Source organism: Alteromonas sp. RKMC-009, from assembly GCF_003584565.2.
Lineage (GTDB): Bacteria > Pseudomonadota > Gammaproteobacteria > Enterobacterales > Alteromonadaceae > Alteromonas.
Genome location: NZ_CP031010.1, coordinates 4,093,534 through 4,151,204 on the forward strand (window position 1 = coordinate 4,093,534; position 57,671 = coordinate 4,151,204).

The window sequence follows — 57,671 nt, forward strand, 5'->3', positions numbered from 1 at the left end:
GATAAAGCGCTCATGATCACCGTAAACAGTACGGGCCTGGCTCGGCCAGCTGTCTTTAATCACCAGGTTACCTTCAGCGGCACCTTCCAGATCATTCCCGTCTGCATCAAACAGCGCAGGCTGGATGCCAAAGAACGGACGGGAAGCCGAGCCCGGTTTAAGTGGCGTCGCACCCGGCAGCGGAGTAATCATCATGCCGCCGGTTTCCGTTTGCCACCAGGTATCCATGATGGGACAACGGCTCTGACCAATCACGCGGTAATACCATTCCCATGCTTCCGGGTTAATTGGTTCACCCACAGACCCTAACAGACGCAGAGAAGACAAATCGCAACCTTCCACCGGCGCTTCACCATGTGCCATCAGGGCGCGGATTGCAGTAGGTGCTGTGTACAGGCTGTTCACCTTGTACTTTTCTACTACCTGAGCAATACGGCGTACGTCAGGGTAAGTAGGCACACCTTCAAAGAATACCTGAGACGCACCGTTGATCATCGGTCCGTAAACCATGTAGCTGTGACCTGTGATCCAGCCCACATCCGCTGTACACCAGTAAATGTCATCTTCACGATAATCAAAGGCGTACTTGAAGGTCATGGATGAATACAGCAGGAAACCACCGGTTGTATGCACCACACCTTTTGGCGTGCCGGTTGAGCCTGAAGTATACAGAATAAACAGCGGGTCTTCCGCGTTCATGACTTCCGGTTCGCACTGAGCTGAACAGTCTTCAGTAAGCTCGTCCCACACCACATCAACGTCGCTGTTGTAGTTAACATCGCCGCCGGTCAGCTTGTGTACAATGACATTAGTGATAGACGGGCACGCACCGTTAGCCAGCGCTTTATCTACATTCACTTTAAGAGGGACAGAACGGCCTGCACGGCGGCCTTCATCACAAGTGATAACAACTTTAGCTTTACTGTCGTTAATACGGTCAGCGATTGCATTAGGCGAGAATCCGCCGAAGATAACAGAATGCACCGCACCGATACGGGCGCAGGCCAGCATGGCATAAGCAGCCTGCGGTACCATAGGCATGTATACCGCAACGCGGTCGCCTTTACCGACACCCAGCTTTTTCAGGCCGTTTGCCAGTTTACATACTTCGTAATGCAGTTCCTGATAAGTAATTTCCTGGCTGTCTTCAGGGGAATCACCTTCCCAGAACAGCGCCGTTTTCTTTGCATTCTTCGCCAGGTGGCGGTCGATACAGTTGTAGCTGGCGTTGATTTCGCCGTCTTCGAACCACTTGATTGAAACGTTATCTGCGCCAAATACCGTATTCTTGGTTTTAGTTGGTTTCTTGTACCATTCTAACGTTGAAGCGTACTCTGCCCAGAAGCCTTCCGGGTCTTCTACAGAGCGCTTATACATCTGATCATACTGCTCTTGCGTCAAATGCGTGTTTTCCAGAATGTTGTCCGGTACAGGATACGTCTTGCTGGCAGTCATGGATAATGCCTCCGATGTCATGTTAATCCAGTAATAATTGTCTGTTAAACAGGGTAGCCATTCTAAGGTAAAGCAAAATGAGACTTTGGTCTTAGCGATTTTGCTCTTTTAAGACAAAAAGATACAACCTTAGTCTCATAGACCAACAGCCAGTTTTTTAATTCAGAGGAATACATCCTCTTTTGAAAAAATAACGAAAAAATCACAATTATCTTACCTTTAACCTGACTGCGTAAAAGAAGATTATCCGGATAAATTGCTTAACAGACCCGATGAACAAAAGCTGAAAGTATTCAGATAAACCGTGCCACCCTCACCGGCTATTTGCGCAACTGATAGTGAATATCACGCGGACAGCAGGCGGGGTGGCAGGATGCCGCTAAAATTGCCTCAGAACTTAAAGATCACACCGGCACGTGCAACCACGGTTGTGAAGCTTTCAAAGTCAGAACCATACTCAGTATCGAAGTGAGTTAACTGAGCAAAAGTGGTCAAGCCTTCGGTAGCCTGATAGCCATAGTTAATATAGGCAGTCGTGTTTTCGTTCAGGCTGGTTGCAGACAGGCGATCACGGTCACCGGAGTCTACCGACGCACTACCGTAACCTACTTTCACGTTATGCCCTGCTGCCGGCGTCCAGCTTGCGTACATCATATAGCCACTCTCTGAGAAGCTTTCGCTCACCACACCGCCACTTAATGTCACTGCCGGCGCTACACCCAACGCATTCTGGTTGTTCAGTGCTTCACCGGTGTAGTATTCACCATTCAGGCTGACCGCTCCGAAGTTCAGTGTTGTATACACTTTAAAGAGGTTGGCATCCTGGTTACTGCCTTCAACATAGCCCGGCTCATCCTCGAACTGCAGTTCAGCTACGTGTGCCGCAAAACCGATAACGTGACCGGATATTTTGTAGTTAGCATCAACAGCAAAGCCCGGCATACCACCCAGCTCATTATTATTCACACCACTGCTGCTCAGGTTACGACCCTTACCGGTGATTGCGCCGGTCAGCGTTAAGTTATCAACTTTGTAAGTTGCACCCGCTTCCATGGCGAGGAAGCCGGAATTACCTGCACGGTAACCATTACCCACCCAGTTGTAGCTGCCGCTGGATTTAATCCCTGATGCAGTAGACCATTTCTGGCCGGCAAACAGCGTCAGGTTATCGCTGTAATCGTAATAAAGCGTTGCCAGACGAAGTCTTGGCTCCTGCGCCTGTAATGCGGTTTGGTTAGTAAAGCCGTCTTCACCGTCAATGAAATCCAGCTCAAGCACACCGCGAATTTTATCGTGCTTCATATTCAGGGAGAAACGGGACTGGGAAGCCTGGAAAGAAGTAGACTGGGATTCCAGATAATTCGTTTCTTGCGCAGTTGCAGGGGCACCGCCGAAAATATCCGTTCTCAGTGCATGTGTTGGAGCAACATGACTGTAAGTACTTCCGAAACTGCCGACACCCTGACTGGATGTCACGACTTCCGTTTTGATCATGCCTTTGAAGCTGAAATCATAAGCGTAGACAGGGCTACCCGCCAGGATAAGTGCGCACGAGGCTGCAATGCGTGTATACATGTGTTTTCTCCCGATTCATTTTTAAAATCAGATTTGGTTTTTAAATGGTGTTCTTTTTTCTTATTGAGGATAAAGCGAAGGGACGAACAGGTACGTCACCCTCAACCTTCTAACGAAAAATTAACATTAACAAAACAATTTCATTGTGAGACAAATTACAGCGGATTACCCTATAAATCGTGAATGTTGCGACCAAAGTCTTACGATTCAGGGAGGATACGAACCTTTTCCGGCTCATTATTTGTTTTTGCTGTGACATAATAAAATCAGTCACTTAATTATTGTTGATGAACCCGGATTCTGCGAGTTTTTTGCGGTGTAATCTGCATTTTCCGGCGGGGATGACAGGGCCGCTTCAGATTGATGTGAAGCGGCGGAATGTAAATCACTGTGAAATAAAAATCACAGACAGCGGCATAACAAAGAACAATCCGGCAATATAAGCAGCACCGTAAATTTTACGTTCTGCTGCCAGACCGGCCAGTGATGATGACAGACTGAGAGGAATGTTGCGCAAAAAGGGCAGGCCAAATATCAGCAGCACTGAAAATATATTAAATAACAGATGCACCAGCGCAATCTGCATGGCAACACCACCCATCGGGCCGGTCACCGCCAGCGCAGCGATAAGCGCAGTAATACAGGTACCGATATTTGCACCCAGTGTGAACGGATAAATATCACGGGCTTTCAGAATGCCACTACCCACCAGCGGAACCATCAGTGACGTGGTGGTAGACGATGACTGAACCAGCACTGTCATTACAGCCCCGGAGGTAATGCCTGAAACCGGCCCTTTGCCGATACTGGTGTGCAGAATATCTTTCGCCCTGCCTACCATAAGCACTTTCATGACTTTTCCCATGAGTGTGATTGATGCCACGATCAGCACAACACCCAGCAGGATTTTAACGACCCCGGGATACACAGACGGCAGGAACATCAGGCCCTCTGTGACCCAGTGTACAACCGGTTCAGTAACCGCCTTCACCGGATTCACACCGGACATTGCCACACTGTTGTCCATCTGCAGCAGAGAAACAAGATACTGACTGCTTTTTTCTAATATCCCTGTCGCCATTTCCAGCGGCAGGAAAATCATCACCGACATGACATTAAAGAAATCATGAATTGTCGCGGCATGGAATGCCCGTCTGAACTCATCTTTGCGGGCTACGTGTCCCAGGCTCACTATGGTGTTGGTAATACTGGTACCGATATTCGCTCCCATTATCATCGGCACAGCAATAGGCACGGGCAACCCGCCTGCAACCATGGCAACTATGATGGAGGTTACCGTGCTGGATGACTGAATGAGGGCGGTACTGACCATGCCGATGATCAGGCCCATCACCGGGTTTGAGGCGAATTCGAATAAACCCCGCGCATGGTCAGCGGTGGCAAATTTAAAGCCACTGCCAATCATCGATACTGCCAGCAGCATCAGATAAACCAGGGCAAGGAGTACAAACCAGTTTTTTATTGAATGACGTGGCGTTCCTGCCGCAACCGTCGGTTCCATGTTGGTATGGGATAGCGTCATAATAAAGCATACACTCACTTATGTTCAGATAAGCAAGTGTATGGCGGATTTATGACAGCGAAATGAACGCGGCAGTCATGCTTCAGAAAGGAACAGGGTACGCTCTGTAAACGTCTTCGATTTGGCGCAGTACGGCAGAATCCAGCGTTAAATTAAACGCATCAATGTTCTCTGCCAGTTGCGCTTCAGTGGTGGCACCAATGATAGTTGCAGTGACTCCCGGTACCTGCTGACACCAGGCCAGCGCCAGTTGCGAGGGCGTAATCCCTGCACGGGAAGCAATTTCCACATAACGTCGTGTTGCATCGTGGGCCGGCTGCTTATCACGGAACAGACCCTGACGCTGAACATACGTCCAGCGGGATCCTTTCGGTCTCGCATCGTCCAGATATTTACCGGCCAGCATACCCGTTGCTAATGGTGACCATGGCAAATAAGCAATATCTTCCAGGTGACACATTTCAATCAGGTAGGGTAAATCCTTTCCGTGCAGCAGGCTGAACTCGTTCTGAATGGATACCGGTTTCGGTATACCCATTTCATCACATAAACGCAGGAAAGTATGAATGCCCCAGGGCGTGTCGTCAGACAGTCCCCAGTGACGGATTTTACCGGCATCGATGGCGGTTTTCAGACCGCTGAGGATATTGCGCATTCCTTCCGTTTCTTTTTCTTTATCGAAGGTGGTGGGATCCACTTTGCCTGGCCAGTGTTTACCGAAATGCGGAGAGGTACGGTTCGGCCAGTGCAACTGGTACACATCAATGTAGCTGGTCTGCAAACGCTTCAGCGAACCTTCAATAGCAATACCAATATTCTCAGCGTTGATAATATCGCCGTTACGGATCCAGCTGATACCGCTGCCTGCGATTTTAGTCATGATGATGAGCTCTTCACGCTGGCTCTGATTGCGACTCAGCCAGTCGCCCAGTTGACGCTCCGTATCACCGGATGTCGGCTCGTTCGGCGGTATCGGGTACATCTCAGCGGTATCAATGAAGTTTACGCCCCTGGACAGTGCCAGAGCCATTTGCCCGTCAGTATCCTGCTGGGTATTTTGAATGCCCCAGGTCATCGTACCCAGGCACACTTCAGAGACTGACAGCCCGCTGCTGCCCAACGTTGTATATTTCATATTGCAGTTAACCTGTTTCTCATTCATTTTTGGTGTGGCTGCCTGCCGCTTAGCCTCATTTCGCTACAGAATTCTGTTCCTGAAGCCGGGCTTCGGCTTTCGCCAGCTTTTTCTCGATATCCCTGCGGGATTCCACCATCTCGTTTGCCAGCTCAGCCAGCGACTTAAATTCCGCAAACCCGAGCTGCCGGGTATCAATTTTCTGATATTGCCTTTTACAACGGTAAAAGAACATGACGAAATTAGCAAAAGCACGGTGAAATGTGGCGAAGCTTTTGACCAGCAGTAAAATCAATGCGATGGATGTCACTGCCGCAATCGACAAACTGTACACCCTGACTTTGTTTTGCTGGTCGGTGATCAACGGCTGCAATGCGGTTTCCACACTTCGCAGCTTATCTTCCACATCATGGGCCTGGCGCCTGAAGGCTCCCTGCAGGCCATCATTATGAGTGACGCCCATTGTCGTAACCGCGTCAGCCAGTTGATTAAATACCCGGGTGTACTCTGCCGTCAGAGTTTGTGCCTGCCCGTCATTACTGATCACCGCCGCATGCTGCAACTTTTCGAGGGCCTGACGTACAGCCTGACGGTGAAAGCTCTCACGGGTCAGTAAATAATTACGGGTAGCCAGTTGCAGGGCGACTTTCAGCTGATAAGCCTCACTACCATAGGCAAAGAATGGCACCCGCGACATGTCATCCTCAATGCCGGTGAGTTTACCCTGAAAACCGGACTGGCGGGTTAATCCCAACTGACTTTGCAGAGTAACCACTTCACGGAACAGGCGCTGGTAATCATGCATGCTTTGCGCAAGTTCGCCGGTTTGCTCTACCGGCAACGCATAGTCGGCCAGCAACGGCGACAACCCGGCAAGATCATTATTAAACCGCTCAGAGCGCGCCGTGAACCGGTGGTAATAATCCATCTGATGTCGCAGCAGGAAGTCTTTTTCGTGACGTCTTAATTGCAACAACTCCTGCTCCAGATGCAGCAATAAATTGTGTTGCTCATGCAAATGGAAGAGGCGCTTAGTGAATAAATGCTGGTTTACCACCAGCAAACTCATTCCTGATACGCAGATCAGGGTCATCAACATCAGGCGGGACTTAATGGAATCAAATTTCATGGCGAACACCATTTTTGTGGAAACATCTCAGGGTAACGCAGCTATGTGAAGGGATTGTTGCATAGGCATTATCATCCGCAGCTAAAAAGCGGCGGCGATGATAACACTTCCGGTAAAAGATGCACTTGCTGATACTTGCTCAGGAAAAATAATTAACAGGTCATCAGATTCAACGGGTCACTAAAAACAAAAAAGGCCGCTTGCGCGACCTTTTTCCGGACTAGTATGTAGTCATCAATTACTTGATGATTTTAGCTACAACACCAGCACCTACTGTACGACCACCTTCACGGATTGCGAAGCGCAGACCTTCTTCCATCGCGATCGGAGCGATCAGGTCAACGACGAATTTCAGGTTGTCACCAGGCATTACCATTTCTACGCCTTCTGGCAGCTCAACAGCACCAGTTACGTCAGTTGTACGGAAGTAGAACTGTGGACGGTAACCTTTGAAGAATGGAGTGTGACGACCGCCTTCATCTTTAGACAGTACGTATACTTCCGCTTCAAACTGAGTGTGAGGAGTGATTGAACCAGGCTTAGCCAGTACCTGACCACGCTCAACGTCATCACGCTTAGTACCACGCAGCAGAACACCAACGTTCTCACCTGCACGACCTTCGTCAAGCAGCTTACGGAACATTTCAACACCGGTACAAGTAGTTTTGGTTGTATCTCTGATACCAACGATTTCTACTTCTTCACCAACTTTAACGATACCTTGCTCAACACGACCAGTTACAACAGTACCACGGCCTGAGATTGAGAATACGTCTTCGATTGGCAGGATGAACGGCTTGTCGATAGCACGCTCTGGCTCTGGAATGTAAGAATCCAGTGCTTCACCCAGTTCGATGATTTTCTTTTCCCACTCTGCGTCGCCTTCAAGGGCTTTCAGAGCAGAACCTTTGATTACTGGCAGATCGTCACCAGGGAATTCGTATTCAGTCAGAAGTTCACGCACTTCCATCTCAACCAGTTCCAGCAGCTCTTCATCATCAACCATGTCACATTTGTTCATGAATACGATGATGTAAGGGATACCAACCTGACGACCCAGCAGGATGTGCTCACGAGTCTGTGGCATAGGACCATCAGTCGCAGCAACTACCAGGATACCGCCGTCCATCTGAGCAGCACCAGTGATCATGTTTTTAACGTAATCGGCGTGTCCAGGACAGTCTACGTGCGCGTAGTGGCGGGTAGGCGTGTCATATTCTACGTGTGAAGTAGAGATGGTGATACCACGAGCTTTTTCTTCAGGCGCGTTATCGATTTGATCGAAAGCCTGAGCAGAACCGCCGTAAGTCTTAGACAGTACAGTAGTGATTGCTGCGGTCAGAGTGGTTTTACCGTGGTCAACGTGGCCGATTGTACCCACGTTTACGTGGGGTTTCGTACGTTCAAACTTTTCTTTTGCCATTTTTCTCGTTTCCTAAGTTAAAAGTCCGACCCAATACAGACCGGACCGAACCTTCATTAAGATTTAGTTTCTTGATTCGATAATCGCTTTTGCAACATTGCTAGGCGCTTCAGAGTAATTGAAGAACTCCATAGAGTATGACGCACGACCCTGCGTTTGTGAACGCAAGTCAGTCGCATACCCAAACATTTCTGAAAGCGGTACTTTCGCGCGAACAATCTTGATCCCGCCTACACCGTCTTCCATACCTTCGATCATGCCGCGACGACGATTCAGATCGCCTACAACATCACCCATCCAATCTTCTGGAGTTGTTACTTCAACTTTCATAGTGGGTTCGAGCAATACTGGATTTGCCTCAGCACAACCTTTCTTGAAACCCATAGAGCCGGCGATCTTAAACGCCATTTCAGAAGAGTCAACATCATGATATGAACCGTCGAACAGTGTAACCTTTACATCGAGTACAGGATACCCTGCCAGCACACCATTTTGCAGCTGCTCCTGAATTCCTTTGTCTACCGCAGGAATGAATTCTTTAGGTACAACACCGCCAACGATTTCGTTCACGAATTCGTAGCCTGCACCTTCTTCCTGTGGCTCGATACGTAGCCAGACGTGACCAAATTGTCCACGTCCGCCTGACTGACGGACAAACTTTCCTTCCGCTTCGACCTTGCTGCGAATAGTCTCACGATAAGCAACCTGTGGTTTACCTACGTTACATTCAACCTTAAATTCGCGCTTCATACGGTCGACAATAATATCGAGGTGCAGTTCACCCATACCGGAAATGATTGTTTGTCCGGTTTCGTCATCAGTATGTACTTTAAACGACGGGTCTTCTGCAGCCAGTTTACCCAGAGCAAGACCCATTTTTTCCTGGTCTGCCTGAGATTTTGGCTCTACGGCGATGGAGATTACCGGATCAGGGAATTCCATACGCTCAAGTGTAATAACATGATTCGGATCACACAAGGTGTCACCAGTGGTCACGTCTTTCAGTCCGATAGCAGCGGCAATGTCGCCGGCACGAACTTCTTTTAATTCTTCGCGGTCTTTAGCGTGCATCTGCACGATACGACCAAAACGCTCACGTTTTTGCTTCACGGGGTTATAGACGGTATCGCCTGTGTTAACTACGCCGGAATAGCAACGGAAGAACGTGAGTGTACCCACGAACGGGTCTGTGGCAATTTTAAATGCCAGAGCAGAAAACGGTTCGCTGTCGTCAGCATGGCGCTCTGCTTCAGTTTCTTCGCCGTCGTCTAACACACCTTTAATAGAAGGAATGTCGACCGGTGCAGGCAAATACTCAACTACGGCATCCAGCACAGCCTGAACACCTTTGTTCTTAAATGCGCTACCACAAGTTGCCAGAACAATTTCGTTGTTCAGTACACGGGTACGCAGACCCTGACGGATTTCCTCTTCGGTCAGCTCTTCGCCTTCCAGGTACTTTTCCATCAGCTCTTCGGAAGCCTCTGCAGCCGCTTCGATCATCTCGGTGCGGTATTTTTCTGCTTTAGCAACCAGTTCAGCCGGAATGTCTTCATAGGTAAAAGTCATACCCATGTCTTCTGCATTCCAGTTGATGGCTTTCATCTTGATTAAATCGATGACGCCACGGAATTCTTCCTCTGCACCAATATTCAGTTGAATAGGTACACAGGTTGCGCCCAAACGTTTGCGGATCTGACCCACAACACGTTCAAAATCGGCACCGGCACGGTCCATCTTATTGACGAAAACCATGCGCGGTACACGATATTTATCAGCCTGACGCCAGACTGTTTCTGATTGAGGCTCCACCCCGGAAGACCCACAAAATACAACCACCGCACCATCAAGTACACGCAGAGAACGTTCAACTTCAATGGTGAAGTCAACGTGTCCCGGCGTATCAATGATGTTGATACGGTGTTGATCGTACTGCTGCTGCATTCCAGACCAGAAGCACGTGGTAGCAGCAGAAGTGATCGTGATGCCACGCTCCTGCTCCTGCTCCATCCAGTCCATGGTGGCTGCGCCATCATGCACTTCGCCGATTTTGTGTGATAACCCTGTATAGAACAGGACACGCTCAGTAGTGGTGGTTTTACCCGCATCTACGTGAGCGACAATACCAATATTACGATAACGTTCAATTGGGGTCTTACGAGGCATACGTCTCTCTCAGTTTAAACGTTGATTACCAACGGTAATGTGCGAACGCTTTGTTCGCTTCGGCCATACGGTGAACGTCTTCACGTTTCTTAACCGCAGAACCTTTGTTGTCTGCTGCATCTAACATTTCAGCTGCAAGGCGTTGTGCCATGGACTTTTCGCCACGTTTACGTGCCGCTTCTACCATCCAACGCATACCCAGCGCGTTACGACGAACAGGACGAACTTCTACAGGAACCTGGTAAGTAGAACCACCCACACGGCGTGATTTAACTTCCACTGTAGGACGGATGTTGTCCAGAGCGTCTTCGAACACGTCTAAGTGTGCTTTGCCGGTTTTTTCAGCAACAATATCAAGCGCACCGTAAACAATCTTTTCAGCAACTGATTTCTTGCCGTCGAGCATTACGACATTCATGAATTTAGCAAGCAGTTGTGAACCAAATTTTGGTTCTGGTAGGATTTTACGTTGACCTACGACTCTTCTTCTTGGCATTTTACAATTCTCCGTATGAATTCAGGGAAATCCCAAAACTCTGATTACTTCAGTTTGGCCTTACTAACGGAGAACCGTTAAGATTTAGGCCGCTTCGCACCGTACTTAGAACGGGCTTGACGACGATCGTTAACGCCTGCGCAGTCCAGAGTACCGCGAACAGTGTGATAACGAACACCTGGTAAGTCTTTAACACGACCACCACGGATAAGAACAACGCTGTGCTCTTGCAGGTTGTGGCCTTCACCACCGATGTATGAAGACACTTCGAAACCGTTAGTTAAACGTACACGACATACTTTACGCAGTGCAGAGTTTGGTTTCTTAGGCGTAGTGGTATATACACGAGTACATACACCACGACGTTGTGGGCAAGCTTGCAGTGCAGCTACGTTGCTTTTTGCAACTGGCTGACGACGTGGCTTACGCACTAACTGGTTAACTGTTGCCATTAACTAGCTCCTGTTAGTAAAAAATGAAAACCCGATCCATGGTCGGGTCTGTTAAACGGCTTATTGAATCTGAAGCTTGTTGTAAACGTGCTCTACATTTACCCGCCCCGAAAACAAAAAAACCGCGGCCCTGTTTCAGTATGTCTTCGCTAAATTAAGCGGACTTACCAGAAATTGGGTCGCGGAATTCTAATGATCTCATAAGCCAGTGTCAAGGTGTACAAAGGATAACCAGGCGATTATTCACGTTTGCATACCCTGAATGCACTGAACGGCGAAATATCCACCGTTCAGTGACAAGTCTTACTCGTCTGATGCGTCTCCACCACTTACTTCAGCATTTAATGCTTCAGTCAGTGCCTGTTCGGCTTCAGCAGCAGATACAGACATCTCTTCAATAGCTTCAGCACGTTTCTGCATACGACGCTCGTGGTATGCGAAACCGGTACCGGCAGGGATCAGACGACCAACAATTACGTTTTCTTTCAGACCACGTAAATCGTCTTCTTTGCCCTGTACCGCAGCTTCTGTCAGTACGCGTGTAGTTTCCTGGAACGATGCTGCAGAGATGAATGACTCTGTAGACAGTGACGCCTTAGTAATACCCAGCAACTGTGTTTCATACAGTGCAGGCAGTTTACCGGCTTTTTCCATTTCACGGTTCGCGATCTTAACGTGAGCCACTTCAACCTGTTCGCCTTCCAGGAACTGAGTATCGCCGGCAGCAGTAATAATACACTTACGCAGCATCTGACGGATTACCACCTCGATGTGCTTATCGTTAATTTTTACACCCTGCAGACGGTAAACTTCCTGAACTTCGTTCACGATATAGTTAGAAACCGCACTGATACCACGCAGACGCAGGATATCGTGTGGAGACTCAGGACCATCGGCCAGAACTTCACCGCGTTCTACAGATTCACCTTCGAACACGTTCAGCTGACGCCACTTAGGAATCATCTCTTCGTAAGCATCGGCACCGTCTTTCGGTGTGATAACCAGACGTTTCTTACCTTTGGTTTCTTTACCGAAACCAATGGTACCGGAGATTTCAGCCAGGATTGCAGGTTCTTTCGGCTTACGCGCTTCGAACAGGTCAGCAACCCGTGGCAGACCACCGGTGATGTCACGTGTTTTCGAGCTTTCCTGCGGGATTCGTGCTAACACGTCACCGGCATGAGCCAGTTTGCCATCTGCCGCTTCGATAGTGGTGAAGCTTGGCAGACGAATTTCCTGCAGACCAGTCTCTTCGCTTTCCAGGATCAACTTAGGCTCTTTGGCGTTAACCTTAGCCAGGTCTTTAACTACGATACGGGTCAGACCGGTCAGCTCGTCCTGCTGCATCTCAGTGTTGGAGTCGTCGATATCTGCAAACGAGATCTTAGACGGACGCTCAACAATGATTGGGTGACTATGCGGATCCCAGTTCGCAACGATTTCGCCGGCTTCAACAGCAGCACCATCATCAACAGACAGAATCGCACCGTAAGGTACCTTATAACGCTCTTTTTCACGACCATGGCTGTCGATAACAGTCAGCTCGGTTGAACGAGAAACGATAACCACTTTGTCGTCGGTATTACGAACGAACTTAGCGTTATGCATTTTCAGGCTACCTGCAGTTTTAACCTGCACGCTGTTTTCTGCTGATGCTCTTGATGCCGCACCACCGATGTGGAATGTACGCATGGTAAGCTGTGTACCCGGCTCACCGATTGACTGAGCAGCGATAACACCAACAGATTCACCTTTAGCCACCATGTGACCACGGGCAAGGTCTCGACCGTAACACTTAGCACAAACACCGAAGTCGTTGTCACAAGTGATAACCGAGCGAACCATCATCTGGTCAACAGAATTCTGTTCCAGCATGTCTACCAGCGCTTCGTCCAGCAGCGTGTTACGTTCAACCAGAACTTCGTCAGTACCCGGCTTGATTACGTCTTCTGCTACCACACGACCCAGTACACGCTCACGCAGCGGCTCTACAACGTCACCACCTTCAATCAGTGGTGTCATCTTCACGCCTTCAAACGTGCCACAGTCGTCATTGGTGATAACCAAATCCTGTGCAACATCTACCAGACGACGAGTCAGGTAACCGGAGTTCGCAGTTTTCAGTGCCGTATCGGCAAGACCCTTACGCGCACCGTGAGTTGAGATGAAGTACTGTAGTACGTTCAGACCTTCACGGAAGTTAGCCGTGATAGGTGTTTCGATGATTGAGCCATCCGGCTTAGCCATCAGACCACGCATACCAGCCAGCTGACGAATCTGTGCGGCACTACCACGAGCACCGGAGTCGGCCATCATGTAAACAGAGTTGAATGATGCTTGCTCTTCTTCTTCACCGTCACGGTTAATCACTGTGTCAGTTTTCAGGTTATCCATCATCGCACGGGCAACTTTTTCGTTGGCGTTCGACCAGATATCGATAACTTTGTTGTAACGCTCACCGGCTGTTACAAGACCGTTCTGGAACTGTTCCTGAATTTCGATAACCTCGGCTTCAGCGCCTTCGATGATATCTTTCTTCGCATCAGGAATAACCATATCGTCGATACCTACAGACGCACCCGCGATCATCGCGTAGTGGAAACCGGTATACATGATTTGGTCAGCTGCAATAACAGTGTCTTTCAGACCCAGCGTACGGTAACACTCGTTAAGCAGTTTAGAGATCTGCTTTTTACCCATTGCCTGGTTGATGATTTCAAACGGCAGACCCTTAGGCAGGATCAGAGAGAAAATCGCACGGCCAACAGTGGTGTCAGTCAGTGTTACTTTTTCAGTTTTTGTGCCGTCTTCAGCAATATCATACTCAGTAATACGTACTTTTACGCGTGCGTGCAGTTCTGCCGCATCGGTACGGTACGCTTTTTCAGCTTCGTGCGGGCTGGTAAATACCATGCCTTCGCCGCGGCCGTTTACTTTGTCACGGGTCAGGTAGTACAGACCCAATACAACGTCCTGTGAAGGTACGATGATTGGCTCACCGTTCGCAGGAGACAGGATGTTGTTGGTAGACATCATCAGGGCGCGTGCTTCTAACTGTGCTTCGATAGTCAGAGGTACGTGAACCGCCATCTGGTCACCGTCGAAGTCAGCGTTATATGCCGCACACACCAGTGGGTGTAGTTGAATCGCTTTACCTTCGATCAGGGTAGGTTCGAAAGCCTGGATACCCAATCTGTGCAGTGTTGGTGCACGGTTAAGTAACACAGGGTGTTCGCGGATGACTTCATCCAGAACGTCCCATACTTCCGGTGCTTCACGCTCTACCAGCTTCTTAGCAGCTTTGATGGTAGTCGCCAGACCACGGCCTTCCAGTTTGCCGTAGATGAATGGCTTGAACAGCTCAAGTGCCATTTTCTTAGGCAGACCACACTGGTGCAGACGCAGTGTAGGACCAACGGTGATTACAGAACGGCCTGAGTAGTCAACACGCTTACCAAGAAGGTTCTGACGGAAACGACCCTGCTTACCTTTAATCATGTCGGCAAGAGATTTCAGAGGACGTTTGTTAGAACCGGTAATTGCACGACCGCGACGACCGTTATCAAGCAGCGCATCTACCGCTTCCTGAAGCATACGCTTTTCGTTACGTACGATGATATCCGGCGCAGCCAGATCCAACAGACGCTTCAGACGGTTGTTACGGTTGATAACACGACGATACAGATCGTTCAGGTCAGAAGTCGCAAAACGACCGCCGTCCAGTGGTACCAGAGGACGCAGGTCCGGTGGCAGAACTGGCAGTACAGTCATGATCATCCACTCTGGCTTGTTGCCAGACTGCTGGAATGACTCAAGCAGCTTCAGACGCTTGGTGATTTTCTTACGCTTGGTTTCAGAGTTGATTGAAGGCAGCTCTTCACGCATTGCAGCAACATCTGCATCTACGTCGAGGACTTTCAACAGATCGAAAACGGCTTCTGCGCCCATTTTCGCTTCGAACTCGTCACCGTGCTCTTCCAGTGCATCCAGATATTCTTCTTCGTTCAGAAGCTGGCTGCGCTCTAACGTTGTCATACCAGGTTCGGTAACAACATAAGATTCGAAATACAGTACACGTTCGATATCACGCAGAGTCATATCCAGCATCAAACCGATACGTGACGGCAGTGATTTCAGGAACCAGATGTGGGCAACCGGGCTGGCCAGTTCGATGTGACCCATACGCTCACGACGTACTTTGGTCAGTGTCACTTCAACGCCACACTTCTCACAGATAACACCACGGTGCTTCAGACGCTTATACTTACCACAAAGACATTCGTAGTCTTTTACAGGTCCGAAAATACGCGCACAGAACAGACCGTCACGCTCAGGCTTGAACGTACGGTAGTTGATGGTTTCAGGCTTCTTAACTTCACCAAATGACCATGAACGGATCATGTCAGGTGATGACAGACCAATTCGAATATTATCGAATTCTTCTGTCTTGTTTTGTTGCTTTAGAAACTTTAATAAGTCTTTCACATTACTCTCCCGGCGGAGTCAGTCTCTATAGCCCGGCGAACCGGGCCATCAAATCATACAATGGCGTTAGCCGTATTACTTTTCTTCCAGCTCGATGTTGATACCGAGTGAACGAATTTCTTTAAGCAATACGTTGAAGGATTCTGGCATGCCAGGCTCCATTCTGTGATCGCCATCAACAATGTTCTTGTACATTTTGGTACGGCCGTTAACGTCATCCGACTTAACAGTCAGCATTTCCTGCAGGGTATAAGCAGCACCGTATGCTTCCAGTGCCCACACTTCCATCTCACCGAAGCGCTGACCACCGAACTGTGCTTTACCACCCAGAGGCTGCTGTGTAACCAGGCTGTAAGAACCGGTAGAACGGGCGTGCATCTTGTCGTCTACTAAGTGGTTCAGTTTCAGCATGTACATGTAACCTACCGTTACCGGACGTTCGAATTCGCGACCGGTACGGCCGTCGAACAATTGAATCTGTCCGCTTTCTGGCAGGTCAGCCAGTTTCAACATTGCTTTAATTTCTGCTTCTTTCGCACCAGAGAATACTGGTGTCGCAACAGGAACACCTTTACGCAGGTTTTCTGCCAGGCGACGTACTTCGTCATCGGTGAAGCTGTCGATGTCTACTTCCTGGTGATTCTCACCTAAGGTGTAAACTTCTTTCAGGAACTCACGCAGCTTAGCCAGTTCTTCCTGTTCTTTGATCATGCGATCAATCTTCACACCCAGACCGTGAGCCGCCATACCTAAGTGGGTCTCAAGGATCTGACCGATGTTCATACGCGATGGTACACCCAGCGGGTTAAGTACGATGTCTACCGGCGTACCGTTAACATCGTAAGGCATATCTTCTACAGGGATTACTGTAGAGATAACACCTTTGTTACCGTGACGACCAGCCATCTTATCACCAGGCTGGATGTGACGTTTAACCGCGAGGTAAACCTTAACAATCTTCAGCACGCCCGGAGCAAGGTCGTCACCCTGGGTGATCTTGCGACGCTTGTTCTCGAACTTCTTATCGAAATCTGATTTGATTTCAATGTGCTGTTCAGCGATTTGATCCAGTTCGTTCTGTGCATCTTCGTTAGTCAGAGGGATCTCTAACCATTTTTCACGAGGCATGCTGTCTAACTTCGCTTCATCAACCCCAGCGTTGATCAGCAAGTTACGTGCACGGGCAAAGATACCGTCAGCCAGGATATTGAATTCGTCAGACAGGTCTTTCTTAACCTGACGTAACTGCATGTCTTCAATTTCCAGTGCACGCTTATCTTTTTCAACACCGTCACGGGTAAAGACTTGTACGTCGATAACAGTACCGTGAACAGAGTTAGGTACACGCAGAGACGTGTCTTTAACGTCAGATGCTTTTTCACCGAAGATAGCACGTAGCAGTTTCTCTTCTGGCGTCAGTTGCGTTTCGCCTTTAGGCGTTACTTTACCAACCAGAATATCGCCGCCTTTCACTTCCGCACCGATGTAAACAACGCCGGATTCATCCAGCTTGCCCAGTGCAGCTTCACCCACGTTAGGAATATCAGAAGAAATCTCTTCCGGACCCAGCTTGGTGTCACGAGCAATACAGCTCAGTTCCTGAATGTGGATAGTGGTGAAACGGTCTTCCTGTGCAACACGCTCTGAAATCAGAATCGAGTCTTCGAAGTTGTAACCATTCCACGGCATGAACGCGATACGCATGTTCTGACCAAGCGCCAGCTCACCCAGGTCTGTAGACGGGCCGTCAGCCAGTACGTCACCGGCAACAATTGGGTCACCAACGTTACAGGTAGGTCTCTGGTTGATACAGGTGTTCTGGTTAGAACGGGTGTATTTCGTCAGGTTGTAGATATCAATACCCGCTTCACCCGGAAGCATCTCGTCTTCATCTACTTTGATTACGATGCGGCTCGCGTCGACATAATCAACCATACCACCACGTTTAGCAACAACGGTTACACCAGAGTCAACCGCAACGGTTTTCTCCATACCAGTACCAACCAGCGGCTTATCAGCACGCAGTGTAGGTACTGCCTGACGTTGCATGTTCGCACCCATCAATGCACGGTTAGCGTCATCGTGTTCCAGGAACGGGATAATGCTGGCAGCAACAGAAACGATCTGTTGAGGCGACACGTCCATGTACTTGATTTCTTCTTTTGGCATCAGCGTGGTTTCACCACGGTGACGTGAAGGGATCAGGTCATCAATCAGTGCGCCGTTTTCATCAACAGCAACGTTTGCCTGTGCGATCTTGAACTGACCTTCTTCGATAGCTGACAAGTAATCAATCTCGTCAGACACAACGCCGTCAACGATGCGACGGAAAGGTGTTTCAAGGAAACCGAAGTCATTGGTACGGGCAAAGCTCGCTAATGAGTTAATCAGACCGATGTTCGGACCTTCAGGGGTTTCGATTGGACACAGACGACCGTAGTGAGTCGGGTGTACGTCCCGAACCTCGAAGCCTGCACGTTCACGTGTCAGACCGCCCGGGCCTAATGCAGAAATACGACGCTTGTGCGTTACTTCTGACAGCGGGTTGTTCTGGTCCATGAACTGAGACAGCTGAGAAGAACCGAAGAACTCTTTAACTGCTGCAGAGATAGGCTTCGCGTTGATCAGATCCTGTGGCATTACGTTGTCGAGGTCGCCCAGAGACAGACGCTCTTTAACCGCACGTTCAACACGTACCAGACCTACACGGAACTGGTTCTCGGCCATTTCGCCAACAGAACGGATACGACGGTTACCCAGGTGGTCGATATCATCCACTTCGTCCTTACCGTCACGGATAAGGATAAGTTGCTTCATTACAGAAACGATATCGTCTTTGTCCAGCGTACCGGAACCAACCAGTTCTTCACGACCTAAACGACGGTTGAATTTCATACGGCCAACAGATGACAAGTCATAGCGATCTTCAGAGAAGAACAGATTGTCAAACAGCGTTTCAGCAGCATCTTTAGTTGGTGGTTCACCAGGACGCATCATCCGGTAGATTTCTACCAGTGCTTCGAGGCGATTTGTTGAGCTGTCGATACGCAGTGTATCTGAGATGTATGAACCGTGATCCAGTTCGTTGATATACAGAGTTTCAAACTCTTTAACACCGGCCTGGCTTAACTCAGCCATCAATTCCAGTGTTACTTCATCGTTCGCATTAACCAGTACTTCGCCAGTTTCTTCGTTCACGTAAGTACGCGCGAATACACGACCGATGAGGTATTCTGCAGGTACTTCTAACTCAGTGATACCCGCTTTTTCAAGCGCACGGGTGTGACGTGCAGATACACGACGACCGGTTTCAACGATGACTTCGCCTTCGTTGTCTTTAATATCAAACTGTGCAGTTTCACCACGCAGACGATCAGGCACAACTTCCATCAGAAGCTTATTGTCCTGAATGCGGATTTGTACTTTATCGAAGAACAGATCCAGAATTTCTTCTGTCGTCATTTCCAGCGCGCGTAAGATAATCGTTGCAGGCAACTTACGGCGACGGTCAATACGAACGAACAGGTTATCTTTAGGATCGAATTCAAAGTCTAACCACGAACCACGGTAAGGGATAACACGTGCGTTATACAGTACCTTACCGGAAGAGTGAGTCTTCCCTTTGTCGTGATCATAGAACACACCGGGTGAACGGTGTAACTGAGAAACGATAACACGCTCAGTACCGTTGATGACGAACGTACCGTTCTCTGTCATCAATGGAATTTCGCCCATGTACACTTCTTGTTCTTTGATGTCTTTAACCGTACCCGGCGCAGCATCTTTATCGAACAACACTAAACGAAGTTTTACTCTTAATGGGGCTGAATACGTGACGCCTCGAATTTGACATTCTTTAACATCGAAAACCGGTTCGCCCAGACGATAGCTCACATACTGCAGCTCTGAACTGCCAGAGTAGCTCTTAATTGGGAAGACAGAACGGAAAGCAGCTTCCAGTCCGTACTGACCATCTGCATCGATTTCAATAAATTTTTTGAATGAATCTAGCTGAATTGAAAGGAGGTATGGAATTTCCAATACCTGTGGGTGTTTGCCAAAATCCTTACGGATACGTTTCTTTTCGCTATAAGAGTAAACCATGGGTTCCTCAGCCTGCTGATTTTTGACCCAACCTGCTGTCTGAACTAGTCAAACAACAAACTTCCACGACCCTTTTTCGGGGTAATTAAATAGCATACACCAAAATTTAACCAAATAGTTAGTTAAGACTTTGGTTTTCTGCTCATTTAATTAATTTCCGATATGCTTTTGGTGGATACAGTAAAGGGTTAAAAACTGTACACCCTACAGCGCAAAAAGGCTGGTGGTCAATATTAACCACCAGCCTTGCCGTTTCAGGCAGGTAATCTAAGCAAATTAGATTACTTGATTTCTACTTCTGCACCAGCTTCTTCAAGCTCTTTCTTCAGTGCTTCAGCTTCATCTTTAGCTACGCCTTCTTTGATAGCTTTAGGAGCTGATTCTACCAGTTCTTTAGCTTCTTTCAGACCTAAGCCAGTCGCGCCGCGAACTGCTTTGATTACTGCAACTTTGTTGCCACCGAATGAAGTCATTACAACGTCAAATTCAGTCTTTTCTTCTGCAGCAGCAGCTTCGCCGCCAGCAGCTGGACCAGCAACTGCAACAGCAGCCGCAGATACGTTGAATTTTTCTTCAGCTGCTTCGATCAGTTCAACCAGTTCCATTACTGGCATTTCAGCGATCGCGTTTAAGATATCTTCTTTAGTCAGAGCCATTTCTCTAAACTCCCGGGATTAAATAGTTAAAAAAATCAATATGCCAAAGACGCCAATTACTTGGTGTCTTTGACCGCCGCCAATACACGCACAAATTTGGCAGGAACTTCGTTGATAGTTTGAACGAACTTGCCAACTGGTGCTTTGAAGGTCGCAAGAAGTCTTGCAAGCGCTTCGTCGCGGGTAGGCAGGGCTGCTACTGCATCCAGTTTTTCTGGACCAAGTAAACCACTACCAATCGAAAGTGCAGTAACTTTCAGCTTATCGTTAGTCTTACCGAAGTCTTTGAAAAGACGTGCCGCACCGCCTGGTGCATCGATAGAGAAACCATAGATAAGCGGGCCAGTTAAGGCGCTTTCCATATCTGCAAAATTACTGTCTGCCAATGCACGCTTAGCCAGAGTATTACGTACAACCTTCAGGTATACGCCTTGCTCACGGGCTTTAACACGCAGGTCAGTCAGTTCTGCAACTTCCATCCCACGGTATTCAGCAACGGCTACGGATAGAGCGCGAGACGCAACTTCAGAAACTTCTGCTACGATCTCTTTTTTTGCTGCTAAACCTAGTGCCACTGAGTTCACCTCATAAAATCTGATGTCCGTTCCGGTTACCCATCCCGTTCATCAGTGTTCACAGATTGATACATCTACTCAAAGTAGCTGTACCGCTCTACGGTGTTCGTTATCCCAGAGAGTCTGAGTCGAAACCACCGTCTGCGCAGGCTGTTGTATTAAGTTAAGCGTTGGTGCAAAAGTTCTCTTACCTCTTTTGCCGCTTAGCGCCTGCGGTCTTGGACGGGAGCTATCGTTATTCGCTTTTGGCGATATACAACAGCTCCAACCCATAACCTTTAAGAGACAGACGGGCTATGCCATCTGTAAAAAGTCTTACAGACCTACAGTACCTTTATCAACAGATACGCCAGCGCCCATAGTGGTGCTCAGGCTTACCTTCTTGATGTACAGGCCTTTAGCTGAAGAAGGCTTAGCTTTCTTCAGTGCTTCCAGAAGGGCTTCCAGGTTCTCTTGAATCTGGTTAGCTTCGAAAGCAATTTTGCCGATGCTGGCGTGGATGATACCGTTCTTATCGTTACGGTAGCGAACCTGACCAGCTTTAGCGTTTTTAACTGCAGTTGCAACGTCAGGCGTTACAGTGCCAGTCTTAGGGTTAGGCATCAGGCCACGTGGACCTAAGATTTGACCCAGTTGACCAACAACGCGCATTGCGTCAGGGCTGGCAACTACTACGTCAAAGTCCATCTCACCCGCTTTAACTTTCTCAGCCAGGTCGTCCATACCTACGATGTCCGCACCCGCTTCTTTAGCAGCTTCAGCGTTTGCACCCTGAGTGAATACTGCAACGCGAACGTCTTTACCAGTACCGTTAGGCAGTACAGTTGCACCACGTACGTTCTGGTCAGATTTCTTCGCATCGATACCCAGGTTGATAGCAACGTCTACGCTTTCTGCGAACTTAGCAGTAGCCAGTTCCTTCAGCAGAGCAACAGCTTCGTTGATATCGTAATCTTTAGTCGCGTCTACTTTCTCGCGGATCAGGCGAGCGCGTTTAGTCAGTTTAGCCATTCGATTAACCCTCTACGTTCAGACCCATGGCGCGAGCAGAACCCGCGATAGTGCGTACAGCAGCGTCCAGAGAAGCAGCAGTCAGATCAGGCTCTTTAGTCTTGGCAATTTCTTCCAATTGAGCGCGGGTAACTGTACCAACTTTCTCAGTGTTAGGACGGCCAGAACCACTCTTGATGCCAGCTGCTTTTTTCAGCAGGTAAGACGCAGGAGGAGTTTTGGTTTCGAATGTGAAAGAACGGTCTTCGTATACAGTAATTTCTACTGGTACCGGAGCGCCTTTCTCAAGACTTTCAGTTTTTGCGTTGAAAGCCTTACAGAATTCCATGATGTTCACACCATGCTGACCCAGTGCAGGACCAACTGGTGGAGAAGGGTTTGCAGCACCTGCTGCAACCTGAAGCTTAATTAAGCCAGTTACTTTCTTAGCCATTTTAATGCTCTCGTTAGTGGGTATAACGCCTCGTAAATACTCGAGAATATTTACTCAATCGGCTTCCCGTTCGGTTTCGAAGGGCGCGTAATGTACAACAAATAGTCGACTTATGCAACCTTAAGTTTGAGAAATCCTGAAACAGGGTTCTCATAAAACAAAAAAACCTGCCGGAGCAGGTTTTTTCAAATACGCTTTGTGCGATTAACCTTTTTCTACCTGACCAAATTCCAGGTCGACAGGGGTAGAACGGCCGAAGATCAGAACCGATACTTTTACGCGGCTCTTTTCGTAATCCACTTCTTCGACAACGCCGTTGAAGTCTGCGAAAGGACCATCGGTAACACGAACCACTTCGCCCGGTTCGAACAGTGTTTTTGGTCTTGGCTTGTCTGTATTTTCTTCCAGACGGTTCAGGATCGCATCTGCTTCACGCTTGGTGATAGGCATAGGACGGTCAGAGGTACCACCGATGAAGCCCAGTACACGAGGAACGCTCTTCACTAAGTGCCATGACTGCTCGTTCATTTCCATTTCTACCAGCACGTAACCAGGATAGAACTTACGCTCTGACTTACGTTTCTGACCAGCACGCATTTCAACCACTTCTTCAGTCGGTACCAGTACCTGACCAAAGAACTTTTCCATTTCGTGCATTTTGATGTATTCAAGCAGCGTTTTCTTTACGCGGGATTCGTACTGCGAATAAGCCTGAACAACATACCAGCGCTTTTTATTTTCTGGTGCAGCGCTTTCTGATGCTGCCTGATTTTCTTCTGGTGTTTGATTCTCTTCAGACATCTTACACTCCAATTCCGGTGATGAAGGCAACTAAACGTACGATAATGCCGTCAAGGCCCCACAGCAGCAGTGCCATGATTAACGTCGCAGCCATTACGATAAGTGTTGTCTGGTTAGTTTCCTGACGGGTTGGCCAGATAACTTTACGCACTTCCATGCGGGATTCTTTGGCAAATGTCAGAAACGCACTGCCCTTTTCAGTCGTGGCCGCAATAAAGCCGGCTACAGCAACGACTGCAACGGCGACAAGCGCACGTACCAACACTGAAACCTCACCGAACATGTGGTTTGCAGCAATCAAACCGGCCAGTAATGCAAAGATCACTAACCATTTCATCATGTCCAACGGATTGGACGTACTTTCCGTTTTTTCGCTCATTTCACGATCCTAGCAATACTGCGTCGTCAGTCGCTACAACGTTCGCTATAGCATTTTAATTCTGGCAGGGGTGGAGGGACTCGAACCCCCAACCATCGGTTTTGGAGACCGCTGTTCTACCAATTCGAACTACACCCCTGTTGTCTGTACGGACAAATTTCAGTTGCACTACCCTTGTGAATTCTGAGGCGTTTCTTTAAGGAAAATCGCGGATTCGCAAGGGAGGGACGCGTATTATACCCATCCTCGCTTCAGATACAACACTGGCTGTCATCAAAATCCCTCTGATGCAGTCAGTTTTGGCTCACAAGGCCACTTATCTTTTTTCACCGGAGCGTCTTATTCCGCATTTCCGGAGCGGATTCAATCCGTTTCTTTGCCCTATTCAACACCGATAAAGCCGCCGGTCTGGTGCGCCCAGAGTTTCGCATAAATGCCGTTACGGGCAACAAGTTCGCTGTGCGTACCTGACTCCACAATCTCACCTCTATCCAGCACCAGCAGCCGGTCCATTTGTGCAATGGTAGACAGCCTGTGGGCAATTGCCAGCACGGTTTTGTTGTCCATCACTGAATTCAGGCAATCCTGTATCGCTGCTTCAACTTCTGAATCCAGCGCCGAAGTCGCTTCATCAAGGATCAGAATTGGCGCATCTTTTAGCAGTACACGGGCAATGGCGATACGCTGTCTTTGACCGCCGGAAAGTTTCACGCCCCGTTCACCCACGTGGGCGTCATAACCGGTTCGACCTTCACTGTCGGATAATGAAAGAATGAAGTCATGGGCTTCAGCTTGCTTCGCCGCTTCTATCATTTCTTCTTCTGTGGCGTCAGTACGCCCGTAGATGATGTTATCCCGCACAGAACGGTGCATCAACGATGTATCCTGGGTCACCATACTGATTTTTTCTCTTAACGTCTCCTGGGAAACAGACTTTACCGGTTGTCCGTCAATGCGAATTTCACCACTGTTGGTATCGTAAAAACGCATAAGCAGATTAACGAGGGTTGATTTCCCGGCCCCTGAACGTCCTACCAGACCAACCTTTTCACCCGGCTTGATGGCAATATCTAATTGATTGAATACGTTAATGTCGCGGTTATCACTACCGGTATAGGAGAAGTTCACGTTATCAAAACGGATAGCGCCTCCTTTCACGGCAAGGGCGTCTGCATCGCCGGCATCTTTAACCTCAACAGGCTTCGCCAGCGTATTCATTCCGTCCTGTACCGTACCGAGATTCTCAAACAGCGATGATACTTCCCACATAACCCAGTGAGACATACCGTTTAAGCGCAGTACCAGACTGATGGCCACAGCGATGTCTCCCGGTGACACGATTTCATGCATCCACAAGTAAACAGACAGTGCGCCGATAGCAAAGATGAGTATGGCATTAGCCAGTTCCACACAGTTTTCCAGAATGGTCACCAGTCGCATTTGCGGATAAACCGTTTGCAGGAAACCATCCATACTTTCTTTTGCGTAATCCGCTTCTCTCCGGCTGTGAGAGAACAGTTTTACCGTAGTGATGTTGGTATAACTATCGACGATACGCCCCGTCATTACGGCTCTTGCATCTGCCTGAGCTTGCGATACCGCTTTCAGCTTCGGTACCAGAATGCGCAAAATACCAATGTAAACGAAGAACCAGATGATGAGTGGCATAGCCAGACGCCAGTCCGTTGAGAAAACCAGTACCACCATTGATATGAAGTACACACAGATGTACACCATCAGATCCAGCAGTTTCATTACGGTTTCGCGGACAGCCAGTGACGTTTGCATCACCTTGGTGGCGACACGGCCGGCAAATTCATTTTGAAAGAAACTTAAACTCTGTCCCAGCAGATAACGGTGGGCCTGCCAGCGGATCCGCATGGGATAGTTTCCCATCAGCGATTGCCTGTTGAACAGAGAACGCAGCAAAATACAGCCCGGAATTAATACCAGAACCACAAACCCCATTCCCGCCAGGGTCCATATTTCATCCTGCAGGAATGTGTCACGGTCATGGGCTGAAAACCAGTCTACCAGTTGACCCAAAAAGCCGAACAATGCCACTTCCAGTGCAGCGATAATTGCACTCAATAAGGACACAACAGCAATAATGTGCCACATTCCCCGGGAATAATGGCGACAAAAAGCAACGAGCCCCTCTGGTGGTTGAGTCGGGGCTTCGTCAGGGAACGGCCTGGTCAGCCGTTCAAAAAATGAAAACATATGAGGGTCCGGGTTATTCTTTAAACCCTAGCTTAGTGAGGATGGATTCCACTTTTTCAAGATGATCATCCTGCCATTGTGCTAATGACACTGATGAATCCTTTTCATTTCTCTTTTTAGCGATATCCAGAACACTTGCTGCATCAGCCAGAGGAATAACCGCGATCCCCTCTTCGTCTGCAACAATGATGTCGCCTGGGTTCACAGTAACCCCACCGCATTCAACCGGCTGATTAAGGGGAGATAATACCTTCTTCGCGCCGGGTTTCGGACATACGCCTCTGGCAAAAACAGGAAATTCCATCTCCCGCACTTCCTGCACATCACGGATTACACCGTCGATAATAAATCCGGCAACACCGCGCTGCTGCGCGATGGCACAAACGTTCCCGCCAGCCAGCGCGTACATATCATCGGCCTGTGCAACAATGATATCGCCCGGGTTTGCACGGTATATTGCGGCATGAAGCATAAGATGGTCGCCGGGTTCACACTTAACCGTAAAGGCCGGCCCGGCAATACGTGGCACGGGTTGCCACAGTGAATGGATGTCGTAATGTATGAACTGACTACGCGGCAATGCATCTGCATAATCGCACACAGAAACGGATAAAAACTCATCGTACATGGAGCCTCCTTTTCAGCCTGAGTGGTGAGTTGCTCTCCCCACTATATCAGGCTGAAAAATAACCGCTGTCAAAAGCGGTGAATGTCCGCTATAAGCGAATCATTGTGTAGTTTACCGTCTTCTTAACCCAGTTTGCGGGCACGCACACGTTTGCCTTTAATCTTTCCTTCCCGGAACAGTTTTAATGCACGCTTCGCACTGCGCTCTTTCACCGATACGAAACTCTGAGAGTTCTGTACCTGAATCTTACCAATATCATCAGCAGCAATATCCGCGTCTTTCACCAGAGAGCCAAGGAAGTCACCCGGACGTAATTTTTCTTTTTTACCTGCATTCACATGCAGACAAACATATACAGGGCTGGTGATACGGTTTGCATGAAAACGGAGGCTCTGTGAGCCTTTCAGAGGAATTTTCATTTCCGCGAAAGCTTCAATCTTTTCAAAATGATCCTTCTCGCGGTCACTGACCAGTGTGACCGCCAGACCTTTCGCTCCGGCCCGGCCAGTTCGCCCTACACGGTGTGTATGGGTATCGGCATCTTCACTGACATCCACGTTAATCACACAGTCGACTTCCTTGATATCCAGACCACGGGCAGCAACGTCCGTTCCCACCAGCACTGACAACGCCTCAGCAGCGAAACGGGCCAGTACGTCGGTACGCTCACGTTGTTCCATTTCCCCCTGCAAACCGGCTACGGAAAATCCGGCAGCGGTCAGTTCATCCACCACTTCGGTCACCCGTTTACGGGTATTACAGAACAAAATCGCTTTGGTTGGCTGAATGGTGGTCAGCACGGCTTTTAAGGCATTGAGACGGGTATGCTCTTCTACCGAATACGCCTGTTGCTCAATATCCGGATTCGCTACCACATCAGCCTTAGCTGTGAAGGTGAGCGGATCAGCGAGATATTTATTCGCCATCCGTTTAATACCGTCGGTCCAGGTAGCAGAAAAGAGTAATGTCTGCACCTGCTCTGCGGTGTAGGAAAAAATTTCATCTACATCGTCTGCAAAACCCATGTCGAGCATGCGGTCAGCTTCATCCAGCACCCGCGATGTCACGCCGCTCAAATCAATCCGGTTTTTCTGTAAATGATCAAGGATACGGCCCGGCGTACCCACTATCACATGAGCGCCATGCTTAAGAGACTGAATTTGCGGCCCCATGGGCTCACCGCCGCACAATGTAAGCACCTTCAGATTCGACATACACTGCCCCACTGCACGGTATTGCTCAGCTACCTGTGCAGCCAGTTCCCGTGTGGGACACAGCACCACAGCCTGAGTGGTAAATTCCGTGACTTCAACCCGGTTAAGTGTCGCCACCGCAAAAGCAACAGTTTTACCACTGCCGGTTTGCCCCTGAGCCATGATATCGCGGCCTTCCAGCGCCTGAGGAAGCGTACCGGCCTGAACCGGCGTCATTGACGGGAATCCAAGCCTGCCAAGAGCGTCCTGAAGCGGGGTGGAAATTGCGTGTAATTCTGAAAATTGTGTCATTGTGTCTTATCGATACTATATAAATACATGATGCCATCCCTGACCGAATAGCGGGTATTACTGCGCCGGTTAATGTCTCTGGCCCAGCGCTCAGCCCACTGCAAATATTTCTCTGATTGTTTTAACCGGCTGGCAGCTTCTGTGAATTTTTCTACCAGCGCCGGATCTGTTCCGGATTTCGACAGCACCACCCAGGTAGTCACATCACTGTGACGGGTAGCTAATTGTATGTTCTTACAACCGGCTGCACTTTGTCTGCATCCGTGGTCCATGGCGTCGGGCGATGCAAATGCCAAATCAATATCCCCCTGATGCAGAGCATCAACCACTTCTCTCCATGAATCAAACTCCACCACAGGCAATCCCGCTTTTCGGGCTATATCGCTGCGAAAGTCACGTTTAATTGTTCCTGTGACCTTTGCTTTCGGAATATCGTCAATCGTCTCCCAGGTTTCATCGTCCAGCCCGAAGAGTCCGTAGCTATTGCGGGTTACCGGCGTTATCCAGTGGAAGAGTTCTTCACGCTCCGGTGTTCTGGCCACGGTAAATGCCAGCACATTGGGCTTTTGCAGTGATTCGCGAATCAACCGCTGCCAGGGCACTGCCAGCAAGGGGGCATCGACATCGGCTTCAAGTAACAAAGCGCGCACTAAATCAGCATTATATCCCACCAGTTCCTGTCGCGAATTTAGTTTCGCGAAATCACCGGAGAGTTCTCCTAACACCCAGATATGCTCTGCTTTGTCGATACTCCGGGAGTCTGACAAATACAACACACCATCATCGGTACGGGCAATGAGGCCGAAAGCCGTTAATTCATCCTGCACCTCATCGGCAAGCTGGCGAAATGCCGGGGTTTGCCTGAACCGTTCTGCCGCCTGCGTGAGGGCCAAGGCCAGCGCTTCACTGCCCTCTGTCTTCGGCAGAACCAGGTAACTGACAGGTGTGCCGGTGGTGTAAGCAGGGATAAGTTCATCGCAATCCATCAGGGCTTGCGCGCACACCAGACGGACGCCGGCTGAAGAAAAAAGCACACCTTCAACCCGGTCTCTCAGCAATGTGCCGATTGCCTGCTCCCAGGAATTCACCGCCAGTACGCCGGACACATTGGCTTGTCTGAGCAACTCATGACGGTAGTCATCGCGCATAACTGCAATGGAAGAAAGCTGGTTCAGCGACGATACCCCTGACCGGGCAAAAACACTTTCTTTTTTAATGTACAGTTGATTGGGCGTTGCCGTTACCGGCATGATCCAGTGATATTGGGATTCTCTTTGTGGCGTGCGTACCACCGAGGCCCCCAACTGATTCGGATTCTTTTTCAAATCCGCCAGCATGCGGGCAAAAGGTTCCGGTCTGATACTGTCTTCCAGCCCTGCTTCTGACAACACCCCGCGGATAAGACTGACCGTATACCCGCGTAATTCGCCATCCTGCGTTTCCTCAGAAAACACAGGCACAGGACTGACAATAACCGACAATGGCTCAGCGTTAACAGAAAAGAGAACGCTGGCCAGAAGACTCAGACCGCCGGTGAGCCATCTTAAGAAAGAGACTGCTCCAGCTTCCATTTAAGTGTCTTCCCTGCATGAAACGGTACCATTTCAGTGCCGTCCGGTAATGTAACCACTTCAGGCACCTGCCACGGAGAATTAACCAGCGTGATGGTGCCTTCATTTAATGGCAAACCATAGAAGTTTGCACCGTGAAGACTGGCAAAGCCCTCAAATTTATCCAGAATATTCAGCTCATCAAAAATTTCTGCATAAAGCTCAATAGCACTCCAGGCACTGTAACAACCGGCACAACCGCAGGCATTTTCTTTACGGTGTCGGGCGTGAGGCGCAGAGTCTGTGCCCAGGAAAAATTTAGGCGAGCCGGTGGCTACCGCTTCCTGCAACGCCTTCTGGTGAGTATTGCGTTTCAGTACCGGTAAACAATAGTTATGTGGACGTACACCGCCAACCAGTAAATCATTACGGTTCAGCAGAAGGTGCTGGGGCGTAATGGTCGCAGCCACATTATCACTGGCCTGCATCACGAACTCAGCGGCATCGGCGGTGGTGATGTGCTCAAATACAATCTTCAGTTCAGGAAAAGCTGCAACAATAGGACGCAGGTGGGTATCGATAAACACTTTTTCACGGTCGAAAATATCGATGTGGTTTTCCGTGACTTCGCCGTGGATCAACAGTAAAAGACCGTGTGCCTGCATGGCTTCGAACACAGGATAAAGTGCTTCAATGGCAGAAACGGCTGCATCAGAGTTAGTCGTTGCACCCGCCGGATATAATTTACAGGCAACCACCCCGGCTGCTTTTGCCGCTGCTATATCTTCAGCAGTCGTCTGATTGGTCAGATAGAGCGTCATTAACGGCTCAAACTGACTACCCGCAGGTCGCGCTGCTTCAATACGCTGCTTATACGCAGTTGCCATTTCAGCATTGGTGACCGGCGGAACCAGATTCGGCATGACAATCGCTCTGGCGAAGCAACGGGCTGTTGCCGGTACGGTCTCGCCCAGCATATCGCCGTCGCGGAAATGTAAGTGCCAGTCATCGGGGGTGCGGATAGTTAACGTCTGCATCGGGTGTATTTTGCCTGTGTTGTCTGTTTCTCTGGCTAATTATGCCTGATAAGACGTCACTGTGCACGAATGTCGCGCACCTTGCTCAGGTAAAATGCGCGACAGTCTGACCCGGGTTTCAGGCTTTCTTTGTATAAGCGGCAATAATGACGATGCGGGTACCGTTTACACGGCCTTCAATGTGAAGCGGGTTATCACTTAAGCCAATATTACGTACAGCCGTTCCCCGCTTTGCAGTGAATGTGGCGCCTTTCACGTTAAGATCTTTGACCAGATGAACGGTGTCACCGGCAGTCAGCGCGGTTCCGTTGCAATCCAGAGTCGGCTCACGGTTCAGATCCACCAGACCGGCCTCGCCCCAGGCGCGCACATTGTCTTCCAGATACGCAATGTCCAGCAAATCCTGCGCCCAGGTCTCTGATTTCAGCTTATTCAGCATGCGCCACGCCGTCACCTGTACCGGTGCAACAGGCGACCACACGGCTTCATTCAGGCAGCGCCAGTGGTCTGCATTTAATTCACTTTCGCCGTTTAACTGGTCACGGCAAACCTGACACGCAGCGATATGCGTATCCGCTTCACTGTCAGGTGAAAAAGGCACTTCGTACAGTGCAACCAGGTCCTGACTGCCACACAACTCACATGCGCTGCCCGCACGGCTCATTACACGATTTTCCACAATTTACTCCGGTGAGGAAAAACCGCAATTGTAGCAGGGTTTTATTTTCCGTGCCGCTCATTCAGCACGGTGCATATCCTGTTTAACGTAGATCAACTTACCGGTGTCGTAACCCAGTCCCTCTGCTTTACTTACCAGAGATCGCAGTAAATCCTCCTGCATCGACGGATTACGGGACAAGATCCACAAATAATCGCGATCGGGACCGGTCACCATGGCGTACTGGTAGTCTTCATCCAGCGCTATCACCACATAGCTGGCATAGAAAGGCCCGAAGAAAGACACTTTAAGGTGCGCGGTTTGTTCATCTTCTACGAACAGGGCCTTACCTTCAGCCTCGTCCCATTTGTTATCTTCGCTGTCAAATCCACGGTTGATAACTTTCACACTGCCGTCATCAGCCAGAGAATAAGTCGCCGTCACCTGTGTAAGGCCCTCTTCAAAGGAATGGGGTAATCTTGCAATTTCGTACCAGGTACCAAGATATCTGTCGAGCCGGAAATCTCTTACCGGCTGTATGCCGTCCGGTTTAGACGTACAACCGGATATCGCAAACAAAGCAAAAATGAAAAAAGTGAATAAACGCATAGCAGGCACTCTTACAATCAAATTAAATATGTTTAGCTTACATACGATTGCAAACCCGATCCGGATACCTGAAAACATGTTAATCTGGCAAAAATAAACAAAACCAATTCAGGACTTTGCATGTTATCTCACTATTTTCCCAACGCGAGTAGACTGGTCTACGGCTGTATGGGCCTCGGCGGTGACTGGGACAGCTCCCCGGTCACCCGTGAACATTACACGCAGGCCAGAGACGTCATCGAAACAGCGCTTGAAAATAACATTACTGTTTTCGACCATGCCGATATTTATACACTGACCAAAGCGGAACAGGTATTCGGGCAAGTGCTAAAAGATGCACCGTCGCTGAAAGATAAGATGATTCTGCAATCAAAATGCGCCATCCGCTTTGAGGATGAAGCCGGTCCCAAGCGCTATGACTTTTCTGCCAAATGGATAACCGAATCTGTAGACGGAATTTTGTCCCGTTTGGGCATTGAGCAACTGGATATTTTACTGCTGCACAGACCTGACCCGCTGATTGAACTCAGTGAAGTTGCACAAACCATTCATGATTTGCAGGCTTCAGGCAAAATTAAACACCTCGGTGTGTCTAACATGCACGGTCATCAGATTGCATTTTTGCAAAGTGCACTGGATACACCCATTGTCGCCAATCAGTTTGAAATGAGTCTGGCATTCCGCGACTGGGTAGAAGATGGCATTACCACTAACAGCGCCCACAACCGCAATATGGGCTATGCGCCCGGAACCATTGAACATTGCATGCTGAATAAAGTGCAGTTGCAGGCATGGGGAAGCCTGGCACAGGGCCGGTATACAGGCGGCAAAGCTGAATTTGAAGAAGATGTTGCCACGGCGGCGCTGGTTACCAAACTGGCGGCAGAGTATGGTGTGTCACCGGAAGCCATTGTACTGGGCTGGCTGATGCGCCATCCTGCCGGCATTCAACCTGTGATCGGCACCACAAACCTGCAACGTATCAGACAGTGCACAGAGGCAACCAACGTCACCTTAAGCCGTGAACACTGGTACGCTCTGCTTGAGTCAGCCCGCGGCAGTGATGTGCCCTGAGCGACTGACACCATCTATGTAAGGAGAAGCCCGCCGGTTTCTCCTTTTTTAAGGATTTTATCCCGCTAAGGAACACCATGCTAAACGGCTTTCATCATGTTGCGATAATCTGCAACGACTATCCGGCTTCAAAAGCCTTTTACACAGACATACTGGGTTTCAGTGTTATTGACGAAAATTACCGTGAAGCACGGGATTCATGGAAGTGCGACCTCGCCCTGCCAGATGGCTCTCAGATAGAGTTATTTTCCTTTCCCGGCGCACCGGCAAGACCTTCACGCCCCGAGGCACAGGGATTAAGGCATCTGGCTTTTAAAGTCAGTGATATTGATAAGGCTGTGGCGCAGCTGACAGCACATGATGTCAGCTGCGAAGATATCCGTACTGATCCCTACACACAAAAACGTTTTACGTTCTTTCAGGATCCAGATGGTTTACCACTGGAACTGTACGAAATTAACTGACACGTTATGCGTCATGGTCCAGCAGCGCCAGCGCGCCATAAATGCCCGAGCGGGTTCCCAGCCCCGGCAGACAAATGATGTCGTCCAGACTCTTGCCCTGAGGGAAGACAATGTAATCCTTCAGGCTGGCTGACGTTTTATAAACAATACGCTCCATCATGCCCGTTTTCTGCATTACACCGCCACCGAACACGATTTTTTGGGCGCTGAAACCTACCATCAGGTTATGGCACAATTGCGCCAGCACGTCGGCAAGTTTATCCCAGGCTTCGTGATCATCCGGCAGCGTATCAGACGGCTGTCCCCAGATTTTACCCAGTGCCGTACCTGATGCCAGACCTTCCACACAATTACCGTGGAATGGGCAAACACCTTCAATGCCCTTTGGCGGGATGACCTTAAAATGGCCAATTTCAGGATGCACCAGACCATGCAGGGGCTTTCCGTTAATCACCACTCCGCCGCCGACACCGGTACCAACCGTTACATACACAGCCACGCTGGCTTCCTGCGCTGCACCCCAGCGATATTCCGCCAGCGCTGCAGCATTCACGTCGGTATCAATTTCAACCTCACAATCAAGTGCACTGGCAAAGTAAGGCGCTACAGACGCGAAGCTCCAGTGAGGCTTCGGCGTTTTGGTAATAAAGCCCCAGGTATCCGAGCTTTTATCCAAATCCAACGGACCAAAACTGGCAATGCCCATTTTCGAAAAGTGATAGCCTCTGGCCCGCTGTGCTTCAAAGAAACTGACACAGGCAGCTAAGGTTTCTTCCGGCGTCGTAGTGGGTATGCGGATTTCTTCAACAATATGCCTGCCAGCATCCACAATAGCGCAATTAAACTTTGTTCCGCCGGCTTCAATAACCGCATAATACTGATCAAGCAGCGCCATATTCACTAGCCTCAATTTTTTCTAACTGACGTTGAGTCGGGTTCTTCAGATAATTAAATAACAGACCGGCAAACAGCAAACTGGCAAACACGGTGGCAACCATAAAGCCATATTTAGCATCGCCACCATTTGCGTCGCTGACCAGTCCCATGATGAACGGACCGGCCGCTGCTCCGGCTGCAGTGAAAAAGAGTATCACACCCGCCACCGATCCGTGCTGATGTTTAGGAAAGCAACTGATGCCTTTTGAATTAAACGTCGGATAAATCACCGACATAAAGATACCGGTAAGCGGGAACAGATAAAGTGCCACCTGCTTGCCCCCCATCAGGCCGCCGGCAAAGCACACAACAATGGCGCCGCTGAATAACATCAGAACCAGTGCCCAGTTAAAATGACTCATCATCCAGATCCCAACAAAGCGTCCGGCAGCACGAAGTATGAAAAAAGCGGTAACAGAATAAATGGCCAGAGTTTGGGCCGCACCGCCGGTATAACAATCATAAGTCGCTCTTAACGAGGCTGCGTCGCACACCAGATAGCTTGGCATCCACACATAAATCGCACTTTCCGCAGCAACATATAAAAAGGCACCGGTGGAAAAACCCAGCGCATAGGGATTTTTAACCAGAGACAAACTTTGACGCACTGAGACTTTCTTAACGCTGTCGTCCTGATTGCGGGTATAAACCGGATATTTCACCCACACCGCAACCACTATCAGAAATGTACAGATCCCGCCGGCGATAATGTACAGGTACTGCCAGGGCACACCCTTATGAATAAGCCAGGCAACGATCAGCGGGCCGATTATCGCACCCACTCCAAAGAAGGCCTCAGCACCGTTCATGGTAGCGGTATGCTGTTTCGTTGATGAGGAAATATCACCGATAAGCGCCAGCGCACCTGTTTTAAAAATACCCACCGCAATGCCGGATAAGGTCATCAGGCTGACAATAAAAACAAAGTTGTTGGCGATAAAAAAGCTGTAGCACGCCAGACCGAACACACTTAATCCGATTATGATGGTAGTTTTACGACCAAGGCGGTCAGCAAGAAACCCCAGTAACAAACCAGACATTGCAATACCCAGCATGGGCAGGGAATGCATCAGACTTGCCTGAGCATTCGTGACATCAAACGCCACTTTCACTTCTTTAATTATTTCGCCCACAGAATCTGATGTCATTGCGAACATCATAAACATTAAGTACGTAAGCCATCGAATGAACTGGCTGTTCGACTGTTGCATACGGCTGCCTCATAAACTGCAGATAAGGCAACCTGTGGCCCCTCACCTGAGGATTAAATTTCAACTATTAACATTTTTTTATCATCACCTCGTCTAAACTTAACCATTTAAACGTGTGAGACTTTTTCGATTAAGTGTAGACAATTTCTCCTGAGACACTAGAAATAAGTCATTCAGAATGTTTTGCAAAAATCACTTAATCGTTTAAGATAAAGTAACAGAACGTACAAACTCTGTAAACATCATTGTGAATCAAATGTGAATTCCAAACCGCCATCTTCCGGTGTTTACAGTGAAAGGCAGGAGTATAAAATGAATTATGCCGCAGACAGTGAGCAGTGTTTAAGCCGTATTCTGGCTTCTGTGGATCTGTCCATGCTCAGTAAGCGCGACAGTGCAACCTTCGTCAGTCGTCTGGAAGCCCACTTCCCCACTTTATTCCAACGTTATACCTTTGTGTATGGTCATCAGTATGACTGTTATTACCATCTGCAAAAACTGGTAGAGCTGCTGCGAGACGGACTGAAAGCCCGTAAGCCAAAGTTAAAACAGCAGGATGCTGCCAAGCTGAAGGATCCCCGCTGGTATAAAGGCCAGGAACAAACCGGACTTGCCTGTTATGTCGATCTCATGGGTCCGACACTGAAAGATTTGCACCATAAAATCCCCTACTATAAAGCGCTGGGGATCACCTACATTCATTTAATGCCACTGTACGATTCACCCGAAGGTGACAGTGATGGCGGCTACGCAGTTTCCGATTACCGCAAAGTGAACCCGTCACTGGGTAATATGAAAGATCTTGAAGCTCTGTCAGATGCGTTGCAGGCAGAAGGCATAGACCTGGTGCTGGATTTCGTTTTTAACCACACCTCAGACGAACACGCATGGGCGAAGGCTGCGCTGGCGGGGGATAAAACCTGTCAGAACTATTATTATCTGTTTGATGACCGTACCATTCCTGATCAATACGAGCGGGATTTACGGGAAATTTTTCCTCAGGTTCGCAGAGGCAGCTTCACTTACAACGACACCATGGAAAAATGGGTGTGGACGACGTTCAACAGTTTCCAGTGGGATTTAAATTACAGTAATCCGGAAGTGTTTAACGCCATCACTTCAGAAATGCTGTTTCTGGCAAACATTGGTTGCGCAGGACTGCGTCTGGACGCCCTCGCCTTTATCTGGAAAGACATGGGCACCAATTGCGAAAATCAGCCAAATGCCCACCGCCTGATCCAGGCATTCAACGCCTGCCTTCAAATCGTTGCGCCGGCCGTTGTATTCAAATCAGAAGCGATTGTGCACCCTGACGAGGTGGTGAAGTACATCGATAAGAAAGAGTGCCAGCTGTCTTATAACCCGTTATTAATGGCATTATTGTGGAACAGTCTCGCCACAAGAAAAACACGCCTGCTGACACAATCTCTGAAGAAGAGCTTTGTCATTCCCGACGACACTACATGGGTAAACTATGTGCGTTGTCACGATGATATTGGCTGGACATTCGATGACGGCGTAGCCCATGAGATTGGTGTTAACCCTTATGATCACCGTTACTTCCTGAACCAGTATTTCACCGGTCGTTTTGACGGTTCCTTCTCGTCAGGGGTACCTTTTGCAGAAAATCCGTCGAATGGTGACTGCCGTGTGTGTGGTTCACTGGCTTCACTTTGCGGACTGGAAAAAGCACTGGTCAGCATGGATCAGAATGCCATCGACACAGCCATAGAACGTATGCTGCTACTTTACGGCATTACCTTTTCTATCGGCGGTATTCCGCTTATTTATTCCAGCGATGAACTCGGTTTACTAAACGACTATAGCTACCGCGACAATCCGGCGAAGCGTCATGATGACCGCTGGGTAAACCGTATAGCGGTTACTGATGCGCATATAGAAAATGTGATGAATCAGGATAAAGCGCCGGCTGGCCTTAATGAAGCCTGCCAACGAAAAGTCTTCAATGGCCTGAAAACAATGCTGGACATCCGCAGGCAGCATGCCGTTTTCGGTGATGCCCGTACGGAAATTCTGGATACCGGTAATCATCATTGCTTTGGTTTTGTCCGCTACAACCAGCAGGGCCAGAAGATGCTGGGCCTGTGTAATTTCAGCGAGCATGCACAGCAGGTAAGCGGCAATATTTTGAATACTATCGAACATAAACCGGCCCGGGACTTGTTAAGTGACAGCAAGCTCACTGGTCACGAACAGGTTATTTCACTGCGTCCCTATCAGTTAAGCTGGTGGCTTATCTGACCCTCATGCGCCGGCTTCCCCTATGCCGGCGCTTTTTCAAACCTTTTTAAGTTATTCATCGTAGTTATTTGAAAACCGGTGGTGAATAGTTCTTTACAATTCTGTAATTGGACTATAATCCCGTTAGTGCTTTCATCTGATCCTCCTTAAATGTCTTTTGCGGTTTTAGAAGTCCCGGCAACAGACGTGGAGAATTTAGCTGTTAATAACACTGTTAGTTGCAGATGCGACTGATATATCGATTTCTACGGAACAGAAATCGCGACTTCACTTTAAAATAAGGAAACGTTATGAATGCTACCCTGGAGCAAGAATATCTTTGCCCGCATTGTAGTCATATCAATGCCATTGAACTGGATACGCACCGTGAGATGTACCGTGAAAAGTACACTACCTGCGATAAGTGCGGTTCTCATCTGGAAGTGGTACCCGCCGATGGTATCGGCGAGAAAATCAATCTTATTGTCTCTTTAGCGTCTTCTGATATCGCGCTGCGATAATCTTCTCAAACATGCAAACTGCCTGTGTGCGCAGGCAGTTTTCTTAATCTTAATTAGTCTTTGAAGAATTCCTGACGGAGTAACGGATCGGTAGTGAATTGTCCGCCGAGTGCAGAGGTTTTCGTGTAGGAATTGGTATCTCTGATCCCGCGGGCTTTTACACAGTAATGTGTCGCATTAATAGATACCGCCACATCCTCAGTGCCCGCCAGCGTCTGGATAGCCACCAGCACTTGCTGCGTGAGTCGTTCCTGTACCTGAGGTCGCTGGGCAAAGAAGCTCACCAGACGGTTCAGTTTCGACAAACCTATCACTGTATCCTTGGGGATATAAGACACTCTTGCCGTGCCGTCGATGGTAACAAAGTGGTGTTCACAGGTACTTGTCAGGCTGATATCTGTAACCTGTACGGGTTGATTGAGCTGCATCTTGTTCTCAATCACAGTGATTTTAGGAAAATTCCGGTAGTCCAGACCGCCAAATATTTCATTGACGTACATTTTCGCAATGCGAGCCGGCGTTTCAGCCAGACTGTCGTCGGTACGATCTAACCCGAGCGTATCCATGATGTCTGTCATCGCCGCCTGAATGCGTGCGCGCTTTTCATCATCAGACAGACCATTCCGCACCATGGGTGTTTCCAGTCCTTTCGCTTCAAGTGCATTTCTTACCTTAATTGCCGCAGGGGACAATCCGGGTTCGATTGCGTCACGTACAACTACTGCTTCATTTGATAACATTAGAAAAATTCCGAACAACCTGATTTTCATTTAACGAAAAAGGCTATACTTACAGACCACTTTTTTCGTCAGATGATAAAAATTTAATGATGAAACCAGGGGCGTTAACCTGATCATCCAAGGAGTTTGCTTTGCCCAGTCCAGTGCTGATAACCGGTGCTTCGCAGCGCGTTGGCCTTGCCATCGCCGAAAACCTGCTCACAAACAACTATCCCGTAATTGTAACATACCGTACTCATAAAGCTTCCATTGAGCGCCTTGAAAAAGCCGGTGCGGTGGCAATTTGTGCAGATTTTAGCACCGATGACGGCATCCTGCGATGTATTGAAGCGGTGAAAAGTCACACAACCAGCCTGCGGGCGGTCATTCACAATGCATCATCATGGAACTCAGAAAAACACAGCAAAGATTATGCGGCCCTGTTTGATGCCATGATGCAAATCCACGCGAAAGCACCTTATCTGATGAATATGGGATTGAAATCGTTACTGACAACCACAGAAGAAAAAACAGATATTATCCACATAACCGATTTTGTGCAGGACATTGGCAGTGAAAAACACCTGGCTTACGCTGCCAGCAAAGCGGCACTGCATAACCTGACCTTATCATTTGCACAAATGCTCGCGCCGGATGTAAAAGTGAACACCATAGCACCGGCACTGCTGATGTTTAACGAAGGCGACGATGAAGCCTATAAGCAAAAAGCGCTGGCGAAGTCGCTGATGCAGAGTGAGCCCGGCGCTCAGGCTGCGGTGGATGCAGTGAACTATCTGCTCAATGCATCGTATGTGACCGGAGAGACGCTGCAGGTCAACGGCGGACGCCATCTTAAATTCAACTGATTTCAACGTCTTTTATTTATCGCCATTTTGGGACGGGGTATACTTGCGCCGTCTACTAACTGATTCAACGGAACCGCAATGACGAACACACCTTCACCACTTATTCCTGAGTGGGAAGCCATCGATGCTGTGATCCTCGCCTGGCCCCATGACCAGACTGACTGGGCGCCCTGGCTTGAAGAAACAAGAGCCACTTATCTGCAGGTGATTGAGCAGGTGAATGCCGCCAAAGCCGGTGTCATTCTGCTGTGCCGTGAAAGTGATATTGCCGGCGTGCAAAGCCGCTTACCTGCCAGTGCACGGGTTTTAATTGTGTCAGCTGAATTCAACGATACGTGGGCACGGGACTATGCTTTTTTAACATGCAGAGCCGCGGGCGATACAACCAGCCCTGGACAACCCGTTGAGTTTCAGTTTAACGGCTGGGGCAATAAATTCGATGCGTCTCTGGATAACCGGGTAAACCAGTGTTATCTGGCGGGTATGTGTCAGCTTCCGCTGAAAACCAGCGATGTTGTAGCCGAAGGCGGCGCACTGGAAATTGATGAGAACGGCCACTTACTGTCAACGGCACAGTGCCTGCAAAATCCTGAGCGCAACGGCAAAATGACCCTGGCACAATATGATGATGAATTCCGCAAGATACTGGATTGCTCTGAAGTGACCATTTTTCACCAGGGACACCTTGAAGGCGACGATACCGACGGTCACATTGATACACTGGTGCGTTTTACACCGTCACAAGGTCTGGTTATTCAGGCCGCGGATAACTGCCCCGAAGACAGTCATTTTGCCGGTCTGGCTGCGTTGTGTGAAGAGTGCGCGGATGCGTTCCCTGCCCACGAGCAATTCAGATTGCCGTTACCGGAAATGTATAACGATGACGGTGATCGCCTGCCTGCATCCTACGCGAATTTCCTGATTTGCAATGATGCGGTTTTACTGCCTGTTTATCAGCAGCCTCAGGACGCAGAAGCCATTGCCGTCACACAGGCCGCCTTCCCTGATCACACCATCGTGCCGGTGAATTGTGACACCCTGGTACGACAATACGGCAGTCTGCATTGTATTTCCATGCAGGTTCCGGTTAACACATTGAAGCCTTCTGTAGTGGCTCAACTGAATAAAGGAGTGACCCTCTATGCCTAAGAAATCCCTTAAAGTAGGTCTGGTTCAGCAGGCCGTTGCCGGCAACGATAAAGCCACCAACTGGAACAAAAGTGCAGAGCAGGTTGCTAAGCTGGCCGCTGAAGGTTGCGAATGTATTTTATTACAGGAGCTGCATTCAACACTGTATTTCTGTCAGGAAGAAGACACGAATGCATTTGATCTGGCAGAACCTATTCCCGGACCGGCTACAGACTTCTTTGGCGAGCTGGCAGAAAAACACAATATTGTGCTGGTAACCTCTTTGTTCGAAAAGCGGGGCTCCGGGCTGTATCACAATACCGCCGTGGTGTTTGACCGTAGCAAAGAAATTGCCGGCAAATACCGCAAAATGCATATTCCTGATGATCCCGGTTTTTACGAGAAGTTTTACTTTACGCCGGGCGACATGGGCTTTAAGCCAATTGAAACCAGTGTGGGCAAACTCGGTGTGCTGGTTTGCTGGGATCAGTGGTATCCGGAAGCAGCCCGCCTGATGGCAATGGCCGGTGCAGATTTATTGTTCTACCCCACCGCTATCGGATGGGATATGACCGATACGGAAGAAGAGCGTCAGCGTCAGCACGGTGCCTGGCATACAATCCAGCGCGCCCACTCTGTTGCTAACTCGTTACCAGTCATTGTGGCAAACCGTACCGGTTTTGAAGCCTCTCCGGTAGAAGGCGATCCGGGCATTCAGTTCTGGGGACAGAGTTTTATTTCCGGCCCGCAAGGTGAAGTGCTGGCACAGGCTTCCGCCGACAAAGAGGAGACGCTGGCGGTAGAACTGGATATGGAAAGAACTGAAAAGGTAAAACGCATCTGGCCTTACTTCCGTGACCGTCGCATTGACGCCTATGAAGATTTAACTAAACGCTGGCGGGATTAATCCTCCGACAGCCCGCAGGCTGCCGTCTTGCCTTCAGCGCAAACGGTGGCTTGTGCGCTTATCCAACTCATTCCCCACAAAATCACTGTCTTTAAATCTGGTCAGCGGAAACCACCTCACCGCATAGATATCATTCCCCGCAAGCAGCATCAGAGAAGGGAAAAATAATATTGCCCCGGCGAAGCGGAATGTAAACTGAAACAGCAGAAATGTGCTTACCAGCATAAACAAGGTTGCACCGTATCGCCATAGCCGGCTGACTCTGACAGGTTGCCAGCATTCACGACACATAAACTTGCCGCTGTTAGCGAGGGCTTTCATGCAAATACTGCGACTTTTGCAGCAGGGACAGCGACGATGTGTGTACATAGTGGCAGCGTTCCGGTAGATAACTGCGTGCCAGTGTAGTACACCCGAAACAACAGGATAACTGTACTTTCAGTCAGGTTTACAGCGATATATCTTATTTTCGTACAGTAAAAAACATTGTTTTTCACCCGGCTTCAGCAACGCGGTGAGCACCCCGCTGCTGACATCCAGGCCACCGGTGTACTGCCCGAAGGCAGGCATAATAAACAAGTCGTCATCACTTACAAAACACTTGCCGGAGAAACGTTTTCTGCCAACGCAGGTGCGGGTTTTAGGGTGAAAATGGCCGATGATTTGCGCGGCCGGAGATTGTGCCCCGGAAGGCGTGTCTGCGGATTCATCCGGTTCGTGCTGCAGCCTGATATTGCCCCAGTGCAAAACATCCAGTGTGCGGCCACCGGCACCGGCCGGGATCTCAGGGTCATGGTTGCCGGCTATCCATACCCAGTCTTTATATTGTGCCGTTAAACCAGCCAGCAGCTTTCTTTCTGCAATGCCCATGCGATCAAAGCCACCGGCATCATGGAAACTGTCCCCGAGGCAGATAACCTGTGCCGGCGCATAGTCTGACAGTATTTCCTGCAGGCGCTGCAATGTCGCCAGACTGTCCAGTTGTGGCAACGGGTTGGCAAACCGGCTCATATAGCTTCCCTTTTCGAAATGCAGATCGGATACCACCAGCGCGTCCCTGGCCGGGCAATACAACACGCCCCTGCCATCGGCAATAAACACCTGCTGCGCAAACCTTACCGGCACTGCCCTGTTGTGCGCTACCAGTCGGTTAAGCTGTTCTTCTGTTATCGCCACTTAATTCCCTGCACTGTTTACCCGTTTCCGCCTGCTTCATCCGGCGCGTCACCACTTAACAAGGCTCTGATGTCTGCCATCATGTCTTCTGCTTCCTGATACAAACTGGCCTGCTCTATCACTGCATGTGCACCGGCGCCTTTCACCTGTTCACTGCGAACATCCAGCACAATGGGAATGGCCATGGGAGACACTTTGGGTAACGACACAAAGTGAAGTTTGTCATAAAACCGGATCAGCATGTCAGCCAGCCGTTTCAAATCCAGTAGTTCCCTCTCTGCGTCCGCACGGGTAACAGTCAGTAAAATATGGTCGGGTTCATGTTCCCGCAAGGTATCGTAAATCAGATCAGTGGAAAAGGTGACCTGCTTCATGGTTTTGTTGCTGCTGTGATAGCGTTGTTCTGTCAGGCCGCTGACCACGGCAACCTGCCTGAATGACCGTTTCAGCATCGGTGCATGCAGCATCCAGTCTTCCAGTTCGTCACCCAAAATATCCGGTCGGAACAATTGCTCCAGCTGCGCCTCTGTCACCTGCTCCAGCAAACATACAGACAAGCCATAGTCGGTGACAGAAAAGCTCAGCGGTTTTAAACGCATTTTTTCCATGCGCCGCGTCATCAGCATGCCCAGAGTCTGGTTCGCTTTGCGGCCCTCGAAGGTATAAAACAATAAGTAGTTTGTTTTGCGGTAAGGAAACTGCTCAATCAGCACCCGCTTGTTGTCGGGCAGGGCCGAGAATGCCTGCTGCAATTCCAGCCACTCCCTTACCTGTGCCGGTAACGTTGACCAGTCTGCCGGCGTATCCAGTATCTGCCTTACGCCCTCTGCCAGAAAAGTAGACATGGGCATTTGCCCGCCGGCGTAAGAAGGGATTTTCGGCTCACCACCTTTGGCGGGCTTTGCGTGCAACTGCATGTCCCGGATAGCTTCGAATTTAAGGATTTCTCCGGCAAACATAAAGGTGTCGCCGGGCACCAGTTGCTGGGCGAAGTACTCTTCCACTTCACCAATAATTTTGCCCTGATTGCCCCGGCGGATGCGCTTTACCTTCAACCGTCCGGCTTCCACTATGGTGCCGATATTTTGCCGGTGACGCTGAATAACCCGTTTGGATGCAGGGCTGTACGTGCCGTCCTCCCGTTTTTCCATTCGCTGGTAACGCTCGTATGCCCGCAGCGCATAACCGCCATCAACGGTGAACTCCCACAACTTCATGAAATCGGCGTAACCGGTACTTTGATACGGAGCGGCATCCAGTACCTGCCGGTAAATATCCTCCGGGTCTGCAGGCTGACTACAGGCGCAGTTTAAAATGAACTGAGGCAAAATATCCATCGCCCCGGGGAGCAGCGGCTCGCCATCCAACTCACCTGCAGCGATGGCATTCATCGCCGCCCTGCATTCCACCGCTTCAAACCGGTTAGCCGGCACCAGTAAGGCTTTGCTGGGTTCATCCAGCCGGTGATTTGCCCGGCCAATTCGCTGAAGTAGCCGGCTGACACCTTTGGGTGCGCCAATCTGTATGACCAGGTCGATATCACCCCAGTCAATCCCCAACTCCAGCGCTGAGGTACTGACAATAGCCCGTAAACTCCCCTGCCCCATCAGACTTTCTGTTTTGCGGCGTTGCTCTTTCGATAAAGAACCGTGGTACAACGCAATAGGTAAACCCTCCCGGTTTTCTTCCCACAGCATCTGAAACACCAATTCAGCTTGTGCACGGGTATTCACAAACACTAGTGTGGTGCCTGCCTGTTTAATCGCGGTGTAAACTTCTTCCATGGCGTAGCGGGCCATAAAGCCGCCGAACGGCATGCGGTGCTCTGATTCCAAAAGGGTAATTTCAGGCTTCACCGCCTGCGGTACCTGAATCACTTCAGCCGGTTCCCCAGTCCGGCCAAGCCAGCCGGCAATAACCTCAGGGTGTGCAACCGTTGCCGACAATCCGACACGGTGCATATCAGGCGCAAGGGTTTGTAACCTTGCCAGTGCAAGAGAAGTGAAATCGCCACGCTTATTGGCAACCAGGCTGTGAACCTCATCAATGATCACCGTCTTCAAGTTTTTGAATATGGCCGGTGCATCAGCATATGACAGCAAAAGCATCAGTGATTCCGGCGTGGTAAGCAAAATATTCGGCGGTTTGCGCCGCTGACGCTGGCGTTTATGGGATGGGGTGTCCCCGGTACGGGTCTCAATGGTTACCGGCAGATCCATGGCCTCCACCGGTGCCATCAGGTTGCGCTGAATGTCGTTTGTCAGGGCTTTCAAAGGAGATATATACAAGGTGTGCAATCCTGCTACGGGATGGCGGTATAAATCAGCCAGAGAAGGCAGAAAACCGGACAGGGTTTTTCCTGCCCCGGTAGGAGCAATCAGCAGTGTGGCGTTATTGTCCGCAACAGCCGGCAGCATACGACGTTGATAGTCGCGCAGTTGCCAGCCTTTACTTCGTAGCCACTGATAAAAAGGAGGTGGAAGTCTTTTTGCCATAAACCAGTTAGTTACGCATGAACAGCCCTGGTGGTTTCAGTCGTCCGGTATTAAATCAATGTCATGTTCTGCTTTGCTCACAGCACATCTGTTTAAGCGCCCGGAACGTATAACTAAACCAAACAGGTTTACGGAGTACAGGGTGCACCCACAAGACTGGATATCGGTAGAAGAGGCAGGATTATATTGTCATCCTGCGAAGCTTTACATCGACCCGATGCAACCGGCGGAAAACGCCGTGGTTACCCACGGGCATGCTGATCATGCCCGCGCAGGTCATCAACATGTATTCGCTTCAGCTGAAACCCTGGCGATTATGAAAACCCGCTACGGTGAGGAGATGGCAGAACGCACCACTGCGCTTAAGCCGGGCGTTCCGGTGTCATTGGGAGACAGTACAGACCCTGTCACAATGACCCTCTATCCTGCCGGTCATATTCTTGGCTCTGTCCAGGTGCTGCTGGAGTATCGCGGAAGCCGCCTGGTGATATCCGGTGATTACAAGCGTCGTCACGATCCTACCTGTCCGCCCTTCGAAGTGGTGCCCTGCGATGTGTTTATTACTGAAGCAACCTTCGGTCTGCCGGTATTCACTCACCCGCCAATCAGTCATGAAATCGATAAATTACTTACATCACTAAGCGTTTTCCCTCACCGATGCCATCTGGTTGGCACTTATGCGCTGGGAAAATGCCAGCGGGTGCTTATTGGTTTGCGGGAAGCTGGCTATCACAAACCTGTTTATCTGCATGGCGCACTGCTCAAATTATGCGAGCTCTATCAGCAACAGGGTATAGCACTGGGAGAATTGATTCCGGTCAGTGACGTGGAGGATAAGACATCTCTTGCCGGCGAAATTGTTTTGGCCCCGCCCTCAGCACTGGCTGACCGCTGGTCCCGTTCCCTGCCTGATGTGCGCACCGTGATGGCATCAGGCTGGATGCAGATTCGTGCCCGCGCCCGGCAACGGCAGGTTGAACTGCCCCTGATTATTTCCGATCACTGTGACTGGCCGGAGTTACTGCAAACCATCGAAGAAGTCTCTCCTAAAGAAGTGTGGGTGACTCATGGCCGCGAAGATGCACTGATGTATCAGGCAAATCTGATGGGTTTTAAAGCCAGAGCGCTTTCTATGGTCGGCTACGATGACGATGAGGAAACCGGCTGATGGAAGCATTCAGTGATTTACTTGAACAGCTTTATTTTACCAGCGGCACCAACGCAAAAGCCGCGCTGATTTCCCATTACATTGCTACCACTCCGGACCCTGACAGGGGCTGGGCAATCGCGGCCATCGCCGGTGAACTCAGATTCGATTTTTTTAAGCGCAATACAATAAAAACCTTGATGCTTGAACGCATCGACGAAAATCTGTTTGCCATGAGTTACGACTACGTGGGCGAAATGAGCGAAACGGTGGCGCACCTGTGGCAACCTGAAACTCAGCCCTCAGGCGATGTTGTGCTGCCCGGTCTGAATGAGATTGTCGAATCATTCCGCGAGGCGAAGCGGACAGAAGTAAAACCGTTGCTCACCGCCCTTCTCGATAACATGACAGCCTCTCAGCGCTGGGCGCTGATAAAACTGGGCACACGGGGGTTGCGCATAGGAGTCTCTGCCCGCAGCATTAAGCAAATCCTTGCCAGCTACGGTGAAGTGCCTGTAGAAGAAATTGAAGCCCTCTGGCATGGCGTCGAGCCACCTTACACTGAATTGTTGAACTGGCTGGAAAATAAAGGGCCGAAGCCGGATATTTCTGACCGGGTTACCTTTCATCCTGTGATGCTTTCCCATCCCATCGATGATGATACGCGGGAAAAACTTGCCGCGGGAGAATGGCAAATTGAACCCAAGTTCGACGGTATCCGTGTGCAACTGGTATCGGCTCCTGCGGGCAAGGCCCTGTTCAGCCGCACCGGTGACGATATCAGTGGTTCGTTTCCGGATCTGCTGGACACCATCGATCATAACCTGGTACTCGATGGTGAATTACTGGTGATGCACGGCGATAAGGTCGATACCTTCAATCAATTACAGCAACGGTTAAATAAGAAGAAACCCTCCGCAAAACTTATGCAATCACTACCGGTAGCAATCATGGCCTATGATCTGTTGGAACTTAATGGCGAGTCACTGATGAACCTGCCATTAACTGAGCGTCGTCAGCGCCTGGCGGATTACATTGAAAAGTATCCGGGTGAGCGCCTGCACTTATCCCCGACCTACAGTGTGAGTGATGTGGCTGAACTGGAAGCACTGCACAGGGAAGTCACAGAAGACACCTCCATTGAAGGACTGATGCTTAAACGCAAAGACAGTACCTATGTACCCGGCCGCCCAAAAGGGCTGTGGTATAAATGGAAACGGGATCCGCTGTTAATTGATGCAGTCGTTATGTATGCCCAGCGAGGTCACGGTAAGCGTTCCAGCTTTTATTCAGACTTCACCTTCGGTGCCCGGGAGGGCGATACACTGCTCCCGGTGGGCAAAGCTTATTCCGGCTTCACTGATGAAGAACTCAAGAAGCTGGATAACTGGGTACGCCGCAATGCAACGGGTCGTTTTGGTCCGGTAAGGGAAGTAAAAAAGGAGCTGGTGGTAGAAGTCGCGTTTGATGCTGTACATCCCTCAAGCCGGCATAAATCAGGGGTAGCTTTACGCTTCCCCCGCATTCACCGTATCCGCTGGGATAAACCTGCCGCAGAGGCCGATACGCTGGACACCCTCAAGGGCCTGATTGAGAAAGCCCCTGAGCAACCAAAGTAAATACTGTCAGGAATCAGCAGGCCGTCTGGCGTTTCTTACCGCTTTCGGGTGCATCAGCTTTTCCAGTTCCGACAAGTATCCGGCGATGTCGCTGTGCGTTTTTTTGTCATCTGTCACTGCGTTATACAGCCAGTGATAGGTATCTTCATAATCGTAAGGGCTGCCGTGACCATCGAGAAACAGTTGCGCAAGTTGCATTTGTGCTTTTAAGTTACCCAGTGCTGAGGCTTCACGGAGATAAATGACTGCACGCTTTTTATCTGTCTGCACCAGGGTGCCTTTGGCATAGTACCGGCCCAGTTGCTCAAGCGCAGCCGGCAATCCCTGTTCCGATGCATCACGGATAAATCCAATTCCGCGCTCAGGTTCGGCATCCACACAGACCCCCCAGGCCAGCATATCGCCCCAAAGAAACTGATAAGCGGGCTCCCTCAGCACTTCTGCGTGGGCTTCAATATCCTGTACCAGCTGACAACGATCGGTGACCACCCGTGTAAGGTGCTCATTTTTGTTGATCATGTTGATAAGTTCATCCTGTGTGTACAGTTGCACGGCTTTGATCTCCTGAGCAGAAGACACATTAAGCCCGGCAACACACAGCAATGATGTAAACAAAAGAATTACGCGATTTTTCATGTGAAAACCTGAACTGTCATTAACCCCGGTGCCGGTGAACGATGCCGTCAGTAACAGGCATCGCACCGCTATGTTTAATTTATCGGCGGGGTACGGTAAAGCTTAAGCTGCAAGCTTAGTTCAGTTTCATCGATAATGCTGACTGGATGTGCCGGGCATGCTCTGCCAGGTCTACGCCCAGGTCGGTAAGATAGCCGCCGTCAGGCTGAGTAATGATCCCTTTTGAGTAAAGACGTTCTGCGGCGTGAACAACTGACTGGCTGGCGTCGTGATGAATTTTCAGTCCCTGCATGAGACTGGACGCCGGAAATTTAAGAAGAAGATTTAACTCGTCGACCATATCCTGATCTACTAACACCATTACACTCTCCTGACACTGTTATTGTTTGAGTGCACCACAGCAGGGTTAATTGTAAGGCAAATACTGCGGGTACATCCGCTATAACACTACCATTTGCAGCCGCTGTCCAGATTAATTTATATCAACAACCTGCTGCTCAATTAAGTTTATGACACAAACCGGCATCCCCTGAAACGGATCCGGCCGTTAAGTGATATACTCCGGCTACCATTCTCAGGATGCAATAAACACGGAAACGATGAAATACAAAGATCTACGGGATTTTATTGAGCAACTTGAAGCCAGAGGCGAGCTGAAACGCATTACACAGGAAATCGACACCGACCTGGAAATGACGGAAATCGCCGACCGTACATTGCGGGCCAAAGGTCCGGCCCTGTTATTTGAGAACCCGAAAGGGTCAGACATACCGGTACTGGCAAACTTGTTTGGTACGCCGGAACGTGTAGCGCTGGGAATGGGTCAGTCATCAGTATCGGCGCTCCGGGAAGTGGGTAAATTACTCGCCTACTTAAAAGAGCCCGAGCCGCCCAAAGGTCTGAAGGATCTTTGGGAAAAATTACCGGTGTTCAAGCAGGTCCTGAACATGCCGGCCAAAGAAGTGAAGAAGGCGCCCTGTCAGGAAGTGGTGCTCAGCGGTGATGACGTCGACTTATCTAAGCTGCCGGTTCAGCGCTGCTGGCCGGGCGATGCAGCGCCGTTGATCACCTGGGGATTAACAGTTACCAAAGGTCCGCACAAAAAACGTCAGAATCTGGGTATTTACCGTCAGCAGGTCATCGGGAAAAACAAAGTTATCATGCGCTGGTTATCCCACCGTGGCGGTGCACTGGATTTTCGTGAATGGTGTCAAACCCATCCCGGCGAACCTTATCCGGTATCTGTAGCCCTTGGCGCCGATCCGGCCACCATTTTAGGAGCTGTAACTCCGGTGCCGGATACGCTGTCGGAATATGCATTTGCCGGCTTGTTACGTGGCAGCAAAACAGAAGTGGTAAAATCTGTCAGTAATGACTTGCAGGTGCCGGCCAGTGCTGAAATCGTGCTGGAAGGTTATATCGCTCAGGACGAAGTAGCACCGGAAGGTCCCTATGGCGATCACACCGGCTACTATAACGAAGTCGATTCTTTCCCGGTATTCACTGTCACCCATATCACCCACCGTCAGAAGCCCATTTATCACTCTACGTATACCGGCCGTCCGCCGGATGAGCCTGCGATTCTTGGTGTAGCACTGAACGAAGTGTTCGTGCCTATTTTGCAAAAGCAATTCCCTGAAATCGTCGATTTTTATCTGCCGCCGGAAGGGTGTTCTTACCGCATGGCGGTCGTCACCATGAAGAAGCAGTATCCCGGCCACGCCAAACGGGTGATGATGGGCGTCTGGTCGTTCCTGCGTCAGTTCATGTATACCAAATTTGTGATTGTATGTGATGACGATGTGGATGCCCGCAACTGGGAAGACGTGATATGGGCCATTACCACCAGAATGGACCCTGCAAGAGACACTGTTCTTATTGAGAACACACCCATTGATTACCTGGATTTTGCCTCTCCCGTTTCCGGTCTGGGGTCTAAAATGGGTATGGATGCCACCAATAAAATGCCCGGTGAAACAGACCGCGAGTGGGGCACGCCTATCGTCATGGATGAAAACGTGAAACAGCGCGTGGATGACATCTGGGACAGTCTTGGTATTATGGACTGATTAGCGGGGAGTGTGTGTGCGAACCATTGGCTGGTGAAGTCTGTGCGAAATTCAAACACGCATTATTCCCAACCTCCGCAAACATATTGTGAGCATAAAGCCGGACGCAGGCGTGAAAGCGGGGAATGTATGTGTAATTAAAACCCTCCGCAGCAGGGATGCTGCGGTGGAGCGCCCATGGATGGGTTTACCGCGTGTTTTAATTGCACATGCGCTCCCCTCTCAGCCTGCGTCAGAACTTCAACCAATCAAAGAGTAACTATGTCGGAATTTCAGTGTAAGGTTACGGCCATCACGCCGTTAACTGAGGTCGTTTATAAAGTTGAGTTAACGCCTGCGCAGCCGGTGGATTTTAAAGCCGGTCAGTACATCATGGTGCATATGGGCGGAAAAGATAAGCGTCCGTTTTCCATCGCTAATCCGGCTTATGACAATGGTCGAATCGAATTGCACATTGGTGCAGATGAGAAAAACGCTTACGCCACCGAAGTCCTCGATAAAATGCGTAATGAAGGTGAAGTCACCTTAAGTGGCGGCCACGGAGAAGCATCATTACAAAATGATGGTTCAGACATGATTCTTATCGCCGGTGGTACCGGTTTTTCTTATACCTGGTCTATTTTGCAGCAGGCACTGAAAGATCATGCAACTACGCCGGTGACCCTTTACTGGGGCGGACGCAATCAGTCAGATCTCTATCTATTCGATGAACTGACAGCATTAGCGGCTAAGCATGACAATTTCACCTTCGCTCCGGTAGTAGAATTTCCTGAAGAAGGCTGGCAGGGTAAAACCGGCTGGGTTCACAAAGCTGTGATGACTGACTATCCGGATTTATCTGACAAACAGGTTTATATTGCAGGGCGTTTCGAAATGGCCAAAGTGGCACGGGATGACTTTGCAGCATGTGGCCTGTCCACCGGTAAACTCTTCGGTGACGCCTACGCCTTCATATAAAGCCACGCAACCATAAGCGTGGCACTTACAACAGGCTTGAAGGAGTGTTTATGCTACCACGCACACTGGTTGCTACTACCATGCTGCTGTCCGCTTCAGCGATAGCAGCCCCCACCGCTAACGACGACCCGCGCCTGCACGATATTGCTAAAGCAATTTCCGCAGACCGTATTGAAAAAGACATCACTACACTAGTGAATTTCGGTACCCGTCACACGTTGTCTGAAACAAAATCAGACACCCGTGGCATTGGTGCCGCCCGTCGCTGGATCCAAAAAGAATTCGAACAAATCTCCGCGGAATGCGGTGGCTGCCTTGAGGTTATCACGGTCAGTGACACCATCAGTGGTGAAAAGCGAATTCCCGATCCTGTGGAAGTGGTCAATGTCATTGCTATCCAACGGGGAACCACCGACCCGGACCGCTACGTGATCATGTCCGGTGACATTGATTCGCGGGTATCCGATGTGATGGATTTCACATCAGACAGTCCCGGCGCAAACGACAACGCCTCAGGTGTTGCCGGTACATTAGAAGCGGCACGGGTACTCAGCCAGTACAAATTTAACGGCACTATTGTCTACGCAGCCCTTTCCGGTGAAGAACAGGGTTTATTCGGCGGTAAAATTCTCGCCGCAAAAGCGCAGAAGGAAAGCTGGCGCATAAAGGCCGTGCTGAATAACGATATGATTGGCAATATTGAAGGGGTGAACGGCGTTATCAATAACAGTACCGCCCGTCTGTTCGCTGAAGGTACCAGAGTCACTGAAACTGAGGCAGAAGCCCGTACCCGGCGCTTCACCGGCGGAGAAGTGGATTCTCCCAGCCGTAATCTGGCCCGTTATATTGATAAAATTGCAGATCAGTACATCGAAAATTTAGACACCATGGTGATCTACCGGCTCGACCGGTTCGGCCGCGGCGGACACCACCGGCCATTCAATGATTTAGGCTATCCCGGTATCCGCATCATGGAAACCAACGAGAACTATACCCGCCAGCATCAGGACTTACGCACGGAAGACGGCATTGTATACGGCGACACCCTGGACGGCGTTGACTTCGACTATGCAGCCAAACTGACCGGACTGAATGCAGTGAGTCTGGCTGCAATGTCCTGGGCACCGTCCCCCCCGGCAGAAGTATCCATTGAAGGAGCGGTACAACCTTCCACCACGCTGAAGTGGAAAGCCGCCAACAGTAAACAAAATCCTCAGCTAGCCGGTTATAAGTTGTACTGGCGCTACACGGATGCACCGCAGTGGCAATACAGCAAATTTGTTGGTGACGTCACTGAAGCCACACTGGAAAATATTGTCATCGACAACTACTTCTTTGGTGTTGCCAGTGTCAGCAAGGACGGCATTGAAAGCCCGGTGGTCTACCCGGGCGCAGCCGGCAGTTTCGGCGAGTAAGCCTGAAACACAGCTTGCGACCCGTCTCTGCAAGCTGTCCTCACACTATCCTCAGGTTAAAAGCGTGACAGGTTGTCACGCTTTTTCTGTATTAATCCCCCCGGGACGCTACACTTTTACAATAAAGCCGGTTACGGTAGACGACGCTGCCCGAATGACTCCGTACTGGCAGACGTATTTAGGAAGTATTTGATGATAAAGGTATTTAGCGGTTTAATTTTGACGGGCCTGTTTTGTCTGACGACCCCGGCACAGGCAGAAATCAAACTGGGCGCCTCTCCTCTCGCCACTTACATTGATAACGAAGGTGAGCCTGCCAGGCTGAACAGTATTGTCGCTGAGGCCTTCAGGCGTATGGACACGGACGTGACATTGCAAGTGATGCGAAGGGCCTTTTTAGGCGGTGCACTGACTACCGGCCAGCTTGACGGAGAATATGCGTTTATCAGTCTTGATGACAAACAGAGTAATGCCCTCTATTCAACTCCGTATCTGCCTTTATATTTGTATGCAGCCAGCAAACGTCCTGCGGTAAAAGAAATTAAACTGCTGCCTCAGTTACAGGACAGCCGCATTGCTATTGAGAACCGTTTTGCTAATACCACGCAGATCCGCGCCGTGCGCGAGGTGAAATGGTCCCGTACGCCCACTACATTCGATGCCTTTAAACAATTTGCTGATGATCGTACGCCCCTGCTGATGACTTCAGCTTTACTGATTGATGAATTTAACCTTTTACTGCTGGCAGATAACGAGGAACTGGTCTCCCGCTCGGCTGACGCCCTCATTACCAGCGGCTTCCATCTGATGCTGGCAGAGGATACAGCCGCTAACAGAGGCCTGATCTCAACATTTAACGACACCATTTCGCAAATGCAATCTGACGGCACCTACAACACTCTGTTAGGAAAGAGCTGGCTGAGTAAAGACATCAACAACGACGGCATTGCCGATTACATTACGTCAGAATCGGTTTTCCACGATACCACCCCGCCCTCAGCCGCAACGGCGTATCCACTGGACTCAACCCGCCCCGCCGCTGCCAGTGTCTATATGATTGACGGCAACCGTTACGATAACTGGCAGGATGCAGTAAACGCATTACAGGCACTGACACCGGCGGCGACGCAGCTCAGCCTGCTTGATGCCGATATATACGAAAAAATTATCCGGCAGTGGTAGTAAGAAACATTTTATTCTATAAAAAAATTAAACTAGCAAATTCTAACGGAACGCCTATATTTAAAGGGAGTCACCCGATAAATTTATTTTATCGTAGTGAACTAAATTTCTCTGTAACACGTTAGACATATTACTGTCATAATTATATGATAGTGACGGGTAAACCACAGGAGGGCTCATGAATATGCATGCATTAACCAAGTCATTTACGCGGTTTTTTGAGCGGAGCCATCCATATACAGTTGCATACTATATTGGAAGGAAAAATGCTGAGAAGATTTTTGATTGCAAGATCAAGAAGAAATCCAAGCTACTCGCTGACTCAAATCACTAGCGTCAACACCCGATAAACAGGCCTTGTTCACAAGGCCTGTTTTTATTTGTGCCGGAAAAAATTAAAAGAACGCCTGCAGTCCGGTTTGCGCCCTGCCCAGAATTAACCCGTGAATATCGTAAGTGCCCTCATAAGTATTCACTGTTTCCAGATTCAGCATATGCCGCATAACATGGAACTCACCGGCAATCCCGTTGCCTCCGTGCATATCTCTGGCTTTACGGGCAATATCCAGCGCCTTTGAACAGTTATTCCGTTTAACCAGTGAAATCATCACGGGATCAAATGTGCCGTCGTCAATCAGTTGCCCCACCCGCAAGCTCCCCTGCAAGCCCAGCGCAATTTCCGTCTGCATATCTGCCAGCTTTGTCTGAAAAAGCTGAGTCTGTGCCAGCGGCCTGCCGAACTGCTTTCTATCGAGACCATACTGCCGCGCAGCGTGCCAGCAAAACTCTGCTGCCCCCATAGCTCCCCAGGAAATACCGTATCTGGCCATATTCAGGCAACTGAATGGTCCTTTTAGTCCCCGTACTTCGGGAAACATGTTCTCCTGCGGCACAAATACGTTATCCATAACGATTTCGCCGGTAACAGAGGCATTCAGCGACAACTTGCCCTTGATTTCCGGTGCCGACAAACCGGCCATGCCTTTTTCCAGCACAAAACCGCAAATCTCACCGCCCTCATCAGTATTTTTCGCCCATACCACAAAGACATCGGCTACCGGCGAATTGGTGATCCACATTTTATTGCCTGTCAGTTTGTATCCACCCGGCACTTTTTCCGCGCGGGTTTTCATTCCCGCCGGATCCGACCCCGCATCCGGTTCAGTTAAACCAAAGCAACCAATAAATTCTCCGGTGGCCAGTTTGGGCAGATATTTTTCTTTCTGTTCAGTGGTACCAAATGTCGCAATAGGGTGCATGACCAGTGAAGACTGCACGCTCATGGCGCTGCGGTAGCCGCTGTCGACCCGCTCCACTTCTCTGGCAATCAATCCGTAAGAGACATAATTCACCCCGGCGCAGCCATAGCCATCAATGGTTGCCCCTAACAGGCCCGTTTCGCCGAACTGGCGCATGATGGCCGTATCGAAAGTCGCTGTCCGGTTAGCCTTATCGATGCCCGGCATCAGTGCCGTCTGGCAGAAGTCTCTGGCCGCGTCACGAAGCATACGCTCTTCGCCGGTTAGCTGCGTTTCAAGATGAAAAATATCATTCCAGTGAGGATTAGCAGAGGCTGTCACGATGAATTCCTGTTGTGCATTTGAACCTGCACACAGTATCACACGGGTGACACCGGCGGATCACCTGTGAAGTGAAAGAAGGAACTGATTGCTGTCAACCTGATACAACACAAAGTATTGCACGTTGTCAGCCTGCGCTCACAGATGAGTCAGGGGCATTTCAGTGGAATATTTGATTTGTTCCATAGCAAAACTGCTGGTGACATCGCTCAAATCGATGCCGGATACCAAGCGCTTGTAGAAGTGATCAAAGCTTTGCATATCAGTAACCAGCACTTTAAGCAGATAATCATACTCGCCGGACATGCGGTAGAACTCGACCACTTCTTCAAAAGAGGAAGCATGGCGGGCAAACTTGTCCAGCCACTGCGCATCGTGACGGGATGCCTTTACCTGCACGAACACTGTCATGGTTAAGCCAAGATGCATAGCACTGAGCAGTGCCACACGCTTGCTGATCAGCCCGTCGTTTTGCAGTCTCTGGATGCGGCGCCAGCACGGTGTCGTCGTCAGCCCCACCTGTTCTGCAATATCGCTTACCGGTGTTTCACTGTTATTCTGTAACGCCGCTAAAATGGCCTTGTCGGTTTTATCCAGTACTGCTTTTTTCATCTGTGGCGTCCCGTATGCGCTGCTTTCGCCTATTATGTCAACCACAGCGCAATTGCCAAGCCTGAAAGCATCACTGCCAGTGAAGTAAAAAAGCTGTATCGCATTTTCGGGACTTGCAGATATTCGTGGATCACACTGCCAAGTACTGTCCACAAGCTGTTTGCAGCCAGTCCGCTTAAGCAAAACACAATGATAAGGGCCAGGCTGTCTGTGACCACACGGTCGGGTGACACAAACTGGCTGTAGGCGGTGATCAACATCAGCCAGGCTTTGGGGTTCAGCGGGTGTACCAGTATGCCTTTAAAGAATCCCGGGGCAACAGCGCTGGCCCTGCGGGCTTCGGCGTGTCTCACCCGCCACAAGCTGTAAGCAAGATAGAGAATGTAGAACGTACCGGCCACTTTAATGAACGTCACCATCACAGGAAACTGCTGAAAAACACTTCCTAACCCGACGCAAATCGCCAGGGCATTAATCACAAACCCTGTTACCACCCCTGCCATTAGCGGCAGCGTGCTGCGTATGCCCAGTTGCACACTGGTGCCCAGCAAGGTCAGATTAGCCGGTCCCGGGGTAAACGTCATACTGACAGCAAACACCACCAGCAAACTCAGATTCTGCAATTCCATTTTCTTTTCTCTTAAACAACGTACTTAACATTACCAACGTGATTGATATACTGATTGAG

General features: G+C 49.6%; 48 protein-coding genes and 1 tRNA gene (1 of these 49 running past the window's edge). 13 read left to right on the top strand and 36 right to left on the bottom strand.

What is annotated here, in order from left to right; all coding sequences use genetic code 11:
- The 25 genes from acs to DS731_RS18035 all read right to left on the bottom strand — a co-directional run.
- Positions 1–1,455 carry the 5' portion of an acetate--CoA ligase gene (acs, locus tag DS731_RS17915; protein WP_119502609.1) on the bottom strand. The gene continues 492 nt to the left of window position 1, outside the view, so only the first 1,455 of its 1,947 coding nucleotides appear in the window; it begins with the start codon at positions 1,453–1,455; its stop codon lies beyond the left edge, outside the window.
- 390 nt (positions 1,456–1,845) lie between these two features.
- Positions 1,846–3,030, bottom strand: a complete 1,185-nt coding sequence (locus DS731_RS17920; protein ID WP_119502610.1) for a hypothetical protein — start codon at positions 3,028–3,030, stop codon at positions 1,846–1,848.
- Between the two features lie 385 nt (positions 3,031–3,415).
- On the bottom strand, positions 3,416–4,552 hold the full coding sequence (locus DS731_RS17925; RefSeq protein ID WP_442858468.1) for a Na/Pi symporter: 1,137 nt from the start codon (positions 4,550–4,552) through the stop codon (positions 3,416–3,418).
- A 103-nt stretch (positions 4,553–4,655) separates the two neighbouring features.
- On the bottom strand, positions 4,656–5,708 hold the full coding sequence (locus tag DS731_RS17930) for an aldo/keto reductase (RefSeq protein ID WP_119503489.1): 1,053 nt from the start codon (positions 5,706–5,708) through the stop codon (positions 4,656–4,658).
- A gap of 55 nt (positions 5,709–5,763) precedes the next feature.
- Positions 5,764–6,837 (bottom strand): chemotaxis protein, encoded by a 1,074-nt coding sequence (locus tag DS731_RS17935; RefSeq protein ID WP_119502612.1) that lies wholly within the window; start codon positions 6,835–6,837, stop codon positions 5,764–5,766.
- A 238-nt stretch (positions 6,838–7,075) separates the two neighbouring features.
- A complete protein-coding gene (gene tuf / locus DS731_RS17940; protein WP_119499901.1) occupies positions 7,076–8,260 on the bottom strand; it encodes an elongation factor Tu in 1,185 nt (394 codons plus the stop codon).
- Between the two features lie 63 nt (positions 8,261–8,323).
- Positions 8,324–10,426: an elongation factor G gene (fusA, locus tag DS731_RS17945; RefSeq protein ID WP_119502613.1), complete on the bottom strand. Its 2,103-nt coding sequence runs from the start codon at positions 10,424–10,426 to the stop codon at positions 8,324–8,326.
- Positions 10,427–10,451: 25 nt separating this feature from the next.
- Positions 10,452–10,922 (bottom strand): 30S ribosomal protein S7, encoded by a 471-nt coding sequence (gene rpsG / locus DS731_RS17950; protein WP_070123208.1) that lies wholly within the window; start codon positions 10,920–10,922, stop codon positions 10,452–10,454.
- Positions 10,923–10,999: 77 nt separating this feature from the next.
- Positions 11,000–11,374, bottom strand: coding sequence for a 30S ribosomal protein S12 (gene rpsL / locus DS731_RS17955; protein WP_070123207.1), 375 nt, complete (start codon positions 11,372–11,374; stop codon positions 11,000–11,002).
- A gap of 303 nt (positions 11,375–11,677) precedes the next feature.
- Positions 11,678–15,859 (bottom strand): DNA-directed RNA polymerase subunit beta', encoded by a 4,182-nt coding sequence (gene rpoC / locus DS731_RS17960; RefSeq protein ID WP_119502614.1) that lies wholly within the window; start codon positions 15,857–15,859, stop codon positions 11,678–11,680.
- Positions 15,860–15,934: 75 nt separating this feature from the next.
- The gene (gene rpoB, locus DS731_RS17965) at positions 15,935–19,963 is read right to left on the bottom strand and encodes a DNA-directed RNA polymerase subunit beta (protein WP_119502615.1); all 4,029 of its coding nucleotides are present in this window, start codon (positions 19,961–19,963) and stop codon (positions 15,935–15,937) included.
- Between the two features lie 281 nt (positions 19,964–20,244).
- Positions 20,245–20,619 carry a 50S ribosomal protein L7/L12 gene (gene rplL, locus DS731_RS17970; protein ID WP_119502616.1) on the bottom strand — a complete coding sequence of 125 codons (375 nt, stop codon included), beginning with the start codon at positions 20,617–20,619 and terminating at the stop codon, positions 20,245–20,247.
- Between the two features lie 56 nt (positions 20,620–20,675).
- A complete protein-coding gene (gene rplJ, locus DS731_RS17975; protein ID WP_119502617.1) occupies positions 20,676–21,194 on the bottom strand; it encodes a 50S ribosomal protein L10 in 519 nt (172 codons plus the stop codon).
- Between the two features lie 315 nt (positions 21,195–21,509).
- Positions 21,510–22,205 (bottom strand): 50S ribosomal protein L1, encoded by a 696-nt coding sequence (rplA, locus tag DS731_RS17980; protein WP_119502618.1) that lies wholly within the window; start codon positions 22,203–22,205, stop codon positions 21,510–21,512.
- 4 nt (positions 22,206–22,209) lie between these two features.
- Positions 22,210–22,638, bottom strand: coding sequence for a 50S ribosomal protein L11 (rplK, locus tag DS731_RS17985; protein ID WP_070123202.1), 429 nt, complete (start codon positions 22,636–22,638; stop codon positions 22,210–22,212).
- A gap of 204 nt (positions 22,639–22,842) precedes the next feature.
- Positions 22,843–23,439 carry a transcription termination/antitermination protein NusG gene (nusG, locus tag DS731_RS17990; protein ID WP_119502619.1) on the bottom strand — a complete coding sequence of 199 codons (597 nt, stop codon included), beginning with the start codon at positions 23,437–23,439 and terminating at the stop codon, positions 22,843–22,845.
- A 1-nt stretch (position 23,440) separates the two neighbouring features.
- Positions 23,441–23,818: a preprotein translocase subunit SecE gene (gene secE, locus DS731_RS17995; protein WP_119502620.1), complete on the bottom strand. Its 378-nt coding sequence runs from the start codon at positions 23,816–23,818 to the stop codon at positions 23,441–23,443.
- A gap of 62 nt (positions 23,819–23,880) precedes the next feature.
- Positions 23,881–23,957: transfer RNA gene (locus DS731_RS18000), tRNA-Trp, on the bottom strand.
- 242 nt (positions 23,958–24,199) lie between these two features.
- Positions 24,200–26,041: an ABC transporter ATP-binding protein gene (locus tag DS731_RS18005; protein ID WP_119502621.1), complete on the bottom strand. Its 1,842-nt coding sequence runs from the start codon at positions 26,039–26,041 to the stop codon at positions 24,200–24,202.
- 13 nt (positions 26,042–26,054) lie between these two features.
- Positions 26,055–26,669, bottom strand: a complete 615-nt coding sequence (locus DS731_RS18010; RefSeq protein WP_119502622.1) for an RraA family protein — start codon at positions 26,667–26,669, stop codon at positions 26,055–26,057.
- 122 nt (positions 26,670–26,791) lie between these two features.
- Positions 26,792–28,174 carry an ATP-dependent RNA helicase DbpA gene (dbpA, locus tag DS731_RS18015; protein ID WP_119502623.1) on the bottom strand — a complete coding sequence of 461 codons (1,383 nt, stop codon included), beginning with the start codon at positions 28,172–28,174 and terminating at the stop codon, positions 26,792–26,794.
- Positions 28,171–29,745, bottom strand: a complete 1,575-nt coding sequence (locus DS731_RS18020) for a substrate-binding periplasmic protein (protein ID WP_119502624.1) — start codon at positions 29,743–29,745, stop codon at positions 28,171–28,173. Before DS731_RS18020 ends, dbpA begins: the two co-directional genes overlap by 4 nt.
- Positions 29,718–30,761 carry a dihydroorotase gene (gene pyrC / locus DS731_RS18025; protein ID WP_119502625.1) on the bottom strand — a complete coding sequence of 348 codons (1,044 nt, stop codon included), beginning with the start codon at positions 30,759–30,761 and terminating at the stop codon, positions 29,718–29,720. Before pyrC ends, DS731_RS18020 begins: the two co-directional genes overlap by 28 nt.
- A 118-nt stretch (positions 30,762–30,879) precedes the next feature.
- Entirely contained in the window at positions 30,880–31,443 is a 564-nt protein-coding gene (locus tag DS731_RS18030) for a PhnA domain-containing protein (RefSeq protein WP_181013676.1), read from the bottom strand.
- Between the two features lie 54 nt (positions 31,444–31,497).
- Entirely contained in the window at positions 31,498–32,028 is a 531-nt protein-coding gene (locus tag DS731_RS18035) for a lipocalin family protein (protein ID WP_119502626.1), read from the bottom strand.
- A 120-nt stretch (positions 32,029–32,148) separates the two neighbouring features.
- On the opposite strand from DS731_RS18035, the gene DS731_RS18040 reads away from it, so the two are divergent.
- Both DS731_RS18040 and gloA2 read left to right on the top strand, forming a co-directional pair.
- Positions 32,149–33,102: an aldo/keto reductase gene (locus DS731_RS18040; protein WP_119502627.1), complete on the top strand. Its 954-nt coding sequence runs from the start codon at positions 32,149–32,151 to the stop codon at positions 33,100–33,102.
- A 77-nt stretch (positions 33,103–33,179) separates the two neighbouring features.
- Positions 33,180–33,566, top strand: coding sequence for an SMU1112c/YaeR family gloxylase I-like metalloprotein (gloA2, locus tag DS731_RS18045; protein WP_119502628.1), 387 nt, complete (start codon positions 33,180–33,182; stop codon positions 33,564–33,566).
- A gap of 4 nt (positions 33,567–33,570) precedes the next feature.
- Here the strand turns inward: gloA2 and DS731_RS18050 are convergent, their stop codons facing one another.
- Positions 33,571–34,461, bottom strand: a complete 891-nt coding sequence (locus DS731_RS18050; protein WP_119502629.1) for an ROK family protein — start codon at positions 34,459–34,461, stop codon at positions 33,571–33,573.
- Complete coding sequence (locus DS731_RS18055; protein ID WP_119503491.1) at positions 34,448–35,668, bottom strand: MFS transporter; 1,221 nt, start codon at positions 35,666–35,668, stop codon at positions 34,448–34,450. Before DS731_RS18055 ends, DS731_RS18050 begins: the two co-directional genes overlap by 14 nt.
- A 357-nt stretch (positions 35,669–36,025) precedes the next feature.
- On the opposite strand from DS731_RS18055, the gene DS731_RS18060 reads away from it, so the two are divergent.
- On the top strand, positions 36,026–37,975 hold the full coding sequence (locus DS731_RS18060; protein WP_119502630.1) for an alpha-amylase family protein: 1,950 nt from the start codon (positions 36,026–36,028) through the stop codon (positions 37,973–37,975).
- Between the two features lie 290 nt (positions 37,976–38,265).
- Positions 38,266–38,475 carry a hypothetical protein gene (locus DS731_RS18065; protein ID WP_119502631.1) on the top strand — a complete coding sequence of 70 codons (210 nt, stop codon included), beginning with the start codon at positions 38,266–38,268 and terminating at the stop codon, positions 38,473–38,475.
- 53 nt (positions 38,476–38,528) lie between these two features.
- On the opposite strand, the gene folE is transcribed toward DS731_RS18065, so the two are convergent.
- A complete protein-coding gene (gene folE, locus DS731_RS18070) occupies positions 38,529–39,215 on the bottom strand; it encodes a GTP cyclohydrolase I FolE (protein WP_119502632.1) in 687 nt (228 codons plus the stop codon).
- Between the two features lie 131 nt (positions 39,216–39,346).
- Here folE and folM point away from each other — a divergent pair, with 131 nt between their 5' ends.
- From folM to DS731_RS18085, 3 genes are all read left to right on the top strand, one after another.
- Positions 39,347–40,060, top strand: coding sequence for a dihydromonapterin reductase (gene folM / locus DS731_RS18075; RefSeq protein WP_119502633.1), 714 nt, complete (start codon positions 39,347–39,349; stop codon positions 40,058–40,060).
- Positions 40,061–40,138: 78 nt separating this feature from the next.
- The gene (locus DS731_RS18080; protein ID WP_119502634.1) at positions 40,139–41,209 is read left to right on the top strand and encodes an agmatine deiminase family protein; all 1,071 of its coding nucleotides are present in this window, start codon (positions 40,139–40,141) and stop codon (positions 41,207–41,209) included.
- Positions 41,202–42,095 carry a carbon-nitrogen hydrolase gene (locus DS731_RS18085; protein WP_119502635.1) on the top strand — a complete coding sequence of 298 codons (894 nt, stop codon included), beginning with the start codon at positions 41,202–41,204 and terminating at the stop codon, positions 42,093–42,095. Before DS731_RS18080 ends, DS731_RS18085 begins: the two co-directional genes overlap by 8 nt.
- A 33-nt stretch (positions 42,096–42,128) precedes the next feature.
- Here the strand turns inward: DS731_RS18085 and DS731_RS18090 are convergent, their stop codons facing one another.
- The 3 genes from DS731_RS18090 to DS731_RS18100 all read right to left on the bottom strand — a co-directional run bounded on the left by DS731_RS18090 (position 42,129) and on the right by DS731_RS18100 (position 45,766).
- Complete coding sequence (locus DS731_RS18090) at positions 42,129–42,416, bottom strand: hypothetical protein (RefSeq protein ID WP_150154317.1); 288 nt, start codon at positions 42,414–42,416, stop codon at positions 42,129–42,131.
- Positions 42,417–42,533: 117 nt separating this feature from the next.
- Positions 42,534–43,271 (bottom strand): ligase-associated DNA damage response endonuclease PdeM, encoded by a 738-nt coding sequence (pdeM, locus tag DS731_RS18095; RefSeq protein ID WP_119502637.1) that lies wholly within the window; start codon positions 43,269–43,271, stop codon positions 42,534–42,536.
- Positions 43,272–43,288: 17 nt separating this feature from the next.
- Entirely contained in the window at positions 43,289–45,766 is a 2,478-nt protein-coding gene (locus DS731_RS18100) for a ligase-associated DNA damage response DEXH box helicase (RefSeq protein ID WP_119502638.1), read from the bottom strand.
- A 142-nt stretch (positions 45,767–45,908) separates the two neighbouring features.
- Here DS731_RS18100 and DS731_RS18105 point away from each other — a divergent pair, with 142 nt between their 5' ends.
- Both DS731_RS18105 and DS731_RS18110 read left to right on the top strand, forming a co-directional pair.
- The gene (locus DS731_RS18105) at positions 45,909–46,934 is read left to right on the top strand and encodes a ligase-associated DNA damage response exonuclease (RefSeq protein WP_232373404.1); all 1,026 of its coding nucleotides are present in this window, start codon (positions 45,909–45,911) and stop codon (positions 46,932–46,934) included.
- The gene (locus DS731_RS18110) at positions 46,934–48,532 is read left to right on the top strand and encodes a cisplatin damage response ATP-dependent DNA ligase (protein WP_119502640.1); all 1,599 of its coding nucleotides are present in this window, start codon (positions 46,934–46,936) and stop codon (positions 48,530–48,532) included. The genes DS731_RS18105 and DS731_RS18110 overlap by 1 nt, the downstream gene beginning before the upstream one ends.
- A gap of 6 nt (positions 48,533–48,538) precedes the next feature.
- Here the strand turns inward: DS731_RS18110 and DS731_RS18115 are convergent, their stop codons facing one another.
- Together DS731_RS18115 and DS731_RS18120 are read right to left on the bottom strand one after the other, a co-directional pair.
- Positions 48,539–49,168 carry a tetratricopeptide repeat protein gene (locus DS731_RS18115; RefSeq protein WP_119502641.1) on the bottom strand — a complete coding sequence of 210 codons (630 nt, stop codon included), beginning with the start codon at positions 49,166–49,168 and terminating at the stop codon, positions 48,539–48,541.
- 115 nt (positions 49,169–49,283) lie between these two features.
- Entirely contained in the window at positions 49,284–49,529 is a 246-nt protein-coding gene (locus DS731_RS18120; protein ID WP_119502642.1) for a TIGR02647 family protein, read from the bottom strand.
- 238 nt (positions 49,530–49,767) lie between these two features.
- On the opposite strand from DS731_RS18120, the gene ubiD reads away from it, so the two are divergent.
- From ubiD to DS731_RS18140, 4 genes are all read left to right on the top strand, one after another.
- A complete protein-coding gene (gene ubiD, locus DS731_RS18125) occupies positions 49,768–51,237 on the top strand; it encodes a 4-hydroxy-3-polyprenylbenzoate decarboxylase (protein WP_119502643.1) in 1,470 nt (489 codons plus the stop codon).
- Between the two features lie 261 nt (positions 51,238–51,498).
- Entirely contained in the window at positions 51,499–52,194 is a 696-nt protein-coding gene (gene fre / locus DS731_RS18130; RefSeq protein ID WP_119502644.1) for an NAD(P)H-flavin reductase, read from the top strand.
- 80 nt (positions 52,195–52,274) lie between these two features.
- Positions 52,275–53,609: a M28 family metallopeptidase gene (locus tag DS731_RS18135; protein WP_232373571.1), complete on the top strand. Its 1,335-nt coding sequence runs from the start codon at positions 52,275–52,277 to the stop codon at positions 53,607–53,609.
- Positions 53,610–53,801: 192 nt separating this feature from the next.
- Complete coding sequence (locus DS731_RS18140; protein ID WP_119502646.1) at positions 53,802–54,791, top strand: substrate-binding periplasmic protein; 990 nt, start codon at positions 53,802–53,804, stop codon at positions 54,789–54,791.
- A 395-nt stretch (positions 54,792–55,186) separates the two neighbouring features.
- On the opposite strand, the gene DS731_RS18145 is transcribed toward DS731_RS18140, so the two are convergent.
- The 3 genes from DS731_RS18145 to DS731_RS18155 form a co-directional block, all read right to left on the bottom strand.
- Positions 55,187–56,299, bottom strand: coding sequence for an acyl-CoA dehydrogenase (locus DS731_RS18145; protein WP_119503492.1), 1,113 nt, complete (start codon positions 56,297–56,299; stop codon positions 55,187–55,189).
- A 210-nt stretch (positions 56,300–56,509) separates the two neighbouring features.
- The gene (locus tag DS731_RS18150) at positions 56,510–56,983 is read right to left on the bottom strand and encodes an Lrp/AsnC family transcriptional regulator (protein WP_181013636.1); all 474 of its coding nucleotides are present in this window, start codon (positions 56,981–56,983) and stop codon (positions 56,510–56,512) included.
- A gap of 32 nt (positions 56,984–57,015) precedes the next feature.
- On the bottom strand, positions 57,016–57,612 hold the full coding sequence (locus DS731_RS18155) for a LysE family translocator (protein ID WP_119502647.1): 597 nt from the start codon (positions 57,610–57,612) through the stop codon (positions 57,016–57,018).
- Between the last annotated feature and the right edge of the window lie 59 nt (positions 57,613–57,671).

Excerpts from the sequence above, each read along its gene's own strand:
- rpsG (WP_070123208.1), bottom strand. The coding sequence starts at position 10,922 with ATGCCAAGAAGAAGAGTCGTAGGTCAACGTAAAATCCTACCAGAACCA.
- DS731_RS18135 (WP_232373571.1), top strand. The coding sequence starts at position 52,275 with ATGCTGCTGTCCGCTTCAGCGATAGCAGCCCCCACCGCTAACGACGAC.
- DS731_RS17925 (WP_442858468.1), bottom strand. The coding sequence starts at position 4,552 with ATGGAACCGACGGTTGCGGCAGGAACGCCACGTCATTCAATAAAAAAC.
- tuf (WP_119499901.1), bottom strand. The coding sequence starts at position 8,260 with ATGGCAAAAGAAAAGTTTGAACGTACGAAACCCCACGTAAACGTGGGT.
- rpsL (WP_070123207.1), bottom strand. The coding sequence starts at position 11,374 with ATGGCAACAGTTAACCAGTTAGTGCGTAAGCCACGTCGTCAGCCAGTT.
- ubiD (WP_119502643.1), top strand. The coding sequence starts at position 49,768 with ATGAAATACAAAGATCTACGGGATTTTATTGAGCAACTTGAAGCCAGA.
- DS731_RS18060 (WP_119502630.1), top strand. The coding sequence starts at position 36,026 with ATGAATTATGCCGCAGACAGTGAGCAGTGTTTAAGCCGTATTCTGGCT.
- fusA (WP_119502613.1), bottom strand. The coding sequence starts at position 10,426 with ATGCCTCGTAAGACCCCAATTGAACGTTATCGTAATATTGGTATTGTC.
- dbpA (WP_119502623.1), bottom strand. The coding sequence starts at position 28,174 with ATGACACAATTTTCAGAATTACACGCAATTTCCACCCCGCTTCAGGAC.
- nusG (WP_119502619.1), bottom strand. The coding sequence starts at position 23,439 with ATGTCTGAAGAGAATCAAACACCAGAAGAAAATCAGGCAGCATCAGAA.
- DS731_RS18080 (WP_119502634.1), top strand. The coding sequence starts at position 40,139 with ATGACGAACACACCTTCACCACTTATTCCTGAGTGGGAAGCCATCGAT.
- DS731_RS18145 (WP_119503492.1), bottom strand. The coding sequence starts at position 56,299 with ATGCTTCGTGACGCGGCCAGAGACTTCTGCCAGACGGCACTGATGCCG.
- DS731_RS18010 (WP_119502622.1), bottom strand. The coding sequence starts at position 26,669 with ATGTACGATGAGTTTTTATCCGTTTCTGTGTGCGATTATGCAGATGCA.
- folE (WP_119502632.1), bottom strand. The coding sequence starts at position 39,215 with ATGTTATCAAATGAAGCAGTAGTTGTACGTGACGCAATCGAACCCGGA.
- DS731_RS18115 (WP_119502641.1), bottom strand. The coding sequence starts at position 49,168 with ATGAAAAATCGCGTAATTCTTTTGTTTACATCATTGCTGTGTGTTGCC.
- rplL (WP_119502616.1), bottom strand. The coding sequence starts at position 20,619 with ATGGCTCTGACTAAAGAAGATATCTTAAACGCGATCGCTGAAATGCCA.
- rplA (WP_119502618.1), bottom strand. The coding sequence starts at position 22,205 with ATGGCTAAACTGACTAAACGCGCTCGCCTGATCCGCGAGAAAGTAGAC.
- DS731_RS18020 (WP_119502624.1), bottom strand. The coding sequence starts at position 29,745 with ATGGAAGCTGGAGCAGTCTCTTTCTTAAGATGGCTCACCGGCGGTCTG.
- DS731_RS18155 (WP_119502647.1), bottom strand. The coding sequence starts at position 57,612 with ATGGAATTGCAGAATCTGAGTTTGCTGGTGGTGTTTGCTGTCAGTATG.
- DS731_RS18150 (WP_181013636.1), bottom strand. The coding sequence starts at position 56,983 with ATGAAAAAAGCAGTACTGGATAAAACCGACAAGGCCATTTTAGCGGCG.
- DS731_RS18090 (WP_150154317.1), bottom strand. The coding sequence starts at position 42,416 with ATGAAAGCCCTCGCTAACAGCGGCAAGTTTATGTGTCGTGAATGCTGG.
- DS731_RS18140 (WP_119502646.1), top strand. The coding sequence starts at position 53,802 with ATGATAAAGGTATTTAGCGGTTTAATTTTGACGGGCCTGTTTTGTCTG.
- DS731_RS18040 (WP_119502627.1), top strand. The coding sequence starts at position 32,149 with ATGTTATCTCACTATTTTCCCAACGCGAGTAGACTGGTCTACGGCTGT.
- gloA2 (WP_119502628.1), top strand. The coding sequence starts at position 33,180 with ATGCTAAACGGCTTTCATCATGTTGCGATAATCTGCAACGACTATCCG.
- rpoB (WP_119502615.1), bottom strand. The coding sequence starts at position 19,963 with ATGGTTTACTCTTATAGCGAAAAGAAACGTATCCGTAAGGATTTTGGC.
- rplK (WP_070123202.1), bottom strand. The coding sequence starts at position 22,638 with ATGGCTAAGAAAGTAACTGGCTTAATTAAGCTTCAGGTTGCAGCAGGT.
- DS731_RS18035 (WP_119502626.1), bottom strand. The coding sequence starts at position 32,028 with ATGCGTTTATTCACTTTTTTCATTTTTGCTTTGTTTGCGATATCCGGT.
- DS731_RS18065 (WP_119502631.1), top strand. The coding sequence starts at position 38,266 with ATGAATGCTACCCTGGAGCAAGAATATCTTTGCCCGCATTGTAGTCAT.
- DS731_RS17920 (WP_119502610.1), bottom strand. The coding sequence starts at position 3,030 with ATGTATACACGCATTGCAGCCTCGTGCGCACTTATCCTGGCGGGTAGC.
- pyrC (WP_119502625.1), bottom strand. The coding sequence starts at position 30,761 with ATGCAGACGTTAACTATCCGCACCCCCGATGACTGGCACTTACATTTC.
- DS731_RS18055 (WP_119503491.1), bottom strand. The coding sequence starts at position 35,668 with ATGTTTATGATGTTCGCAATGACATCAGATTCTGTGGGCGAAATAATT.
- DS731_RS17935 (WP_119502612.1), bottom strand. The coding sequence starts at position 6,837 with ATGAAATTTGATTCCATTAAGTCCCGCCTGATGTTGATGACCCTGATC.
- secE (WP_119502620.1), bottom strand. The coding sequence starts at position 23,818 with ATGAGCGAAAAAACGGAAAGTACGTCCAATCCGTTGGACATGATGAAA.
- DS731_RS17930 (WP_119503489.1), bottom strand. The coding sequence starts at position 5,708 with ATGAAATATACAACGTTGGGCAGCAGCGGGCTGTCAGTCTCTGAAGTG.
- DS731_RS18110 (WP_119502640.1), top strand. The coding sequence starts at position 46,934 with ATGGAAGCATTCAGTGATTTACTTGAACAGCTTTATTTTACCAGCGGC.
- DS731_RS18005 (WP_119502621.1), bottom strand. The coding sequence starts at position 26,041 with ATGTTTTCATTTTTTGAACGGCTGACCAGGCCGTTCCCTGACGAAGCC.
- DS731_RS18050 (WP_119502629.1), bottom strand. The coding sequence starts at position 34,461 with ATGGCGCTGCTTGATCAGTATTATGCGGTTATTGAAGCCGGCGGAACA.
- DS731_RS18120 (WP_119502642.1), bottom strand. The coding sequence starts at position 49,529 with ATGGTGTTAGTAGATCAGGATATGGTCGACGAGTTAAATCTTCTTCTT.
- DS731_RS18085 (WP_119502635.1), top strand. The coding sequence starts at position 41,202 with ATGCCTAAGAAATCCCTTAAAGTAGGTCTGGTTCAGCAGGCCGTTGCC.
- fre (WP_119502644.1), top strand. The coding sequence starts at position 51,499 with ATGTCGGAATTTCAGTGTAAGGTTACGGCCATCACGCCGTTAACTGAG.
- DS731_RS18100 (WP_119502638.1), bottom strand. The coding sequence starts at position 45,766 with ATGGCAAAAAGACTTCCACCTCCTTTTTATCAGTGGCTACGAAGTAAA.